The sequence below is a fragment of the Rhodococcus sp. 14-2483-1-1 genome, from assembly GCF_002259335.1.
In the GTDB taxonomy this organism is placed as follows: Bacteria; Actinomycetota; Actinomycetes; order Mycobacteriales; family Mycobacteriaceae; genus Rhodococcoides.
Genome location: NZ_NPFX01000022.1, coordinates 57,672 through 115,342, shown reverse-complemented (window position 1 = coordinate 115,342; position 57,671 = coordinate 57,672). Strand labels below are relative to the sequence as shown.

The 57,671-nt window shown below is 63.9% G+C and carries 54 protein-coding genes and 1 riboswitch (2 of these 55 cut by a window edge); of the genes, 28 read left to right on the top strand and 26 right to left on the bottom strand.

The annotated features are described in order from the left end of the window. Together CH294_RS21605 and CH294_RS21600 are read left to right on the top strand one after the other, a co-directional pair. A protein-coding gene (locus CH294_RS21605; RefSeq protein ID WP_249305438.1) for a substrate-binding domain-containing protein crosses the window boundary here: on the top strand, nucleotides 1-1,537 show its 3' portion. It extends 128 nt beyond the left edge of the window; only the last 1,537 of its 1,665 coding nucleotides appear in the window; its start codon lies off the left edge, out of view; its stop codon occupies nucleotides 1,535-1,537. A gap of 3 nt (nucleotides 1,538-1,540) precedes the next feature. Next, entirely contained in the window at nucleotides 1,541-2,680 is a 1,140-nt protein-coding gene (locus tag CH294_RS21600; RefSeq protein WP_094739054.1) for a metallophosphoesterase, read from the top strand. Between the two features lie 60 nt (nucleotides 2,681-2,740). Here the strand turns inward: CH294_RS21600 and gcvP are convergent, their stop codons facing one another. The 12 genes from gcvP to idi all read right to left on the bottom strand — a co-directional run bounded on the left by gcvP (nucleotide 2,741) and on the right by idi (nucleotide 13,326). Next, a complete protein-coding gene (gene gcvP, locus CH294_RS21595; protein WP_094739053.1) occupies nucleotides 2,741-5,593 on the bottom strand; it encodes an aminomethyl-transferring glycine dehydrogenase in 2,853 nt (950 codons plus the stop codon). 194 nt (nucleotides 5,594-5,787) lie between these two features. Continuing rightward, nucleotides 5,788-5,885, bottom strand: a riboswitch (glycine riboswitch). Nucleotides 5,886-5,896: 11 nt separating this feature from the next. After that, nucleotides 5,897-6,436: a MerR family transcriptional regulator gene (locus tag CH294_RS21590; protein ID WP_157226114.1), complete on the bottom strand. Its 540-nt coding sequence runs from the start codon at nucleotides 6,434-6,436 to the stop codon at nucleotides 5,897-5,899. 412 nt (nucleotides 6,437-6,848) lie between these two features. Next, the gene (locus tag CH294_RS21585) at nucleotides 6,849-7,322 is read right to left on the bottom strand and encodes a bifunctional nuclease family protein (RefSeq protein ID WP_032377953.1); all 474 of its coding nucleotides are present in this window, start codon (nucleotides 7,320-7,322) and stop codon (nucleotides 6,849-6,851) included. A gap of 97 nt (nucleotides 7,323-7,419) precedes the next feature. Continuing rightward, nucleotides 7,420-8,157, bottom strand: coding sequence for a MerR family transcriptional regulator (locus CH294_RS21580; protein ID WP_032377954.1), 738 nt, complete (start codon nucleotides 8,155-8,157; stop codon nucleotides 7,420-7,422). Beyond that, on the bottom strand, nucleotides 8,154-8,651 hold the full coding sequence (locus CH294_RS21575) for an FHA domain-containing protein (protein ID WP_032377955.1): 498 nt from the start codon (nucleotides 8,649-8,651) through the stop codon (nucleotides 8,154-8,156). Before CH294_RS21575 ends, CH294_RS21580 begins: the two co-directional genes overlap by 4 nt. A gap of 212 nt (nucleotides 8,652-8,863) precedes the next feature. Next, on the bottom strand, nucleotides 8,864-9,268 hold the full coding sequence (gcvH, locus tag CH294_RS21570) for a glycine cleavage system protein GcvH (protein ID WP_032377956.1): 405 nt from the start codon (nucleotides 9,266-9,268) through the stop codon (nucleotides 8,864-8,866). A gap of 40 nt (nucleotides 9,269-9,308) precedes the next feature. Then, on the bottom strand, nucleotides 9,309-10,058 hold the full coding sequence (locus CH294_RS21565; RefSeq protein ID WP_032403479.1) for a DUF881 domain-containing protein: 750 nt from the start codon (nucleotides 10,056-10,058) through the stop codon (nucleotides 9,309-9,311). 3 nt (nucleotides 10,059-10,061) lie between these two features. Continuing rightward, the gene (locus tag CH294_RS21560; protein WP_032378517.1) at nucleotides 10,062-10,421 is read right to left on the bottom strand and encodes a small basic family protein; all 360 of its coding nucleotides are present in this window, start codon (nucleotides 10,419-10,421) and stop codon (nucleotides 10,062-10,064) included. 80 nt (nucleotides 10,422-10,501) lie between these two features. Next, nucleotides 10,502-11,308, bottom strand: a complete 807-nt coding sequence (locus tag CH294_RS21555) for a DUF881 domain-containing protein (RefSeq protein WP_249305436.1) — start codon at nucleotides 11,306-11,308, stop codon at nucleotides 10,502-10,504. 86 nt (nucleotides 11,309-11,394) lie between these two features. Further along, a complete protein-coding gene (locus tag CH294_RS21550; protein ID WP_032403481.1) occupies nucleotides 11,395-11,997 on the bottom strand; it encodes a CDP-alcohol phosphatidyltransferase family protein in 603 nt (200 codons plus the stop codon). Nucleotides 11,998-12,056: 59 nt separating this feature from the next. After that, nucleotides 12,057-12,692 (bottom strand): CoA pyrophosphatase, encoded by a 636-nt coding sequence (locus tag CH294_RS21545; RefSeq protein ID WP_094739052.1) that lies wholly within the window; start codon nucleotides 12,690-12,692, stop codon nucleotides 12,057-12,059. Between the two features lie 10 nt (nucleotides 12,693-12,702). Continuing rightward, the gene (gene idi, locus CH294_RS21540; protein WP_032403482.1) at nucleotides 12,703-13,326 is read right to left on the bottom strand and encodes an isopentenyl-diphosphate Delta-isomerase; all 624 of its coding nucleotides are present in this window, start codon (nucleotides 13,324-13,326) and stop codon (nucleotides 12,703-12,705) included. Between the two features lie 44 nt (nucleotides 13,327-13,370). Here idi and CH294_RS27565 point away from each other — a divergent pair, with 44 nt between their 5' ends. The 3 genes from CH294_RS27565 to CH294_RS21530 all read left to right on the top strand — a co-directional run bounded on the left by CH294_RS27565 (nucleotide 13,371) and on the right by CH294_RS21530 (nucleotide 15,154). After that, the gene (locus tag CH294_RS27565) at nucleotides 13,371-13,535 is read left to right on the top strand and encodes a hypothetical protein (protein WP_165430220.1); all 165 of its coding nucleotides are present in this window, start codon (nucleotides 13,371-13,373) and stop codon (nucleotides 13,533-13,535) included. A gap of 102 nt (nucleotides 13,536-13,637) precedes the next feature. Beyond that, nucleotides 13,638-13,895, top strand: a complete 258-nt coding sequence (locus CH294_RS21535) for a BatC protein (RefSeq protein ID WP_094739164.1) — start codon at nucleotides 13,638-13,640, stop codon at nucleotides 13,893-13,895. Then, nucleotides 13,892-15,154: a cupin domain-containing protein gene (locus tag CH294_RS21530; protein ID WP_249305434.1), complete on the top strand. Its 1,263-nt coding sequence runs from the start codon at nucleotides 13,892-13,894 to the stop codon at nucleotides 15,152-15,154. Before CH294_RS21535 ends, CH294_RS21530 begins: the two co-directional genes overlap by 4 nt. Nucleotides 15,155-15,157: 3 nt before the next feature. On the opposite strand, the gene CH294_RS21525 is transcribed toward CH294_RS21530, so the two are convergent. Both CH294_RS21525 and CH294_RS21520 read right to left on the bottom strand, forming a co-directional pair. Continuing rightward, nucleotides 15,158-15,919 (bottom strand): glucose 1-dehydrogenase, encoded by a 762-nt coding sequence (locus CH294_RS21525; protein ID WP_032403483.1) that lies wholly within the window; start codon nucleotides 15,917-15,919, stop codon nucleotides 15,158-15,160. Between the two features lie 27 nt (nucleotides 15,920-15,946). After that, nucleotides 15,947-17,743, bottom strand: a complete 1,797-nt coding sequence (locus CH294_RS21520) for an acyl-CoA dehydrogenase (RefSeq protein WP_032403484.1) — start codon at nucleotides 17,741-17,743, stop codon at nucleotides 15,947-15,949. Nucleotides 17,744-18,058: 315 nt separating this feature from the next. On the opposite strand from CH294_RS21520, the gene car reads away from it, so the two are divergent. Then, nucleotides 18,059-21,586, top strand: a complete 3,528-nt coding sequence (car, locus tag CH294_RS21515; protein ID WP_094739051.1) for a carboxylic acid reductase — start codon at nucleotides 18,059-18,061, stop codon at nucleotides 21,584-21,586. Nucleotides 21,587-21,627: 41 nt separating this feature from the next. Here the strand turns inward: car and CH294_RS21510 are convergent, their stop codons facing one another. From CH294_RS21510 to CH294_RS21495, 4 genes are read right to left on the bottom strand one after another with little or no spacing between them, the layout of a single operon-like run. Continuing rightward, entirely contained in the window at nucleotides 21,628-23,217 is a 1,590-nt protein-coding gene (locus CH294_RS21510; RefSeq protein WP_094739050.1) for a regulator, read from the bottom strand. Nucleotides 23,218-23,227: 10 nt separating this feature from the next. Then, entirely contained in the window at nucleotides 23,228-23,941 is a 714-nt protein-coding gene (locus tag CH294_RS21505; protein WP_052065069.1) for a cysteine hydrolase, read from the bottom strand. Next, the gene (gene atzF / locus CH294_RS21500; protein ID WP_094739049.1) at nucleotides 23,938-25,761 is read right to left on the bottom strand and encodes an allophanate hydrolase; all 1,824 of its coding nucleotides are present in this window, start codon (nucleotides 25,759-25,761) and stop codon (nucleotides 23,938-23,940) included. Before atzF ends, CH294_RS21505 begins: the two co-directional genes overlap by 4 nt. Before the next feature lie 57 nt (nucleotides 25,762-25,818). After that, nucleotides 25,819-26,493 carry a GntR family transcriptional regulator gene (locus CH294_RS21495; RefSeq protein WP_094739048.1) on the bottom strand — a complete coding sequence of 225 codons (675 nt, stop codon included), beginning with the start codon at nucleotides 26,491-26,493 and terminating at the stop codon, nucleotides 25,819-25,821. A gap of 97 nt (nucleotides 26,494-26,590) precedes the next feature. Between CH294_RS21495 and CH294_RS21490 the strand changes: the two genes are divergently transcribed. Then, entirely contained in the window at nucleotides 26,591-26,887 is a 297-nt protein-coding gene (locus CH294_RS21490) for a DUF503 domain-containing protein (protein WP_032377966.1), read from the top strand. Between the two features lie 15 nt (nucleotides 26,888-26,902). Here the strand turns inward: CH294_RS21490 and CH294_RS21485 are convergent, their stop codons facing one another. Then, entirely contained in the window at nucleotides 26,903-27,466 is a 564-nt protein-coding gene (locus tag CH294_RS21485; RefSeq protein ID WP_032377967.1) for a dihydrofolate reductase family protein, read from the bottom strand. A gap of 79 nt (nucleotides 27,467-27,545) precedes the next feature. On the opposite strand from CH294_RS21485, the gene CH294_RS21480 reads away from it, so the two are divergent. Genes CH294_RS21480 through CH294_RS21470 form a run of 3 tightly spaced genes read left to right on the top strand, consistent with a single transcriptional unit; the run spans nucleotide 27,546 to nucleotide 29,521 of the window. Further along, nucleotides 27,546-28,706: an FAD-binding oxidoreductase gene (locus CH294_RS21480; protein ID WP_094739162.1), complete on the top strand. Its 1,161-nt coding sequence runs from the start codon at nucleotides 27,546-27,548 to the stop codon at nucleotides 28,704-28,706. Between the two features lie 19 nt (nucleotides 28,707-28,725). Next, nucleotides 28,726-29,043 carry a hypothetical protein gene (locus CH294_RS21475; protein ID WP_037150340.1) on the top strand — a complete coding sequence of 106 codons (318 nt, stop codon included), beginning with the start codon at nucleotides 28,726-28,728 and terminating at the stop codon, nucleotides 29,041-29,043. Between the two features lie 58 nt (nucleotides 29,044-29,101). Beyond that, nucleotides 29,102-29,521, top strand: a complete 420-nt coding sequence (locus tag CH294_RS21470) for a VOC family protein (protein ID WP_032378524.1) — start codon at nucleotides 29,102-29,104, stop codon at nucleotides 29,519-29,521. An 18-nt stretch (nucleotides 29,522-29,539) separates the two neighbouring features. Here the strand turns inward: CH294_RS21470 and CH294_RS21465 are convergent, their stop codons facing one another. The 4 genes from CH294_RS21465 to CH294_RS21450 form a co-directional block, all read right to left on the bottom strand. Then, the gene (locus CH294_RS21465; RefSeq protein ID WP_032403711.1) at nucleotides 29,540-30,811 is read right to left on the bottom strand and encodes an MFS transporter; all 1,272 of its coding nucleotides are present in this window, start codon (nucleotides 30,809-30,811) and stop codon (nucleotides 29,540-29,542) included. Between the two features lie 13 nt (nucleotides 30,812-30,824). Beyond that, complete coding sequence (locus CH294_RS21460; RefSeq protein ID WP_032403488.1) at nucleotides 30,825-31,457, bottom strand: GyrI-like domain-containing protein; 633 nt, start codon at nucleotides 31,455-31,457, stop codon at nucleotides 30,825-30,827. A 79-nt stretch (nucleotides 31,458-31,536) separates the two neighbouring features. After that, a complete protein-coding gene (locus CH294_RS21455; RefSeq protein WP_037150339.1) occupies nucleotides 31,537-33,081 on the bottom strand; it encodes an alanine/glycine:cation symporter family protein in 1,545 nt (514 codons plus the stop codon). A 93-nt stretch (nucleotides 33,082-33,174) separates the two neighbouring features. Beyond that, nucleotides 33,175-34,428, bottom strand: coding sequence for an EAL domain-containing protein (locus tag CH294_RS21450; RefSeq protein ID WP_094739047.1), 1,254 nt, complete (start codon nucleotides 34,426-34,428; stop codon nucleotides 33,175-33,177). 156 nt (nucleotides 34,429-34,584) lie between these two features. Here CH294_RS21450 and CH294_RS21445 point away from each other — a divergent pair, with 156 nt between their 5' ends. The 3 genes from CH294_RS21445 (at nucleotide 34,585) to CH294_RS21435 (ending at nucleotide 39,599) form a co-directional block, all read left to right on the top strand. Continuing rightward, the gene (locus CH294_RS21445; RefSeq protein WP_094739046.1) at nucleotides 34,585-35,958 is read left to right on the top strand and encodes a serine/threonine-protein kinase; all 1,374 of its coding nucleotides are present in this window, start codon (nucleotides 34,585-34,587) and stop codon (nucleotides 35,956-35,958) included. A 28-nt stretch (nucleotides 35,959-35,986) separates the two neighbouring features. Next, entirely contained in the window at nucleotides 35,987-37,321 is a 1,335-nt protein-coding gene (locus tag CH294_RS21440) for an NAD(P)/FAD-dependent oxidoreductase (RefSeq protein WP_094739045.1), read from the top strand. A gap of 214 nt (nucleotides 37,322-37,535) precedes the next feature. Beyond that, a complete protein-coding gene (locus CH294_RS21435; RefSeq protein WP_094739044.1) occupies nucleotides 37,536-39,599 on the top strand; it encodes an AMP-binding protein in 2,064 nt (687 codons plus the stop codon). Nucleotides 39,600-39,614: 15 nt separating this feature from the next. On the opposite strand, the gene CH294_RS21430 is transcribed toward CH294_RS21435, so the two are convergent. Next, nucleotides 39,615-40,547 (bottom strand): SDR family NAD(P)-dependent oxidoreductase, encoded by a 933-nt coding sequence (locus CH294_RS21430; RefSeq protein ID WP_094739043.1) that lies wholly within the window; start codon nucleotides 40,545-40,547, stop codon nucleotides 39,615-39,617. A gap of 140 nt (nucleotides 40,548-40,687) precedes the next feature. Between CH294_RS21430 and CH294_RS21425 the strand changes: the two genes are divergently transcribed. The 4 genes from CH294_RS21425 to CH294_RS21410 all read left to right on the top strand — a co-directional run bounded on the left by CH294_RS21425 (nucleotide 40,688) and on the right by CH294_RS21410 (nucleotide 43,520). Next, a complete protein-coding gene (locus tag CH294_RS21425; protein WP_094739042.1) occupies nucleotides 40,688-41,515 on the top strand; it encodes a helix-turn-helix transcriptional regulator in 828 nt (275 codons plus the stop codon). A 387-nt stretch (nucleotides 41,516-41,902) separates the two neighbouring features. Beyond that, on the top strand, nucleotides 41,903-42,145 hold the full coding sequence (locus CH294_RS21420) for a hypothetical protein (protein WP_094739041.1): 243 nt from the start codon (nucleotides 41,903-41,905) through the stop codon (nucleotides 42,143-42,145). A 212-nt stretch (nucleotides 42,146-42,357) separates the two neighbouring features. Further along, nucleotides 42,358-42,798: a carboxymuconolactone decarboxylase family protein gene (locus tag CH294_RS21415; protein WP_094739040.1), complete on the top strand. Its 441-nt coding sequence runs from the start codon at nucleotides 42,358-42,360 to the stop codon at nucleotides 42,796-42,798. 53 nt (nucleotides 42,799-42,851) lie between these two features. Next, entirely contained in the window at nucleotides 42,852-43,520 is a 669-nt protein-coding gene (locus CH294_RS21410) for a response regulator transcription factor (RefSeq protein WP_094739161.1), read from the top strand. Between the two features lie 7 nt (nucleotides 43,521-43,527). Here CH294_RS21410 and CH294_RS21405 read toward each other — a convergent pair whose 3' ends face one another. Beyond that, nucleotides 43,528-43,896, bottom strand: coding sequence for a response regulator (locus CH294_RS21405; protein WP_249305460.1), 369 nt, complete (start codon nucleotides 43,894-43,896; stop codon nucleotides 43,528-43,530). Between the two features lie 75 nt (nucleotides 43,897-43,971). Between CH294_RS21405 and CH294_RS21400 the strand changes: the two genes are divergently transcribed. The 10 genes from CH294_RS21400 (at nucleotide 43,972) to CH294_RS21355 (ending at nucleotide 55,919) form a co-directional block, all read left to right on the top strand. Continuing rightward, the gene (locus CH294_RS21400) at nucleotides 43,972-45,789 is read left to right on the top strand and encodes a histidine kinase (RefSeq protein WP_094739038.1); all 1,818 of its coding nucleotides are present in this window, start codon (nucleotides 43,972-43,974) and stop codon (nucleotides 45,787-45,789) included. Nucleotides 45,790-45,910: 121 nt separating this feature from the next. Next, nucleotides 45,911-46,732: an alpha/beta hydrolase gene (locus CH294_RS21395; RefSeq protein ID WP_094739037.1), complete on the top strand. Its 822-nt coding sequence runs from the start codon at nucleotides 45,911-45,913 to the stop codon at nucleotides 46,730-46,732. Between the two features lie 66 nt (nucleotides 46,733-46,798). Continuing rightward, nucleotides 46,799-48,415: an MFS transporter gene (locus tag CH294_RS21390; RefSeq protein ID WP_094739160.1), complete on the top strand. Its 1,617-nt coding sequence runs from the start codon at nucleotides 46,799-46,801 to the stop codon at nucleotides 48,413-48,415. A 162-nt stretch (nucleotides 48,416-48,577) separates the two neighbouring features. Continuing rightward, nucleotides 48,578-50,002 (top strand): APC family permease, encoded by a 1,425-nt coding sequence (locus CH294_RS21385; RefSeq protein ID WP_094739036.1) that lies wholly within the window; start codon nucleotides 48,578-48,580, stop codon nucleotides 50,000-50,002. Next, nucleotides 49,999-51,234, top strand: a complete 1,236-nt coding sequence (locus CH294_RS21380; protein WP_170944811.1) for an ROK family protein — start codon at nucleotides 49,999-50,001, stop codon at nucleotides 51,232-51,234. Before CH294_RS21385 ends, CH294_RS21380 begins: the two co-directional genes overlap by 4 nt. A 72-nt stretch (nucleotides 51,235-51,306) precedes the next feature. Then, entirely contained in the window at nucleotides 51,307-52,197 is an 891-nt protein-coding gene (locus CH294_RS21375; RefSeq protein ID WP_212709821.1) for a hypothetical protein, read from the top strand. After that, nucleotides 52,194-53,237: a carbohydrate kinase family protein gene (locus CH294_RS21370; RefSeq protein WP_094739034.1), complete on the top strand. Its 1,044-nt coding sequence runs from the start codon at nucleotides 52,194-52,196 to the stop codon at nucleotides 53,235-53,237. Before CH294_RS21375 ends, CH294_RS21370 begins: the two co-directional genes overlap by 4 nt. After that, nucleotides 53,234-54,352, top strand: a complete 1,119-nt coding sequence (locus tag CH294_RS21365; RefSeq protein WP_094739033.1) for an aldose epimerase family protein — start codon at nucleotides 53,234-53,236, stop codon at nucleotides 54,350-54,352. Before CH294_RS21370 ends, CH294_RS21365 begins: the two co-directional genes overlap by 4 nt. Further along, on the top strand, nucleotides 54,349-55,059 hold the full coding sequence (locus CH294_RS21360) for an L-ribulose-5-phosphate 4-epimerase (RefSeq protein WP_094739032.1): 711 nt from the start codon (nucleotides 54,349-54,351) through the stop codon (nucleotides 55,057-55,059). Before CH294_RS21365 ends, CH294_RS21360 begins: the two co-directional genes overlap by 4 nt. 41 nt (nucleotides 55,060-55,100) lie before the next feature. Next, entirely contained in the window at nucleotides 55,101-55,919 is an 819-nt protein-coding gene (locus CH294_RS21355) for a DNA-formamidopyrimidine glycosylase family protein (protein WP_094739031.1), read from the top strand. A 67-nt stretch (nucleotides 55,920-55,986) separates the two neighbouring features. On the opposite strand, the gene CH294_RS21350 is transcribed toward CH294_RS21355, so the two are convergent. Beyond that, nucleotides 55,987-56,451: an SRPBCC family protein gene (locus tag CH294_RS21350; protein WP_032403497.1), complete on the bottom strand. Its 465-nt coding sequence runs from the start codon at nucleotides 56,449-56,451 to the stop codon at nucleotides 55,987-55,989. A 197-nt stretch (nucleotides 56,452-56,648) separates the two neighbouring features. Here CH294_RS21350 and CH294_RS21345 point away from each other — a divergent pair, with 197 nt between their 5' ends. Beyond that, a protein-coding gene (locus CH294_RS21345) for a LacI family DNA-binding transcriptional regulator (RefSeq protein ID WP_094739030.1) crosses the window boundary here: on the top strand, nucleotides 56,649-57,671 show its 5' portion. The gene runs 3 nt beyond the window's last position; only the first 1,023 of its 1,026 coding nucleotides appear in the window; it begins with the start codon at nucleotides 56,649-56,651; its stop codon lies beyond the right edge, outside the window.

Genomic DNA, 57,671 nt, shown 5'->3' with positions numbered 1-57,671 from the left:
TGTGGCCTCCGATCCCGACATATCCGGTCCTGTCGAACAGTTGGCCGAGCGGTTCAACGACACCGCTCCGGTGGTGCGGGATCACTGTGTGACAGTGCAGGTTCGAGCCACGTCCTCGGACGTGGTGCGGTCCGCTCTGAACTCCGGTATCGACTCGTGGGATGCCGGTGCGCTCGGCGACCGACCGGGCCTGTGGATACCTCAGTCCACGGCCGACGTCGAGGCCGTGACCGCGCGCGGATCTATCGACGGCACTCCGCAGTCGCTGGCGTCGAGCCCGGTGGTACTCGCGGCACCGGCCGCCGTCGCCGACGCCGTCACCGCTGCGGGCTCGAGCTGGGCCGACCTGGTCAGGCTGCAACGCGACCCACAGGCTCTCGGATTGGGTGAATGGGGCGGGCTCCGTCTCGCTGTCCCGACGGGTTCCGACACCGGTGCAACAACTCTCGCGGTGGCTGCGATCGCAGCCGGCGTACGGGGCGACGAGACGACGCCGCTGACCGTCGAGCAGGTCTCGTCGAGAGAGCTGATTTCGGCGATGTCGGAGCTGGCCTTCACCGATACGAACACCGCCGCGCTGTCCACGTCGACGACGTACGACGCCCTGGCCGGCCTCGAGAACGCAGCGGGCCCGCAGGCCCCTGTTCATGCAGTTCCGGTGACCGAACAGCAACTGGCGTCGACCGATTCGTCGACATTGACCGCGGTCAGACCGCAGGGTCCGACGCCTGTCGCCGATCATCCAGCCGTCGTCCTCACCGGCGACGAGACGTCCACCCGAGCCGCTGCGACATTCGTCGAGTTCGTCCGTCAGGCAGACGGCGCGCAGACACTCCGAGATGCCGGGTTCGACGTCGACGAAGTCGAGTCCGCCGGGGTCGTCGCCCCACCGTCGGGACCGGTTGCCGACGCACTGCTCGCCGTGCTGCGCAATCCCGTCCTGCCGCGACGCGCCACCGTTCTGCTCGACGTGTCCGAGTCGATGGGTACGGCAGAAGGCGGCGCGACAAGATTGCAGAACACCGTTCGCGCCCTGGGCGAGCAGTTCGAGCGTGTGCCCGACGCCACCGAGCTTGGTCTGTGGAGCTTCAGCGAAAATCTGAACAACGCGCTGCCTTTCCGAGTGGACGTTCCGACCGGGCCGATGACGGTTCCGGTCGGAACCACCCCCAGACGCGCTGCACTCGATTCCACCGCAGCCGCGTTGACGCCGGCAACCGGATCGTTCACGTATGCGTCCGTACTGGTCGCATATCTCGACGCCGTGGCCGGCTACGTTCCCGGCCGCGTCAATTCCGTCGTGCTGATCACCGACGGACCGGACGACTCGTCCTTGTCCACGGAGGAACTGCTCACCGACCTGACCGCCGCGGCCGATCCGGCGCGTCCGGTGGCGGTGAACATCGTGCGTATCGGAGACAACTCCGATGCCTCCTCGTTCGACGACATTGCCGCCCGGACCGGCGGAACTGTGGAAGCAGTGTCGACATCGGATTCACCAGACCTCATCGATCGACTCGGAAAGTTGCTGTACTAGAACATGTCTCGCGTACTTTTTGTCGGCGTCTTCCTGCTACTCGTCACCCTCTTTCTCCATTGGCGGTTCCTGTCCGTCACCGGAGCACCGACTCGGCTGAAGCGGCCGGCGGATGTGGTGTTGCTACTTCTGTGGCTGTGCGCGCTGATCGGGTTCGGCAGCGGTGTCGTGTTCGATCCGTCCTGGGCTCGTGCTCCGGCGTTCGTCGGCCTCACCTGGCTCGCCGTCGTGCTGTACCTGTTCCTCGGAACGGTGCTCGTCGGGCTCGTCTGCACCGTCGTTCGAGTTGTCTTCGCGGTGATGCGCCGCGATTCGGCCGCTGCGCGGTTACGGGTGTCGAGGGTCGGCTCGGCGATCACTGCGCTCGTCAGCATTGCCGCAGTGGGGTACGGACTCGTCGAGGCTGCGACTCCGCGCGTGACGAACACTGCTGTCGAGATGGGCAGGCTACCGGCCGAATTCGACGGAGTACGAGTGGCATTGGTGTCCGACATCCATGCCGGGCCGTCCCGCGGTGCGGACTTCGTGCGTAAGGTCGTCGATTCGGTCAACGCCCAGAATCCCGATGTCGTGCTGCTCGACGGCGATCTCATCGACGGCACGGTTGCTCTGGTGGGAGAAGATCTCGAGCCGCTACGCGACCTCGAAGCGCCGCTGGGAGTGTTCGCCGTCAGCGGCAATCACGAGTTCTACGCGGGCGACGGCGGCGAATGGCTCGACTTCTGGTCCACGCTCGGCATCGACGTACTGCGAAACGAACGCACGACGATCACTCGTGGCGACGCTGCAATCGATATCGCCGGCATCAACGACGCCACCGCACCGGCTCCGTACGAACCCGATCTCGCTGCGGCATTGGACGGGATCGATCCCGATAGATTCGTACTACTGATGGCACATCAGCCGAAGCAGGCGTTGGAGGCATCGGACTTCGGAGTCGACATGCAGGTGTCCGGGCACACGCACGGTGGCCAGATCTGGCCGATCCGCTATCTGGTGCCGCTGCAGCAGCCCAGTGTCGAAGGGCTGGACACGATCGGCAACACCACGCTGTACACCACCCGCGGTGCCGGCGCGTGGGGTCCACCGGTGCGGGTGGCCGCCCCGCCCGAGATCGCGATGCTCGAACTCACGCGGGGCTGAGGCCTCCGACGCGAATACGACAGAGCCCGCCACGTCGATGTGGCGGGCTCTGTACTCGGCTCAGGCGAACGCCTCGATCGGCGGGCACGAGCACACCAAATTGCGGTCGCCGTGTGCGCCGTCGATGCGCCGCACCGCCGGCCACACCTTCGGACGGTCGTAACCGGCAGGGTAGGCCGCCAGTTCCCGTGAATACGGGTGATCCCAGTCCGCTACCAGACACTGGGCAGTGTGGGGCGCTCCCCGAAGCGGGTTGTCGTTCACGGTCCATTCGCCGGATCCAACGCGATCGATCTCGCCTCTGATTGCGATCATCGCATCGCAGAACGCATCGATCTCCTCGAGGTTCTCGCTCTCGGTGGGCTCCACCATCAGGGTTCCGGGAACCGGGAAGCTCATCGTCGGCGCGTGGAATCCGTAGTCCGCCAGTCTCTTCGCCACATCGTCGACGGTGACGCCGGTGTCCTTCGTCAGACCCCGCAGATCGAGAATGCACTCGTGGGCGACCATGCCGTTGTCACCGGTGTAGAGCACCGGGAAGTACTCGTCGAGGCGGCGAGCGATGTAGTTGGCCGACGCGATCGCCGTCAACGTCGCCTGCCGGAGTCCCGTCGCGCCCATCATCGCGATGTACGCCCATGTGATCGTCAGGATCGAAGCGCTGCCGTACGGGGCTCCGGACACCGTCGGTCCCGAACCGAGCTGCGGGGCAAACGGATGGCCCGGCAGGTGGGGCTGCAGGTGCGATCGAACACCGATGGGTCCCACTCCTGGCCCGCCGCCACCGTGTGGGATGCAGAACGTCTTGTGCAGGTTCAGGTGGCTGACGTCGCCACCGAATCGGCCGGGGCGCGCGAGTCCGACAAGGGCGTTGAGGTTGGCACCGTCGACGTACACCTGGCCACCCGCGTCGTGCACCGCCGCGCAGATCTCGGAGATCTCGTGTTCGTAGACGCCATGTGTGGAGGGGTACGTGATCATGATCGCGGCGAGCGTGTCGGCGTGCTCGGCGATCTTGGCGCGCAGGTCGTCGACATCGACGTCGCCGTTCGGGCGGCAGGCAACGACCACAACACGCATGCCCACCATCACGGCCGACGCCGCGTTGGTGCCGTGGGCGCTCGACGGGATCAGACACACGACACGCTCGGCGTCGCCGTTGGCGAGGTGGTATCGACGAATGGCCAGTAGCCCCGCGTACTCGCCCTGACTTCCCGCGTTCGGCTGCAGACTCACTGCGTCGTAGCCCGTGATGTCGACGAGCCACCGTTCGAGGTCGTCGATCACGCGCAGCAGGCCGGGCACGTCCGAAGACGGAGCGAAGGGGTGCTGGCGGGCGAACTGCGGCCAGGTGATCGATTCCATCTCCGCGGTAGCGTTCAACTTCATCGTGCACGAACCCAGCGGGATCATGCTTCGGTCGAGAGCAATGTCCTTGTCGGACAGTGCGCGCAGGTAACGGAGCATCGCCGTCTCGGTGCGGTAGCGAGTGAAAGCCGGATGCGTGAGGTACTCCGACGTGCGAGCCATGTTCGCCGGCACCGCCTCGGCACCGGAGCCGGCGGGCTCGGCACCGAACGCAGCGAGCACGTTCACGATCGTGTCGGACGACGTCGCCTCGTCGCACGCGACTGCGACGTGATCGGCATCGACCAGTCGGACATTGATTCCGCGCTGCTTGGCATCGTCGGTGACGGCCTTCGCCCGACCGGGAACCGCTACGAGGACGGTATCGAAGAAGTCGGTGTGCACCACCTCGACGCCTGCCTCCTGCAGGCCGGCGGCCAGGGATCGAGCGTGCATGTTGACCCGGGTTGCTATGGCGCGCAACCCGTCTGCGCCGTGGTAACTGGCGTACATTGCGGCAACGATGGCCAGCAGGACCTGAGCGGTACAGATGTTCGACGTCGCCTTCTCGCGGCGGATGTGTTGCTCACGGGTCTGCAGCGCCAATCGGTAGGCCCGGTGGCCGTCCGCGTCGAGCGAAACCCCGACGAGTCGTCCGGGGAGCTGACGGGAATGACCGGAACGCACCGCCAGGTACCCGGCGTGCGGCCCGCCGTATCCCATCGGAACCCCGAACCTCTGGGTGGTGCCGAAGCAGACGTCCGCGCCGATCTCACCGGGCGGAGTCACCACGGTGGCCGCCAGCAGGTCCACGCCGACGGCAACCAACGCATCCCGCTGGTGTGCGGCCTCGATGGTGGCCGTGTGGTCGACCAGTCGGCCGGACGCACCGGGTAGCTGGGTCAACACCCCGAAGAACTCTCCGTCCGGCAGGCCGTCGGCCAGATCGGCGTACACCACCTCGATGCCCAGCGGCTCTGCACGAGTGGCGAGAACGGCGGCCGTCTGCGGGAAGATGTCGGAATCGACGAGCAGCCGAGGCGACTTCGACGCTCTGTTCGCGCGTCGCATCAGAGTCATGGATTCGGCTGCGGCAGTGGACTCGTCGAGCATCGACGCATTGGCCACATCCATGCCCGTGAGATCGGAGACCATGGTCTGGAAGTTCAGCAACGCCTCGAGCCGACCCTGGCTGATTTCGGGTTGGTACGGCGTGTACGCGGTGTACCAGGCCGGGTTCTCCAAGATCCCTCGGGTCAGCACCGGTGGAGTGAGTGTGTCGTAGTAACCCAGGCCGATCATGGACGTCGCGACGGTATTCTGCCCGGCGAGGTCGGCCAACGCAGCCAGTACCTCGTGCTCACTCAGAGCCGGCGGGAGCGTCGCCAATCCGTCGGGCACGCCGTCGACAACGGTGTCGAGGATCGAGGACGGCACTGCTTTACGGGCCAGCTCGTCCAGGTTGTCGACGCCGATGGTGTGGAGGATGCGAACCAGTTCGGTCGCGTCGGGCCCGATGTGTCGATCGACGAAAGTGTGTGCGGACGAGGCAGTTCGGTCGGTCACGATGTTCTCCCAGGTGCCGGAAAGACGAGGCGTCGGACGACCGAGGCATACGCGCCGGCCGCTCCTCCCCCTCTGTCGTGTGCCCGCTGACGCGTGCGCCTGAGAGATTCGGTCGGACACGGCGCGTCATGTCGACTGCGCCGGCACCTTTCCCCTTGGGCGGGTGGGTACTCCCACCACTTTCCAGAGTTGTCGAAGCCCACACGGTCCGTGTGCCTGAGAGATTGACGGGGAGGTATTGCTCCTTCGGCGTCCGAGACTGGCTGCCTCGGAACTCTCCCGCACGGGCGCGACGAGGAAAGTCTAGCCGGTCTTGCGGCTCGCGCGATTCTTGCGGCGTGAGGCCAGCTCGTCTTCGGGACTCGGCTGGCTTTCACCGCCATCGGCTCGTTCGGCCGGGAAGTCGGCGATGGTGCCGGTGAGCTCGCGCATCGCGCCGTTCACGGCGATACCGAACACGCCCTGACCGCCCTGCAGTAGGTCGACCACCTCTTCGGCGGACGTGCACTCGTACACGGTCGTGCCGTCCGAGAACAGGGTGATGTTGGCGAGGTCGCCCACCCCGCGCTGGCGTAGGTGATCGACGGCGACGCGGATGTTCTGCAACGAGATACCGGTATCGAGCAGCCGCTTGACGATCTTGAGAACCAGCATGTCCTTGAACGAGTACAGCCGCTGACTGCCTGAGCCTGCTGCGCCGCGAATGGACGGGACGACCAACCCGGTGCGGGCCCAGTAGTCGAGCTGACGGTAGGTGATGCCGGCGATCTGGCAGGCACTGGGCACTCGGTAACCCACCAGCTCGTCCGGCACCGAATCATCGGGGAACAATCCCGGCTGAATGTCCTGAGGTGTGTCGACCCGGCCGTTCGACGCCTGGTCGGGGGTGTCGACCCGAGCATCGGAGACGGACGCGTCCTCGGTCCGGCCTGCGGCTTCGGACTCTCGACTGCCGTGATGCTGCTGCGGCTGATCTCCCACTGACTGCTCCCTCTCGGATGTCTCACTGCGTTCGGATCGAGTCAGTACTGCGATCCGTCCGGGGCACCTGAACGCCTCGGTGTACTCGCGTGAAGTCATACCGTGTACCAGGCCAGAGTACGCCTCGCCAGGTCTGCGAGAGGCGCGAAACTGCACCGAATCCGACCAGCGGCGGCGATGAACTTCACTGGCACGAACGTTATGGGGGCAACCGCGCAGATTCAACGCAACGCGCCGTAAACCTGAACCTAAAGTTGAGGTTGAGACTCTTCTGTTACCCGTCGGTGGCTTTGAAGTCGTCCGGCGACACCGATTCGAGGAACTCCTTGAACTTCTCGACCTCGTCCTCACGCTCGTCGGGCATGATCAGGCCGGCCTCGGCCAACACAGGTTCCTCGGCAAAGATCGGCACCCCGGCTCGCAGTGCAATGGCGACGGAATCCGATGGACGAGCAGAAACTCGGACATCTTTGTCGAACACGAGATCGGCGTAGAAGGTGCCCTCCTGAAGGTCCACGATCCGCACTTCCTTGAGCTCGCGACCCAATGCCGAGATCAGGTTCTTGACGAGATCGTGGGTGAGCGGTCGGGCAGGCTGGACACCTTGTTGCTCCAAAGCTATTGCAGCAGCCTCGGTTTGACCGATCCAGATCGGCAGGTACCGGTCACCATCGGCCTCTCGCAGCAGCAGCACGGGCTGATTCTGCGGCTGTTCGACACGAATACCGACCACACGCATCTCACTCATCGTGTCTGCCTCTCACCTCGAGAAATCCGGGCTGCACTTCGTTCGTTCAGCTCGTCGCAGCCGAGTCTATTGGAAGTCGAACCGACGCGAGCGAGCGTTACCGGTCGAGTGCACCGCGCACCGCCGCTTTGACCAAACAGGTGTGCAACGTCAACGACAACGCCGCGAGCTCTCGAATCATTTCTTCCGCGCGATCACGCGCACCGGCGTCGCGGCCCTTGGCGACCGGTCCGGCAATCTGTGCAACCAGACCGGCCTCGCGGTCCGCCGCGAGTTTGAAGGCACGGAGATGACGCACTTCGAGACCGAACTGCAACATCGCGTGTGCCGTGCGTGCAAGCGTCACGGCTCCGTCGTCGTAGAAACCGGCCTGCCCGGGAGTGATCAACCCGCTCCGCAGCAACTCGGTCAGGAACGCATCGTCGATACCGGCCTGCGCCAGAAGATCTGCTTTGCTGATCCGCACCTCTCGGTCCGGCAAGAACTCCTCGGGCGATACCTCGCCCGCGGCGAGCGTCAGAGACCGCGGCCGTTTGACCGATGCGTCGGCTCGCTCGACAGTCGCAACACCGTGATCGATAGCTTCGAGTTGCTCCTTGATCACCTTGAGCGGCAGGTACTGGTCACGCTGGGCGGTCAGAACGAATCGGAGCCGTTCGCAGTCTGCAATGGAAAACCGTCGGTATCCCGACGGCGTACGTTCCGGAGAGATCAGACCCTCGGCTTCGAGAAATCTGATCTTCGAGATCGTCACATCCGGAAAGTCGGGCCGAAGTCGATCGAGGACGGAGCCAATCGACATCCCCCCGTTGGACTGCTGCCCGACGGCGGTCACTGGCTTCCTGCACCCGCAGACGCGTCGCCGACCTGAGATCCGTTGCCGCCCCGCGGTCCGGTCAGGAACACCAACCGGAACTTACCGATCTGCACCTCGTCGCCGTTGGCCAGAACTGCGGAGTCGACCGGCTCCCGATTGACGTAGGTGCCGTTGAGGCTGCCGACGTCGACGACCTGGAAGTCGTCCTCGTCCTGCCGGAACTCGGCATGCCGACGACTGACGGTGACGTCGTCCAGGAAGATGTCGCTGTCGGGATGCCGTCCGGCGGAGGTGGTCGGCTGGTCGAGCAGAAACCGCGATCCGGCATTGGGGCCGCGCTTGACGACGAGCAGAGCGGCACCGACAGGCAGCCCCTCGACGCCCGAGACCGGAGCTTCGGTGCTCTGGGCGGCCGCGGAGTTGTCCAGCTCCTGGAGGAAATCTGCGCGGAAGACCGAGGTGGTCTCCGCCGGCGACTCCCCGTAGTTGCTGTCGTTGTCGTTCTGGCTCACCGTTACTCCTTCTCAGTCCGTTCACCCGGGCAGTAAACGCCGCGGGTAACGCAGTACATGGTCTTCACATCTGGTATTGCGTTGCGCCTGGTTCTATTTACGCCTGTACAGCTTGCTGGACCTTCGCCCCGACAGGGTATTCGCTCGGTGTCGACCGTACCCTGCGCAGTGTGGACCGTGTGGCCGGTTGGCAGGTGTCGACAGCCGGCCGATCACTCGGCCGTGATGAGAGCATATCCGGCAGCGTCGAGCATCTGCGCCAGTGCCGCGTCCAACTCCTCCGGCGACGAAACCTCCAGATCGATCAGCCAGCCCCCGGTGTACGGTCCCGAATTCACCTTCTCCGGTTCGCCGTCCAAATCCTGGTTCACACCAATCACTTTCGCGGTCAGCGGGCTGAACACGTCGGACACACTCTTGGTCGACTCGACTTCTCCGAGAGACTCACCCGCGGTGACGGTGTCGCCGACAGCCGGAAGCTGAACGAACACCACGTCCCCCAGCTGAGACTGCGCGAAATCGGTGATACCGATTCGCACTGCCGCCGGGCCCGTGCGCTGCACCCACTCGTGCTCGGGCGTGTAGTACAGATCAGCTGGTGTGTCGATGTCGCTCAACGCGGCATTCCCTTCGATCGTGGCCCGGGCGGTCGGGCAGTCAGTTACCCGGCTGAGCGTATTGACGCGGGCGCGGATCCCGCAAGGCGGAGACCGTGACCTGGTCCGACTGCGTGATGTTCGAGGACGCCCCGTTGCGAGTGACGGTGTCCACCACGCCCCCGGGGATGTTCAGCGCCGACGCCAGCGTGGGCGAGTCTCCGATTGCCGTGAACGTGTACGGGGCTCGCAGTTCGCGGCCGTCGACCACCACCCGACCGGCGGGCCCCGCGATCCACGAATCGACGCCGATGCGGACGGCACTACCGCCACCCTCGATCTGGAGTGCCTCGGCACCGGCGGCACGCAACTCCTGCATGGCGTCGAGCAACACCTCGGACCCGACGCCCGAATTCGGGTCGTCGACGACCACGGTCACGCCCGGGCCCTGGGCCGCAACCGTACCGACTTGAATCGACAACGCGGACAATCGTTCCTGCGCCTCTGCCACTGCCGCCTCCGATCCCGAGCCGGACTGGCGCAGAGTCGCCAACGTGGCCTGCAGTGTGCTGATCTCGTCGCGAATCGACGCCTCGCGCCGGGTGAGGGTGTCCAACACGACCAACAGATCCTCCGGCCGGGAATTCTCCAGATTGTCGGAGGTACTCGTCTCTCGCACCTGCGTGGCGATACCGATTCCGAGAACGCACAACAGGGCGAGCGCAAGAATGCCGAACGCCGTTCCGCGCCTGCGTCGATCTGTATCGAGGGCACGGGCGCGCCAGCCGTGCCGCCCGGTTCGTGCCGTCATCTCCTACGCACCGAACAGACGGCGACGCAGAGCCGCCGCATTGCCGAAGATACGAATTCCCAGAACGACGACGATGGCAGTGGACAGCTGGGTTCCCACACCGAGCTGATCACCGAGCCACACGATCAGGGCGGCGACGAGGACGTTGAAGACGAACGAGACGACGAATACCTTGGCGTCGAAGATTCCGTCGAGAAACGCACGCAGACCACCGAATACCGCATCGATCGCAGCGACGACGGCGATCGGCAGATAGGGCGCGACGACTGCAGGCACCTGCGGTCCGGCAACCGTGCCGATGACCACTCCAGCGATCAGGGCAGCGAGAGCGGCCACGGCGTATGCCCCGTGAGTGGTGGTGATCGGGGTGTCCACGGTTGTGTCGGCGCCTGTTGCCTCTCCGTCCTGCTCGACCGGTACGGCCTTCGTCGGGTCGTGCTCCATCATCGTGGGCCTGCCTCCTCTGCCTCGAACGACTCTCTCACAGCGGCTGGACCGAGTTCGAGATCATCGGCAGGGCGCACCGAGAACCCGACGCCGTACAACTGCGCAACAGTGCTCATTCGGAGATACGCGTCGCTGACGACGAATTGGACTTGGATACGTTGCGGGGGTCCGATCGCGTGAATGTCATAGGGCGAGTCGATCGGGCGGTTGTCCAGCAACATGGCCCCTCCGGCCTGCCTGATGGTCACGTTCGGGCCGACTCGAACGCCGTCCACGGACACCGCCTCGGCACCGCTGGCCCACAGCGAGTTGACAATTGCGGCGATATCTCGATCGAGCACCGCAGCGCCCGAACCCGTGCGAGCCGACGAACCGCTCGCACCCGTGGGCTCCGTGACGACCACGGACAGTCCCGGACCCGAGACCGTGTCGATACCCGCCGCAGATTCGACCGCACTCAATCGGTCCAGCAGTGAACTGCCCGCGGCGTCGGACTGCAGGGCTCGATCACGTTCGGTCGACACCTGCTCGGCCAGTTCGTCTCTCGTCGATTCCAGGTCGGCGCTTCGGCCCTGGGCGGCTCGGACGGCTGCCGACGCATCGGCACCTGCGCGATCGACCGCGGCAGCACCGGATGCCAACTGGGAGAGAGCGACACCGAATATCAGACCCACCACGACAGCACCGGTCAGCAACCACAAGGCAGCAGGTACTCGCGGCTTACGTGTGTGCTGCGCTGTGCGTTCGGCTGCCGCGGCTGCGTATCCCGGATCGAGGTGGTCGGTCAGCAACGAGGTCAGCAACGACGGGACAGGATTCCTCCTGACCCGAGCCCCGGGTCGTTCCGCCGGCTCCACTCCTGCCCCCGGTCGTTCCGCAGGCTCCACCGTCAGGTGCCGGCCACGGTCGGATCGACCGCCCTGGCGACCGCGATAGCCTTACCGAGATACAGCAGACCGGTCCAGGTGTACAGCGCGGTGCCCCAGATGAGCAGGGCGTACCCGAGTGGCCCTGCCGCGTCGGCTACCGAACTGGTGCCTGCGGAGACCAGCAGCACCGGTAGCGCGATCATGACGACGAAGGTAGCGGCCTTCCCGAGATAGATGACGTCCGGAGGAGGTAGAGATCGACGTCGGTAGACGAACATCGTCAATCCCAGCACGGCATCTCGCCCGATCAGTATCGCTGCCACCCACCACGGAATGATGCCGCGCAGAACGAAGGCGACGAGGGTACTGACGACGTACAGCCGGTCGACCAACGGATCGAGTACGGCACCCAACTTCGATGCCTGTCCGAGCATGCGAGCGAGTTTGCCGTCCAGCCAATCGGTTCCGCCGCTGACGAGCAGAATGACCAGTGCCCACCCGTCAGCTTCCGGGCCGAGCAGGAGATACAGGAACAGCGGAACTCCGGCGAGCCGGATGGCGCTGAGCAGGTTCGGAACGGTCGCAATACGATCGGATACCTCGAGCTCACGGTTGTCCGTCACCGACGATCACCTCCTGTCGTTTCTGCTCGTCGTGCGTTCGGTCCGAGTCTTCGGCCACGTTAGCGCCACGCGAACACGGGCTGCTCGAAGTCCGCGACTCTGGTGTGTCGACCGTGCATCGCCACCTCGCGAAATTGATGGACGATCGCGCCGGTCGGAGCATGGATGGCTCCGGTTCGGTACGGCCATCGAATCACCGGGCGGGACGATTCGGGAATCGATACGAACTGCGCATCGACGTCGAGTTCGTCGACGGTCACCTCGAACACCTCGGATACCTCGTCCTCGTTGGGACGCAACGTGGACGAGTAGTCACCCACCCACACGACGAACGGGGTGATGACGTAGCCGGATCGGGTGACGTAGTCGTCCAACCTGCCGAGCACGTCGGCCGACCCAGCACTGATCCCCAACTCCTCGTGCAATTCCCGTAAGCACGCCTGCATGGCGGATTCACCTGGATCCACGCCGCCGCCCGGCAGGGCGTATTGGCCCGGGTGCGCGCGCAATCGACTCGGCCGCTTCGTCAGCAGCATGCGCCGGTCCCCCGGCGCTCCGCCGAGAGCGACGGCCACCGCAGCGACGCGCAGGCCGTCGGCTTCGGCGGTGCGGTGGGTGAAACGTGCGAGTTCGCGCGCAACGGAATTCCGATCGAGCAGGTCCTCGGCCGACTCCGCGGAAGTATCGTCACTCACAGCACGAACACTAGAGCCCCGGCGATGTCGGCGGGCGATGTCGGCGGGCGGCGGGCGGAAGCAGGTCGTCGGCGGCAACCGGCCAGCCGAGCGGGTCGTCGGCAAGAATCGTCAATTGTTCCACCTGTGTTCGACACCAGGGTGATACGTCGACGGTTCCGTCGAGCACGCCGGCAGAGAATTCCGACCACGACACCCACCGGGTCTCGTCCACCTCGAGTGGGTCGGGGTCGAGCGTCGCGCTCTCGTCCACCCGCACGCGGTACACGGGACAGATCTCGTTCTCCACGATGCCGTTGTCCATGACGGCCCGGTATCGAAAGTGCGGGAGAACCAGTTCGGCCGAGCTTGCGCGGAGCCCCAACTCTTCGCCGATCCGGCGCAGCACCGCATCGGCGAGGTCTTCTCCGGGGGCAGGGTGACCACAACACGTGTTGGTCAGCACGCCGGGCCAGGTCGTCTTGCTCGACGCTCGCCGCGTGAGCAGTACCGCACCGTCCGATCCGACCACATAGCTGGAGAACGCCAGATGCAGCGGCGTCTGCAGCGTGTGCACGGTCGTCTTGTCCTGTGTGCCGACGGCGCGGCCTTCGTCGTCGAGCAGCACCACGTGCTGCGCCGGTGATCGATCCATCGTTCCATGGTCCCACGGTCGAATTCCCGGTCTACTGTCGAACCATGGGACGCACAGAGAACGCCGGCGACGAGACACCGACCGACAACAAGGAATCGACCACGTCGGATTCGCCGAAGGGTGGGCGACCCGGACCCGTGGACGGCGGGGGCGGCGGCGGGATGGCGACACGTGAGAATGCGCCCGAGATCGCCGAGGACTCCGACTGAAATTTCCACATCACTGCTGTTTGAAAAACTTGGTTCGCGTCAATACCCCCGATGTTCTCGCGCCGCGCGGGCACACGAACCTCCACGACCGGAAGGATCTCGATGAGCATCAACGACGACGACATCACCACCACGGGCGGAGCCGCAGGCGAAGGGCCTGCTGACGGCGGATCCAACCCGGGCGGTCACGACGGTGGAGCAGACGGCCCCGCCGGAGCAGGCGAAGGCCCGGCCGACGGCGGATCGAACCCCGACGGCCATGACGGCGGAGCAGACGGCCCCGCCGGAGCAGGCGAAGGCCCGGCCGACGGCGGATCCAACCCCAACGGGCACGACGGCGGTGCGGACGGCAGCGCTTGAGCACTGCGCTGAGCGGCGAGCGCGGATCGGATCACCGGTCCGCGCTCCGTCGTCTCACCGGTATCGACCTCGGGACGTTCTCGGATCGGTTCTGGGGCGTTGCTCCCAAGCTGACCAGATCCGTTGATCTCTCGGACTCGTTCGACGATCTGATGACGCTCGATGCGGTCGACGAGCTGATCTCCGAACGCGGAGTACGCACTCCGTTCGTGCGAATGGCCAAAGACGGCCGGCTGCTGGACAAGTCGCAGTTCACGTCGTCCGGCGGTTTCGGTGCCGAGGTGACGGACCAGGTCGACTCCGCAGCGGTGCTGGCAGCCTTCGCGGCCGGAAATACGCTGGTACTTCAGGGCCTGCATAGACTGTGGCCCCCACTGATTCATTTCGTCGATGACCTCGTTCGCGAGCTGGGCCATCCAGTCCAGGTGAATTCGTATGTCACACCGGCTGCGTCGCAAGGCTTTTCACCGCACTACGACGTGCACGACGTGTTCGTCGTGCAGATCGCAGGGACCAAGCGGTGGAGCATTCACTCGCCGGTGCACGTGCATCCACTCAACAATCAACCGTGGTCGGACCGACGGTCGGCCGTCGAGGACCACGCATCGAACACTCCGGAACTGGACATCGTCCTCGAGCCCGGCGATGTGCTCTACCTGCCGCGCGGGTGGATCCACTCGGCGCAAGCGCTCGGCGACACCACCGTGCACCTGACCATCGGCGTCGCGTCGTACAACGACTACGACCTCGCCCACCATGTACTGAAGTCGCTCGGCGACGTCGAGAGTCTGCGTGCTCCCCTCCCCGCCGGCCTGGACCACTCCGACCCGGAGTCCCTCGTTCCGCATGTGCACCGAGTTGTGGACGCCATGCGCGCCGCGCTGGACAAGATCGACCGAGACCCCGACGCGGTACGTCGACTAGCCGAACGCGTCGCAGATCGTCACGACGACCTCGTCCGACCGGAACCGGTGCGCCCACTGGCGAGCGTCGCCGCGATGGGCGCGCTGCGGGGCGAGGACTCGATTCGATTGCGGCCCGGCATCTTCGCGCGGATCGCGCACACGAAGGACGGCGTCTCGATGGTGCTTCGGAACAAAACGGTCACGCTGCCGTCTCAGTGCGCCGACGCGATCGAGACCCTGACGAAGGGCGCTTCGTGCCGCCTCGATTCGATGCCGGGCCTCGACCTCGACGATGCGCTGGTGGTTGCGCGCAGACTCATCCGCGAGGGAATTGCAGTGACGGCAGCACCGTAGCCGTCAGGTGATCGTGACTCCACCGTCGACCGCGATGGTCTGACCCGTCACGTATCCCCCGGCGTCGGAGGCGAGCCAGATCGCGGTAGCGGCCAGTTCCTCGGGGTCACCCTTGCGGCCCAGGATCATTCGAGGAGCCATCGAATCGAGGTACCCGGGCTGGTAGGAGTCGGTCATCTCGCTCTGGAAGAAGCCCGGCGCAATCGCGTTGACCCTGATCCCCTTTCGCGCTCCCCACTGCTGCGCGAGGTCGCGGGTGAGCCCGACGATGGCGGCCTTGCTTGCGCTGTACGCAGCCTGCGGTAGGCCCGCAGTGGTCAGCCCGAGCACGCTGGAGATGTTCACGATCGAACTGCCGGGTGCCATTACTCGTCCGCACGCCTGGGCTGCCCAGTAGGACCCGTTCAGGTTGATGTCGATCACCGAGCGAAACTGCTCGGGAGTCTCGCGGGTCGCCGGGAAGGCTGTGCCGACTCCAGCGTTGTTGATCAGCACGTCCACCTTGCCGAACTCTGCCACTGCGGCCTCGACCATCGCGGTGCACTGGTCGGGATCGACCACATCGGTTGCGACGGAGATCGAACGTCCTCCGACACTGTCGATCAGTCGTGCGGTCTGCGCCAACTTGTCCACGCGGCGTGCGGCGAGCACGACGTCCGCCCCGGCCTCGGCAGCTGCTTTCGCGAACGCAACACCCAGACCGGAGGATGCGCCGGTGACGATGACTACTCGACCGTCGAGGCGGAATTTGTCCAAGATCGACATGTACGTGAATCTCCTTGTAGGGCGTGGTCAGAACCAGGCGGGTGAGATATCGAGGGTGGTGCGGTCCAGTCGCGCCAGCAGGTCGAGCTGAGCCTTCACCTTCGGCAACTCGTAGACGTAGAAGTACTGCGCTGCAGAACGCTTCCCGTCGTAGAAGTCTCCGGACTTCGCGCCGACGGCCAGCAGCTGTTCGAGCCACATCCAGGCAATGACGATGTGCCCCATGGCTTCGAGGTAGGCAGTGGAGTTCGCCAAGGCCAGAGCTGCGTCACCGGTCCCCCACACTGCCGCGGTGACCTCGACGATTCTCGCGAATTGGATCTGCAGTTCCGCACCGAAGGTGGCCGCGTGACCGCCGGCAGCGTCTGCCCGCGCGACCGTCTCCGAGATCTGTTCGCCGAGCAGTGCCAACCCCGCGCCGCCCTGCATCACGACCTTGCGCCCCAGCAGGTCCAACCCCTGGATACCGTGCGTGCCTTCGTGAATCGGATTGAGCCGGTTGTCACGGTAGTGCTGTTCGACGTCGTAGTCGCGTGTGTATCCGTAGCCGCCGTGCACCTGGATGGCCAAACTGTTGGCCTCGAGGCACCACTGTGACGGCCAGCTCTTGGCGATGGGAGTCAGGACGTCGAGCAAGAGAGTCGAGCGCGCCGCTTCGGCGTCGTCGGACGCCGAGTCCTGGAGGTCCACCAGACGTGAGCAGTAAAGTCCGAGCGCGAGCGCACCTTCGACATAGGACTTCTGGGCCAACAACATTCGGCGAACATCGGCGTGTTCGATCAGTGCGACGGGAGGAGCTGCTGGATCCTTCGCGCCGAGCGGTCGCCCCTGGGTGCGCGTCTTCGCGTATTCCACCGATTTCAGGTAGCCGACGTACCCGAGCGCGATGGCCAGGAAACCGACACCGATACGGGCCTCGTTCATCATGTGGAACATGTAGGACAGTCCGCGGTTCTCCTCGGCGACCAGAAACCCGACTGCCCCGGGTTTCCCTGCGGGGGAATGGGTTCCGTCGCCGAACGCCAGGAGGGTATTGGTGGTCCCGCGGTTTCCCATCTTGTGGTTGAGGCCGGTCAACACGATGTCGTTTCGCTCGCCGATACCGCCGTCCTCGTTCGGGAGGAACTTGGGCACGATGAACAGCGAGATCCCCTTGACGCCGGGAGGGCCTCCCGGTGTCTTCGCGAGCACCAGGTGGACGATGTTCTCGGTCAGTTCGTGATCGCCGCCGGAGATCCACATCTTGGTACCGGTGATACGAAAGCTGCCGTCGTCCTGCGGTACCGCTTTGGTCGTGATGTCCGCCAGCGATGACCCGGCCTGCGGCTCCGACAGACACATGGTTCCGAACCACCGACCGTCGAGCATGGGCCGCACGTAGTCACGCACCTGATCCGGCGTGCCGTACGCCGCGATCAAATTGGCGTTGGCCATCGTGAGGAACGGGTACGAGGAGGTCCCCGCATTGGCAGCCTGGAAGAACGCCATCGCGGCCCGAGAGACGGTCGCGGGCAGTTGCATCCCGCCGATCGACTCGTCGAACTGCCCGGCGATCAGACCTGCCGAGGCATACACGTCGAGCGCTTCCTTGACCTCGGGGATCAGCTTCACCGAGCCGTCCGGATTCATGGTCGGTTCGTGAGTGTCGGCCTTCTTGTTGTGCGGCGCGAAGTGCTTACGGGCGATATCTGCGCTGAGGTCGAGTACTGCGTCGAAGGTCTCGCGCGAGTGTTCGGCGAAGCGGGGACGAGTGGTCAGGCCGGCCACGTCCAACCACTCGTACAACAGAAAATCCAGGTCGCGGCGCGAAAGGACGTCCGACATTCACTTCTCCGATCGCGAGGGGTGACACGCGCGCACGATGGATGGGCACTGTGACGCACATGACTGTGGACTCACCATACAAGTCGCGTTCTCCGGCGCTCACCGAGTACCCACGCGATCCTTCACCGCCGATCCTCGTTCGCCATCCAGGCTTCAAAAACGCAGCCAGGCAGATATTTACGACTTATCGGACTATGAGGAGCGTCACGATTGGTGCAGACCTCGACGGCATATACTTACCTTTGATAACGATATTAAGCGGACAATCGCGAGGCGCTCCGGACAACCGGCGCGTGTCGTCGGAGGGAGTCGAGCATGACGCACACACTGGCCGTCGACAGCCGACAGGATCGAGAGAGCAGGCAACGCAGTCGGTTCCAGGAGCTGCACGAGTCCGACAAGGAGTTTCGAGCCGCCGAACCGGAGAGCTCGGTGGCGGACGCCGCCCAGGAGTTGTCGCCCAACCTCGCCCGCGTGGTTGCCGAGATCATGACGCGCTACTCGGACCGACCGGCCCTGGGTAGTCGGGCTCGCGAAATCGCCCGAGTCGACGACGCAAACACCCTTCGCCTGCTCCCGCGCTTCGATACCGTCACCTACGGGCAAGCCTGGAAGAACGCCGGTGCACTGGCCTCGGCTCTGACTCACGACTCGTTCGGAATCGCTCCCGGTGACTTCTTCGCAACCCTGGGTTTTGCGAGTGCCGACTATGTCACCGCGGAATTGGCCACGATCCGACTCGGCGCAATCGCCGTTCCGTTGCAGGCCGGTGCCTCCGCGGGCCAGCTCTCGGCCATCGCCGACGAAGTCGAACCCGTCGTCCTCGCAGCCGACGTCGACAATCTGTCCGTCGCGGTCCAGGTTGCCACGCAGTGCCGGTCCATTCGGCGAATCGTCGTCCTCGACTACGACGCTGCCATCGACGTGCACACACGGATCATGACGTCCGCGCACAACGATGCCGAACAGGTCGGGGTCGTCATCCGGCCCCTCACCGAGCTGGTTCGCGACGGCGAGAAACTACCGGAGGTTCCGCTACCCGATGCCGAAGATCCCGACCGACTCGCGACACTGATCTACACCTCCGGCAGCACCGGAACTCCCAAAGGGGCGATGCACACCGAACGAATCGTCTGCGGAGCCTGGACCGGAGCCTGGCACCACACCGGAGCTTCCTCCGAATCCGTTGATCGGCCTGCTTTCCCCGTGATCACACTCGACTATCTTCCGATGAGTCACCTGGCCGGCCGTGGCCTCGTGTTCTCGGCGCTCGCTGCCGGCGGGACGGTGCACTTCGCCGGTTCCAGCGACCTGTCCACACTGTTCGAGGACTTCGCGCTCGCTCGGCCCACGATGGCACTGTTGATCCCCCGAGTGTGCGAGATGATTCGACACAACGTTCTCGCCGAGATCGACCGAGAGGTCGAGCGCTCCACTGGTGTCGACGAAGATCGTGTACGGCGAGAGGTTCTGGAGCGCTACCGGAACGAGCAATTCGGCGGACGCATCCTGGCGGCGATGGTCGGCACTGCACCGATCGCGACGGAGGTCAAAGATTTCGTCACCGAGCTGCTCGATATCCAGGTTCGCGACAACTACGGCTCCACCGAAGCCGGAATGGTGCTGCACGACGGCGTCATCGCGCGCCCCCCGGTGATCGAGTACAAACTCGACGACGTACCCGAGCTCGGCTACTTCTCCACCGACACACCGCATCCGCGCGGCGAACTCCTACTCAAGACGTCGTCCATCATTCCCGGGTACTACAAGCGCCCGGACGTCACCGCGGACGTGTTCGATTCCGAGGGCTTCTATCGCACCGGAGACGTCGTCGCCGAGATCGAGCCGGACCGACTCGCCTATGTCGACCGCCGCAAGAACGTTCTCAAGCTGGCCCAGGGTGAGTTCGTGGCCCTGGCCCGTCTCGAGGCAGTGTTCGGTACCAGCGAACTCGTCGACCAGATATTCCTCTACGGCAACAGCCAACGCGCGTATCTCCTGGCCGTCGTCGTCCCGGCTCAGCCGGATACGACCACCGCCTCGATCATCGAATCGCTGCAAGAAATCGCTCGTACGGAATCGCTGAACTCGTACGAAATTCCGCGTGACGTGACGATCGAGCACCAGCCGTTCACGCAGGAGAACGGGCTGCTCTCGGGTGCAGGGAAACAACTACGGCCGAAACTGGTCGAACGCTACGGCGCCGATCTCGAGCGTCGCTACGCAGAACTCGAGTCGGGTCAGAACGAACGCCTACGCGAGCTTCGACGCAGCGGTGCCGACGCCCCGGTGCTGACCACCGTCGGCGATGCCGCGCAGGCACTGCTGGGATGCGACGGATCCGATGTCCGACCCGACGCCCATTTCAGTGATCTCGGTGGAGACTCGTTGTCGGCGTTGACGTTCTCGACGCTCCTGCGAGACATCTACGGAGTGGACGTGCCGGTGGGAGTGATCACCGGGCCGGCCATGGATCTGTCTGCCTTGGCCGACTACATCACCTCGGCCCGGGACAACGATTCCGACACAGCAACATTCGCCTCGGTACACGGACGCGACGCCACCGTCGCGCACGCCTCCGACCTGCGCCTGTCTGCATTCCTCGACGAGACACTCCTCGATACCGCTCATCACGTTTCGGGCCCTCGCACCCGAACCGAAACAGTGTTGCTTACTGGTGCCAATGGTTACCTCGGCCGCTTCCTCTGCCTGGAATGGCTCGAGCGTATGGCCGAGGTCGGCGGGACGGTGGTGTGCTTGGTTCGCGGACGCTCCGATTCCGACGCGCGTTCCCGACTCGATGCAGCGTTCGACAGCGGGGACGCAGAGCTGTCCGCTCACTACCGAGCTCTGGCAGACTCTACCCTCGAGGTCGTGGCAGGAGATCTCGGCACGCCTCGATTCGGCTTGGACCATGACGAGTTCGCGGCTCTGGCCGAGCGCATCGATCGCATCGTTCACCCCGCTGCGCTGGTCAACCACGCTCTTCCGTACGAGCACCTGTTCGGTCCCAATGTCGTCGGTACGGCCGAGGTGATCCGGCTCGCGCTGACCGACCACGTCAAGCCGGTGACCTACCTGTCGACGGTCGCCGTCGCTGTGGGCGTCGACAATTTCCGGGAGAACGGCGACATCCGCACCGACAGTCCCACGCGGGCTGTCGACGATTCGTACGCCAACGGCTATGGCAACTCCAAATGGGCCGGCGAAGTGTTGTTGCGCAACGCATTCGACGAATTCGGTCTGCCGGTGTCGGTCTTCCGCTCCGATATGATCCTCGCTCACAGCAGGTGGTCGGGCCAGCTCAACGTACCGGATGTGTTCACGCGTCTGATCCTCTCGGTCGTGGCAACCGGCCTGGCTCCTCGGACGTTCTACGCCACAGGAACCGGTGCGCCGACGGACGAAAGTGGGCGTCCCCTAGCCCATTACGACGGGCTTCCCGCCGACTTCAGCGCCGGTGCCATCACGACGATTGCGGGCGCCGACGTCTCGGGCTACCGAACCTTCGACATTCTCAACCCACACGACGACAACATCTCGCTGGACACGTTCGTCGATTGGATCCGTGAGGCGGGTCGCGACATCGAGATCGTCGACGACTACGACGAATGGTTCGAGCGTTTCAGCGCTGCAGTCGAGGCTCTTCCGGAGAAGCAGCGCTCGCACTCGCTGCTTCCCTTGATTCAGTCGTACGCACAACCGCAGCAGCCGTCGTCGGGTGCGATGTTGCCGGCGGACGAGTTCGCTGCGGCCGTCGGCGAGATTCCACACCTCGGGCGTGGACTGATCGAGAAGTATCTGTCCGATCTCGTGGCCCTCGGACTCGTCGGCGAACGCTGAAGCATCTCCCGATGCGGGCCGAGCGGCCCGCATCGGGAGCGCTACTCCCCTGGCTCACCGACTGGTTGCGGCTCGTCCGTCCGCTTCGTATCGGGAATCAGCCGCGAGTACGCCAGACACACCAGCCCGAAGAACAGGTAGCCCAGGGCCACTTGGGGATTGGCGGCCCATCCCACCTCGTGCGAGTGAATCAAGCCGACCCACGACAACGCCGCGGCAACCCCGCCTGCTGCACCAGCGGCAACAAATCGTTTGTCCAGAACGAACGTGACGATGGTGCCCAACATCAGTCCGGCGAGCACGGCGCCCGACCCGAACGTCTTGAGCCCCTCGTACACGACGCCCGCCTGGCCGAGCGCCTCGTCACCGACCTCCGTCGCCGATGTACCGGCAGCACTGAGTGCATTGTCGATCAACCCCACTGCCCATTCGGCCAGGTTCGGTAGTAGCGCGACCACCACCGCGATGGCGTGGAGCTTCGGCACCGATTGGAACGCCTGAGCACCGATGAGCAAGCCGATGTACAGCAGAATCGGGACGATCGCTGGAATCGGCAGCAGCGTTGCCAGTAATCCGAAGAGCCCGAGGAAACACATCAGTCCGATCGCGATGCCCGACGCGAGCGAATACCCGGTTCGGCCGCCCGCGTCTTTCCAGCCCGGGTGGCCGATGTACACCGCAGGAGGGAACGGCGAGCCGAAGGCCGAGCCGACGATCGCACCGAATCCGTCGGCGAGCAGCACACTGCGGAGGTTGTAGTTGTCTCCCGCGGCGGATGCGCTTTCGACGTTGCTCATCGCCTCGGTGAAGTTGTAGACCCCCAACGGAATTGCGGTAGCGAGCAGAGGGGCCAGATTACCGAGACCGTCGAGAAGGAGATCGAGGCGCAGATCGGGTAAGCCGAGTGCGATGTTGCTCGCTGCCTCGGTCACGTCCGGCACCGACATGTATCCGCCGATCCAGCCGATCGCCGTGCCTACCAGAAGCGCTGCGAGACCGACCGGGATGTTGCCGGGCAGCTTCACGTCCGTGAAGAAGCCGATCAGAATGATTGCGAGAACGGGCAAGCCGATCCAGGCTGCCTCCCACATCTGAGCGGCCGGACGCATGGCGATGAACGTGATGGATATGCCTGCAAGGGTGCCCAGCATGGCAGCGCGCGGGGTGATCCTTCGAATGTACGGCCCGACGAATGCGCCGATCATGACGATGATGCCGATCATGAACGCCCAGGCCAACCCCGCTGCCCACGCCTGCAGCGCGTCGCCCGTTGCCAGATAGACCGGCAACATGACCACGAACACCACGATGAACATGTGCGGAACGCTCGGCCCGTAGGGCAGCGCCGTCACGTCGGTTCGGTTCTCGCGCTTGGCCAATCGACGGGCGAGAACCATGTAGTACAGGTTTCCCAGAATCAATGCGATACCGAGGGCGGGGAGCAGGGTCCCGAGGACGTCACTCGACGGAATCCCGACCACGGCGATACTGAGTGTCGTCAGAGTGAGCACATTGACGAGGATGTTGAAACCGAGTCCGAAGAACGCGTTGGTGTCTCCCTTGGTCCACCACGAAAGAGCGAACGGAGACGACGGGTCGGCAGCGGGTGAATCTTTGACGTCCATGGTCATGTCCGAGGTCCTATCGACTCGCCGAGGTGGGGACGAAAGCAGACAACGCAGCCACGACGTCCTCCGACGACGCGGTCCACCCGAAAATTCCACCTTGAGCCGAGATCATCTCGAGGCCCACGCGCTGGAATTCCGGAAAATACGAACCGACGCAGTCCGTCACCACGAGACACTCGTATCCGCGATCGTTGGCTTCACGCACTGTTGTGTGCACGCATACCTCGGTCGTCACGCCCGTGACGAGCAGCGTGGTGATTCCGGCGGCGATCAGAATCTCGGCGAGTTCGGTTGCGTAGAACGCCCCCTTTCCAGGCTTGTCGATGACGGTCTCGCCGTCGATCGGTGCCAGTTCGTCGACGATGTCGTGACCGTACTCTCCGCGAATCAGGATGCGGCCGAACGCTCCTGGGTCGCCGATGCGCTGCGACGGGGTGCCGCGACGCAGCTTTGCCGGTGGACAGTCTGACAGATCCGGTAGATGACCCTCTCTGGTGTGAATCACGGGTATCCCGGATTCCCTGGCTGCCGAGATGAGGCCCGCGAGTGGTTCGATGACGCTTCGCAGTAGGCCGACGTCGTTGCCGAGGCTCTCCCCGAACCCTCCGGGCAGCAGAAAATCCCGCTGCATGTCGATAACGAGTAGTGCCGTCCGTGCGGCATCGATCGTGAACTCCGATGGTGATGCAGTCGCAATCGTCGATTCGGGTCTGTGTGTCGAGGTCATGAGATCTCCTGTGCTGCCGTGGAAGTGTCGTGGGCGGAAGTGATCGCCCGGGAATATGCCCGCCAGCCACCGAACTCGCTGATGTCGTCGACGGTGTGACGCTCCGCGCCGGTCTGGACAGTCGCGTCGCAGACGTAGCCGAGAACGTCGGAACCGTCGGCCAGCAGTACTCGTCCCAGAGCGAGCACCGCCGGCAGTCTGCCCGCGAGTACCGCAAGAGAAGTGGCGGGCAGACGCCACCTCTCCACGTCGATTGCGCTGCCGCCGAATGGAACTCGCAGCAAGCCGGGTGTCGGATCGGCGGTTCCGATCCGAAGCAGTGTGTACGTCGGTGCGGTGGTCGTCGCCTCCACCAGGGTTCCGCCCAGCTCGAGCAGCTGCGGATTGGCCCGCTCCCCTGACAGATGGTGCCCCGCGACGACGATGTCGACAGGCGATTCTTCGGCCGGAGTATGCGCCGATACGATCCGTCGTTCGCCGATGATCCTGGCCGCGACCGCCAGCACCGTGTCGTCGGCAAGCGCGGGCCCGATCACCATGAGACTGGTCGGTCGACCGTCCTCGGTGAGCCCCGCGGGGACCGCCACCGCCGTCAGGTCGAGAAGGTTCCCGAAGTGGGTGTAGTGACCGAGCTTCGTGTTGCACGCGATGGGGTCTGCGAGTACCTCCGGAACGGTGAAGGTGGTGCCGATCGTCGGCACGATCATCACGTCCATCGACGTCCAGAGCTGCGCGACGCGAGCGCGAAGGTCTTGCAGCGTCTGCAGGGCACGGAAGGCATCGACTGCGCTGTACTGGCGCCCGCCCAGGAAGATCTCGCGGACGACGGGGACGATGGAATCTGGATTCTCGGTGAGGAATCCATCGAACTCGACCAGTCGCTCGGCAACCCACGGCCCTTGGTACAGCAACGAGCCGGCATCGAGAAACGGTATGAGATCGACTGTTGCCGTACGCAGTCCGTACGAGGGCAACGATTCCCGCGCAGCCGAATGCGCGTCGGCCATGGCCGCGTCGCCGAAGAAGTCCAGCTGCTGCAGGTCCGGTAGTCCGACGGTGATCTCTCGCCCGTCGTACCTTCCTCCGCGCGGACGTGACCAACCGTCCGCCGGGTCCTCGGCACACATGACGTCGAACACGAGGTCGAGGTCCTCGATCGTGGTAGCCATCAGGGTGATGCAGTCCAGCGACTTGCACGCGGGGACGAGTCCGACGGTACCGATCAGGCCACGTGACGGTTTCCATCCGACGATTCCGTTGAGCGCGGCCGGTACTCGACCGGATCCGGCGGTGTCGGTGGCCACACAGAACGGCACCTGCCCGAGGGCGACGGCCAAGGCCGATCCGGAGCTCGATCCGCCCGAGATCATGTCGTTGCCGTACACACTGCGCGGAACGGTGTGTGGTGTGCGAGTGCCGTTCAGACCTGTCGCGAACTGATCGAGACTGGTCTTGCCGACGAAAATGGCTCCGGCGTCGAGCAGCGCCTGAACTGCGGGTGCCGTCGAATCCGGCGTGTAGGCGTAGTCGGGGCAGGCCAGGGTGGTGGGGTACCCGGCCACGTCGATACTGTCTTTCACCCCGAAGGGAATGCCGAACAGCGGAAGCAAATGCGCGTCGGATCGTGCTTCCAGAGCTGCGGCCGCGGCGGAGAGTTCCGCGAGTCCGACGACTGTGATCCATGTGCCGTCATCGCCGCGCGACGCGACGGCGGCCGACAAGGCTTCGACGACACTCGATGGAGTCTTCGCGCCCGTTCGGTACGCCTCGAGCATCTCTGCAACGGTGGGGCCACACACTGGACCACGGTCTGGATTCATACCGTCGATTGTCGACAGTTTACTGTTTCAGCAGGTTGTCGCCATGTTTCGAGTCTGTTAGGAAATTCTCTCGAGGTGGAGGTACGTGAGTTCGCCGTGCTGCTTCAGCGCAGCGAGCGCCACCGACACGTCGTTGGATTCGATCGCATCGAGCAACCACTCGTGACGCCTGATCCCGTCGACCGGATTCGCAACCCTCGCTTCTTCTCTGAGGTTGCGGGCCATCGGTAGTTGCAACTTCAGCAGGATCGGCGCATACGCGACGTCGAGCTGCCGACTGCCCGCCAACCCGACTATGGCTTCGTGAAAGCGACGATGAGCATCGTCCTTCTCCAATGTGTCTCCGCGGGCATCGGCATCGCGCATCTCGTCGAGGGCCGAACGTACCGGAGCGAAAGAATCGAAGGACGAGGACGCAACCGGGAGCGCACGCCTGACCGCGTGTTGCTCGAGAACCTGACGCAGCTCGAAGAGTTCGAGAATGTCCTCCGCCGACCACACCGTCACCCGAAACCCGCGGCGAGGAAGATGCTCGACGAGGCCCTGCTGAGCCAACAGCCGCAGCGCCTCCCGCACCGGTGCCCGGCTGATTCCGAGGCGCGAGCACAACGTCTCCTCGACCACCCGAGATCCGGGCTCCAGCTCACCACTGAGCACCTCGGATCGCACCTGGCGGGTTGCCATTTCGACAAGGCTCGGCGGCAAGGATCCGTGTCCATCCCGCGCAGCCATGAGGCCAGTGTACGAACACGAGCGTCGAATGGTGTGCATCCACGGCCATCGCGGGTCGAGAGCACTCGGGTGCCGCCGGCACTACACTGGCAGGCCTATGTGGATTGGATGGATAGAATTCGACTTTCTTCTCGGCGATGTGCACTCACTCAAAGAGAAACGCTCCGTTGTTCGGCCGGTGATCTCCGAGATGCACCGCAAATTTGCGGTATCGGTCGCAGAGACCGACCATCGTGAACTTCATCGGCGAGCAGGTATCGGCGCTTCGGTCGTGGCCGGCGACCTCGATCACGTCACCGATGTTCTCGACCGGCTCGAGCGCGTTGCAGCGTCCCGGCCCGAGCTCCAACTCGTATCGGTTCGCCGGCGCACCATCCGAAGCGACGACGTCTGAGCCCTGCCCGACGGACTAACGGCGAACGTCGAAAACTTGCTTCTGGATTCCGTTTCCGTACACCTCGTGTTCTACCAATTCGAGATGCGTGGTGTCCTTGTCCGCCGCACTGAACAGCCGCTTTCCTGCACCGAGCAGCAGCGGGAACACCAGTAGGTGGTACCGATCGACCAGACCGGCATCGGCAAGACTCCGGCCCAGTGTGGCGCTACCGTGCACGGAGATGGGCCCACCGTCGGTGTTCCTGAGCTCCGCGACATCGTCGACACTGCGCAAAATGGTTGCGGGCCAACGTGAATCATCCTGCTCCAGCGTGGTCGACACCACATATCTGGGCATGGCATTGTATTCGGCGAAATCGTCCATCGTCGGCCAGATCGGTGCGAAGGCCTCGTACGAGGTGCGGCCGAGTAGCAGCGCCGACGCTTCGCTCTGCTCACGGCCCTTGATTTCGTAAGCCGCCGGGTCGAACTCGATGTCCTGGAACGTCCACCCGGAGTTGCGGTAGCCCGCTTCGCCACCGGGTCCTTCCATCACGCCGTCGAGCGAAACGAACGCGGTCACGATCAGAGTGCGCATTGGCGGTCCTCACAGTCAAGGGTGTCGGGTGCCGGAATCGTAAACCATGCAGTGCCGGTCGACGGATACCATCGTCGGCATGATCGGCACCGTCCCCATCGACGTGTCCCGTCCGGCGTGGGACGACGATTCCGCGGTGTCCGGTTGGCGGGGCTTGCCCACGTTGGACGGCGACTGCTCTGCTGACGTCTGCGTCGTCGGTCTCGGCGGTTCGGGCCTGGCCGCTGTCGCTGACCTGCTCGGCCGCGGCCTCGACGTCGTCGGGATCGATGCAGGGCGAGTCGCAGCCGGTGCTGCGGGTCGAAACGGCGGCTTTCTGCTGGGCGGCCCCGCAACGTTTCTGCACACCGCACTGTCGATGTGGGGGCCGTGCGCCGTCGATCTCTATCGTGCGACCCTCGCCGAGATCGATTCGTTGGAAGCACTCCTCGGATCGTCCGTTATCCGGCGCACCGGGTCCATCAGGCTTGCGGGCGTCCCGGATGCGCAGGCCGACCCCGCCGATGCGCGGGACTGCGCGGAATTGGTGAAGTGCCTTCGCGAGAACAATATTGGCGTCGAAGAGTATTCGGGCGAGCTGGGAGACGGCGTCTTCCTGCCCGACGATGCGGTGATGAATCCTGCCCGTCGTGCAGTCGGAATGGCGGCGGCCCTGGCCGGTCGCGCCAGGCTCCACGAGTACACACCCGCGGTTGCCATCGAACCCGGAGCGGTGACGACGCCGACCGGGGTGATCCGCTGCGATCTGATACTGGTCGCCGTAGACGGTCGCCTCGAAAGCGTACTCCCCCAGCTCGACGGTCGAGTTCGGACGGCCCGCCTGCAGATGCTCGCCACCACTCCTGTCTCGGCGGGTCGGTTGCCGTGCCCCGTGTACGGACGGTGGGGGTACGACTACGCACAGCAGGACGCGTCGGGACGCCTGTACGTCGGGGGTGGCCGCGACTTGTTCGTCGAGGAAGAGTGGACCTTCTCCAGCGAGCCGACGGCCCGAGTGCAGAACTACCTCGACTCGCTCGCCGAGTTGTTTGCCGGTGAACACGTCTCCGTGAACGCACGGTGGGCAGCGTCGGTGGGGTTCACCGCGGACGGGCGGCCGTTGTGTGGTTACGTCGATGACGGAGTGATCGCGTTCGGTGGCTACAACGGAACCGGCAATCTCGTCGGGCCGGTGGCCGCTCGCGCTGCTGTGGCCCTCGGACTGGACGCGATCGAAGTTCCGAAGTACCTGAGCAGCTGACCCATGGCAGTGTGGACTCATGGCTGACGAACCGGAACACACCGAAGACGGTCACTACATCGTGATCAAGGGCCGACGTTGGCGCGCAACGGATCCTGACATACCCGAGGATCGGAACGCAGAACTGCGGTCGATCCTCATGGCATGGCGCAGGGAGGTCAAACGCACGTCGGGTGCCCCGGAATCTCGCGCGGGTGTGCAGGCAACCAAGGTCGCTCTCGGCGAACGGGGAACACCGTGGTGGGAGCAGTCCGACGACGAACGACGGAGTAGATGGGAGTCCGAAGTACCCACGCCGGGAGAAACCGATACCTCGTCCGGTGACTTTTCGTCGTAGCGCCGGTCTACCGTTTCGACGGATGCCGTCGGTGCACATCAGCGAAAAGGAGCATTTCATGTCCATTCTCAATCCGTATCTTTCGTTTCGAGACAACGCCCGCGAGGCCATGGAGTTCTACCGGTCCGTCTTCGGGGGCGAGCTCACTGTCACCACGCTCGGCGAGGCCCACGCCAGCGAGGATCCCGCCGATGAGAACAAGATCATGCACGGCCAGTTGACCACTCCCAACGGATTCACCCTGATGGGTGCCGACACGCCGTCCTCGATGGAACACACTCCCGGTAGCGCAATGAGCGTCTCGCTCAGCGGCGACGACGAGGACGAATTGACGGGCTACTGGAACAAGCTGGCCGTCGATGCGCAATTCACGATGGGCCTCGACAAGGCTCCGTGGGGCGATACGTTCGGCATGTTGACCGACAAGTTCGGTGTGCAGTGGATGGTGAACATCGCGGGATCTACGCCCGGTAGCTGAGCGCCGACGCAACCGTCCCTAGCCGGCGAAGGTCTTCGGAGGGACAACCTGCCGGAGACCTTCGGGGCCCCAACCCCGGTCGAGCGCGACAAGCAATGCTGCACAGCCGATTCCGGACAACACCAGGGCAGAACCGAACATCGCTGTGTAGCCGAACAGGTCTCCCACCACACCGGCTGCGATTCCTGCCGCTCCTTGCGCGAAGACGACCGCACAGGCCATCAACGTGTAATCGCTTCCTGCGAAACGCTTCTCCGACGCGTCCATCATGAGAGCGAACACCGCGACCGTGGCCGCCCCGCCAAGCACGTGCTCGGTGATGTTCGCCGTGATCAGTAGTGGAAATCCACCGATGCCGAGGGAGGCGATGACGTACAACGCGAGGCTCATGGTCTGGCTCACTCCGCCTATCAGCAGCGCCCGGCGACGTCCGTGCCGGAAGGTCATCCACGCCCCGAGGGCCGCACCCCCGAGCGCGGCCACCGAGGAGAGACCACCCTCGACCAGCGCGATCTGAGGCAGGGACAAGCCACTGTCCGACAGGAACGGGCCCACCAGTGCCGATCCCATCGAGTTTCCGAATTTGAACCCGATGATCAGCAGTATGAACGCCACCATGCCGGGCCTGCGGAGCCTGGACCACCAGGCAACAGCAAGCCGAGCCGGCGATTCCGACTCGGTGTGCCGATCGGAGGCAGCATCCGCCGCGTCGAGTTGCCTGCGCATCCACCACACCGGGACGGTCGTCAATGCGATGAGCAATGCCATCGCGACGAACAGCACCCGCCACCCGGCAAAGGTGAACAGCCACAACAGCAGTCCACCGCCGCACACCATTCCGATTCGGTAGGCACCGACTTGGAGGCCGTTGCCCAGCCCTCGCTGCGCCGCGGTCAGCGTTCTGACCGCGATGCCGTCGGTCGCGATGTCCTGCGTGGCCGAGAGAGCGTTCATGACGAAGATGCCGACGAACAACCAGCGCAACGTAGACGACAGGTCGAGGAACGACAGCGCCAGAGCCACCACCGCAGCCGAACACTGCAGCGACAGCAGCCACCGCCGTCTGGATCCGTAGCGATCGACGTACGGCGCCCAGAGAAATTTCAGCGCCCAGGGCAGAAACAACACACCGGTGGCACTGATCTTCACCAACGAGAATCCCGACTCCCGCAGCACAACCGGGAGTGCCTGGGTGAAGAATCCGAACGGCAGTCCCTGCGCAAAGTAGAGAGCCCCGAGCAAGGTGAGGGTTCCGGCCGTGAACGAAGCCGGACGCACCGCATTGGTCATGTCGGCCATCGTGTCAGAGCGTCGTCGACCCCGCTGAACGCACAACCGGTTGACGGAGAATCGTTCGGAGTTTCGCTGGCTCGACCCGACGCGGATCGCTCAGGTAGATCTCGTGGTGTCGGCCGGTCATCGTCAGTCCGGAACCGGGGATGTACCGATCGTGAAGTTCGGCCAGCACCGGCGTCTCGTCGTCGTATGACCCGATATGCAACGTCTGCACGCAGAGTCCCTCGTTCAGGGTCTCCAACCGAACTCTGGTCGACGCCTCGGACGTGCCTTTGGCGCCGGCCGACGCCACCGCCGCCTCGAACAGCGTTCGATCGATCCAGTCGGGCACCATGATCATGACGGTCCAGTTCCACTCGGCCTTGTTGCGGGCCGTGGTGAACGACAACATGTTCTCGGCCCACCACAGCGCCTCGAGCGGCGGGACGACGTAGTCCCGGTCGAGGTTCTTCTTACTGGCGAACTTCAGCGCATACGCCACGGGGTACAGAGCGGTGAGCGCGTCCGCATACTGGGGCGCGGTATTCGGGTCTCCGTGCCCGTCGATCATCAGATAACTCAGCGGCGGCACAACGAGACTGCGAAAGACGTTGTGCCGCGCGGAGTACGCGTCGAGCGTCTTCTTGAAGTCGATCTTCACTCGTCCCCCTCCGTCAGGGATGAGCCAAGCACATTCTGTGGTTCGACGCCGATCCTTCGTGTCGAAGATCCGCCGTTTCTCAGACCTCGGCGTCGACCTTCTCCTGCTCGCCGCGACGCATCGCCAAGTACTCGGACAGCTCACGCTTGACCACAGGCAACAACAAGTACAGACCGGTGATATTGACCAGTGCCAGCAGGAACAGAGTGGCGTCGGCGAAGTCGAGAACCGAGCCGAGCGAGAGCACCGTTCCGACGACGGTGAACACACAGAACATGATGTTGAAGAAGCTGCGCGAGAGACGGCTACGGCCGAACAGCGAAGTCCAGGCCTGCAGCCCGTAGTACGCCCACGTGATCGCCGTCGACAGCGCGAACAGCGCCACCGCAAGCGTGAGCACGTACGGGAACCACGGCAAAACGGTCTCGAATGCATCCGAAGTCAGCGTCACGCCGCCGGCAGGTAGTTCACCGGTCTCGGCGACGATCGCCCGCTGATCCTGCCAGGACACGGTGTTGGCGATGACGATGGTCAGCGCGGTCGCGGTGCAGATGACGACTGTGTCGATGAAGGGCTCGAGCATTGCCACGAAGCCCTCGGTGACCGGGTGCCTGGTCTTGACGGCCGAGTGTGCGATCGCCGCTGAACCCAGCCCGGCCTCGTTGGAGAATGCGGCCCGCTGGAATCCGATGATCATGACACCCAGTACGCCGCCCGCCACACCCTCGGGCGAGAACGCACCCTCGAAGATTGCGACGAACGCGGTCGGGACGGAACGGAAGTTGACGGCGATGACCACACCACACGCGACGATGTAGATCAGGGCCATGGTCGGTACGAGCTTCGCGGTCACGGCGGAGATCGACTTCATGCCGCCGATGATGACCAGTCCGATGATCAACGCGACGACGACACCGAACACCGCCTTGGCCCCGTCGGAGCCGAGGAACCCGTCCTCACCGCCGGTGACCGAGCGAACCTGAGCGTAGGTCTGATTGGCCTGGAACATGTTGCCGCCGCTGATGGCGAAGAACGTGATGATGATGGCGTAGAAGACGGCCATGACCTTGCCGACCTTGGCAAGTCCCCGCTCCGCCAGGCCCTTGGTGAGGTACTTCATCGGGCCGCCGGAGACGGTCCCGTCCTCGTTGATGTCTCGGTACTTCACACCGAGCGTGCACTCGACGAATTTCGACGCCATGCCGAGCACGCCCGCGAGAATCATCCACAGCGTGGCACCTGGGCCACCGAGCGTCACTGCTACCGCGACACCTGCGATATTGCCGAGTCCGACGGTTCCGGACACTGCGGCCGTCAGGGCCCGGAAGTGGCTCACTTCCCCCGGCGCATCGGCCTCGTCTTCCTTTCCGCTCACCAGGATCAACGATCTCTTGATCCCGCGGAACTGGATGAATTTGAAGGTCACCGTGAAGATGACGGCACCGAGGATCAGCCACAGCACGATCAAGGGAACAGCGGCACCACCGATGTTCACGGTGAAGAACACGAAGTTGGATACCGCAGCGGAGATCGGATCGAACGCGTTGTTGATCGCAGTCTCGATGGAGCTGAGTGTGCCTCCATCCGCGGCCAGAAAGTCGCTGTCGAGGGGGTGAGAGCTCATACATACGAGTGAACAGCACCGGGAGCGCAATCGAAGCCGTTTACCTTTTTTCCAGTGAATGTTTACCTGAACTTGACTGAAGGGATCAGGCAATCATGGCATGAGCCGAGCAGGAATTCGCCTGAGAAGCACTGTGGCCGCGTCGAGTACGACGTCGCGGTCGTAGGTCAAGCGGTAGTCGTAGAGCGTCGCGCCATCGTGCGTGACACCACATTCGACAGCGATCAATGCCGCGCTGGACATCGGTGCCACGATCACTGTCGAGCGCTCCAGCGCCAACGGCTCGTTCTCCCCCACCGGCACCGACCGAAAGTGGTGCTGCATCAGCGCTGGATCGGAGCCGAAAACTGCCACGAGAGCGGTGCGCGCAGCCAGCTCGTCGAGGACGGCGGCACGTACGGGCGTCAGCCGGTTCGACACGTTCACTGTTGTCAACACGACCGTCGACGGTCCGGTGCCGAACGCACTGTTCAGCAGGCTGTTCTCGACAGCCTCGAGAAACGTTGTCTCGGCGTGCCTGCGGGCACCGAGCTGGTGGGTGAGACCGAAGGGTGTCACCGCGACCGGAGCGCGGACGGTGACTGTCGCATCGAGCTCGAGCGATCCAACAGCGTGGGATACGTCGCCGAAGTCCGGCAGTGGCCCCGGAGCGCCGTAGAAAAACCCTTGCCCCAGAACGGCACCCATGTCGCGTGCGCAGCTCTCGTGTGTGTCGGTTTCGATTCCCTCGGCCAACACGAGGGCACCGGTGCGTTCGGCCTCGGCGGCGACGGCAGCGACGATGGCGGCGGTCTGGTCGGTCGAACGCTCTTGCACGAGAGCCATATCGAGCTTGATCACGTCGGGACGCAACAACGGGATCAACGCCAGACTGGACGAGTCTGCACCCACGTCGTCGATTGCGACCCGCCAACCCATGTTGCGGGCGTGCTCGGCCGCCCTCAGCAGACCGGCCGGATCGCCCATCAGGTCTCGTTCGGTGATTTCGACGGTGATCGACAGCCGCGCCGCCTCGGCGATCAGCGGCAGGAGGTCTCCGGGTGGCGGCGTGTCGAGTGCGGTGGGTTCGGCATTGACGAACAGCGCCAGCTCATCGGGATAGCCGGCCTCGACGGCACCGTGCAGGGCGCTCGCTCTGCACCGCCAGTCGAAGTCGGTAGTCACACGCTGCTCTCGTGCAACGCGCAGGAGTTCCGGCGGAGCAATGGACGGACCGTCTCCGCTCGTCCGCACGAGGGCCTCGTACCCCACCACGGCGCGGTCGTCCAGAGAGACTATCGGCTGGTAGGCCGACGTGATGTCGATCGACATCGGCGAGATCTGCGCATTCGTCGATTGGGGACGCATGGGTAGGACCTTCCTCGACGCCTGCTCGGTCTGTCCCCCACCCGGTGAATCATCATGCCCGACGGAACCTCCGTGTCGAGAACGGACTGCACTCCGAACGACGATCGGTTGGCTATAAGGTGCTCGGAGTAGTCGACGAACGGCGGGTGAATCACGATGGAGGAGGATGCCCGTTCTCGCGCTGCTCAGGATCGTCTGTTCGCGGGTCGATATCGACTGGGCTCAGTTCTGGGGCGCGGCGCGATGGCCGACGTGGTGCACGCAGAAGACCAGGTCCTCGGCAGGTCCGTGGCAGTGAAGATATTCCGCCACGGCGAGCCGGTGGACACGGTTCAACGGATCGACGCGGAAATTCGAACCTTGGCGTCGCTGTCGCACCCGGGCCTGGTCACGTTGTACGACGCCGGGACTGCGCCGGACGCCACAGGAATTCCGTCGCCCTATCTGGTGATGGAATTGATCGACGGACCGACACTGAACAGCTTTCGCCGGAAAAGGGCGATGCACGCCGTCCACGTCGCGCGCATCGGAAGCGAGATGGCGGAGGCGCTCGCGTACATCCACGACCGGGGTGTGGTGCACCGAGACATCAAACCAGCCAACATCCTGATCGCGCACGCCCCGGACTCAGGTACGGAGCAGTGCGCCAAACTGGCCGATTTCGGCATCGCCCGCATTGTCGACTCCGATCGACTCACCGAGCACGGCACCACAGTGGGCACCGCGCACTATCTCAGCCCGGAACAGGCGACCGGTACGTCTGCGGGACCGCCGACCGACATCTACACGCTCGGCCTCGTTCTCATCGAGTGCCTCACCGGCACAATGGTATTCGAAGGTAGCGCGGTGGCCGCCGCGGTAGCGCGGCTGCACCGTGATCCCGCCGTTCCCGAGGAGCTCGGGCCGGAGTGGCACTCGCTACTGACGGCCATGACGTCTCGGCAGCCGGAGGACCGCCCGGACGCAGCTGCGGTCGCGCACCGACTGCGCAGGATCGTCCGAAGTGCAACCCCGCTCCCCCCGACTGCCGTGATGCCTGTCGAGCGCACACACGTCGTTGCGGCTGCTGATCCGGTTGGCACCGCACACCATCCTTCGCGCCGACGGTGGATTGTTCCTGGGGCGGCCGCGCTCGTCCTTGCGCTGGGAGCGGGGATCATCTGGATCGGGTCCAGCGCGAGCGACGACCCGGGTCAGGCGCCTGCTTCACCGGCGACGACACCGAACGAGTCGACGATCGCGGTGCCCACGACGCAGGTGCCTGAGCCTTCGGTAGCCACCGCCCCGAACCCGACCGACGCCGAGATGACGCCATCGTCGAATCCGGTGCTGATCCAGCCCGCTGCACCTGCCGCACCACAGCAGAACGAAAGCCCCGGCAACGGCAACGGCAACGGCAATTCGAGCCCCGGCAACGAAGGCCCCGGCAACTCTGGCAACGGCAATTCAGGCCCGGGAAACGGTAATTCGGGCCCGGGGAACCCCGGCAACGGCAATTCAGGCCCGGGAAACCCCGGTCGAGGAAACTGAGCAGGCCCACCACGTGATCGGAGCAGCTATGACCCATTTCGACACGATCGTGGTGGGAGCCGGAATATCCGGTGCTACCGCAGCCAGGATTCTGCATCGTACGGGTCGGCGAGTCGTCGTTCTCGAGGCTCGCGATCGCGTGGGCGGTCGTGTGTGGACGGTGCGCGGCGACGGCGACACCCTCGACGTCGGTGCGTCCTGGATTCACGGGATCGACAACAACCCCGTCGCCGACGCTACGCGCGCTTTCGGTATGAGCACAGCGGAGTTCACCGTGGGCAGCTATCAACCGGATGGTCGACCCATCGCGTACTACTCCCCCACCGGTGCCAGGTTGAGCGAGTCAGCCGCCGCACGGTTCACCGCCGACGTTCACGACTTCGACGAACGGTTTGCCAGGACCGTTGCCGAGTCCCCTCCACGGACGTCGTTCGGTGATGCGGTGGAAGCGACTCTGACTCGACTGAATTGGGACATCGATCGCCTGGACCGAGTGCGCGAATTTCTCGGCCACCGAGCCGAGGAACAGCTGGGGGTAGCCCAGGGGGATCTCGACGCACACGGTTTGGACGACGACGCCATCGACGGCGACGAAGTTGTGTTTCCCGACGGCTACGACGAACTCGCCGTCTGTCTCACCGAGGGATTGGACGTTCGACTCGAACATGAGGTCACGCAGGTCCGCTGGGGCGACGAGGGAGTGGTCGTGACAACCGCAGAAGGCTCCTTCTCGGCTGATCGCGCCGTGGTGACAGTACCGATCGGAGTACTGAAGTCGCCGAAATTCACCGTCGAACCTCCGCTACCGGAACCTGTCTCGGTTGCTCTCCATCGGCTCGAAATGAACGCCTTCGAGAAAGTGTTCCTCCGATTCCCGGTGAAGTTCTGGGACGAGAACGTCTACGCAATACGGCAGCAGGGCGAAGCCGGGCGCTGGTGGCACTCGTGGTACGACGTGACCCAGCCGAATGGCAGGCCCACGCTGTTGACCTTCGCCGCGGGTCCCTGTGCACAGCAGACCCGACATTGGTCGGACGAACGTATCGGGGACTCGATTGTCCACACGTTGCGTGGCATATACGGCGACCGAGTCGTCCCGCCGGACCGTGTGTATGTCACACGGTGGCAGGACGATCCGTTCTCGTATGGTTCCTACTCCTACATGACGGTCGGTTCGCAGACGCGTGACCACGACGATCTCGCCACGCCCATCGGCGGCGTACTGCATCTCGCGGGTGAGGCCACCTGGACCGATGACCCGGCAACGGTCACCGCAGCAATGAAGTCAGGACATCGCGCCGCAGAACGCATTCTGGGCCGCACCGTTCCGTTCAGCCACGTCTGGAGCCGGTCGGACAGGTAAGAAGTCTCGCAAAAATCGGGCGCTATGGGTCGTTCGCGCCGAGTTGTCGGCTGTCGAGAACCGAGTTCGGCCGATTCCACCCCCCGAAACCGTGCACCGGGATTAGCATAGCGATTTCATCCAGGCGGATGACCCGTTCCAAGAGCTCGCCGCCATCCCCTGGTCGGTGCTGATGCGACGTTGTCGTCCGCCTCGGCGGGTACAGGGGTGGGGAATGGTTTCGGACGTCATCGACTGCAAGGTTGTGTTCGCACACGACGTCGAGCAGGTATGCGAGGTCTTGAGCGCGGTCGAGCTGTTCCCACGCTACTTCCCCGGTCTCGAATACTGCACGTTGCGTGACACCGCCACCGGGTATCGATGCGGCGTCGGCGGCGTCGAGCACAACCTCGAGTTCGTCGTGAACCGGCGCAATCAACCGATCATCACCATCGAGCACGTCGAGTCCGGTGGCTTCATCAGATTCACCCTCACCAGACGATCGGCCGGCGAGACGAAGATCGATGTCACCGTATTCAAGGCTGGTCTCGGCGGCGCATATGCACCCCAGCCCGAACACAACCGCGCGGTCGTCGACTGGGTCATGGGAGGCCTTCGCAGACTGGAGAATTCTCTTTCCGGCACCGCTGACTCCATTGTCTCGAACAGCGGCGACTCCCGGTCGCTGCAATTGGCGATCCTGAAGACGATGGTGGGAACGGGCGTCGTCCGTGCCGCACGTCCCGACCGCGCGTACCGGCAGTTGAACTCGCTGGCGAAGTGGGGCTTCACATTGGGAGGCGGATTCGCGGCCGCTACGGCGAAGTCACCGGACGAGATAGCCGTTGTCGACGACCGAGGGACCCGTACGTTCGCGGAGATCCACCACCGGTCACACCGCATCGCAGCAGGTCTCGATGCATCGGGGATTCGTCCCGGGACTACGGTCGGAATTCTGGCCCGTAACCACTCGGCCATGATCGAATGTACTGTCGCGTGCGGCATGCTCGGAGTCGAGGTCGTGCTTCTCAACACCGGCCTCGCGGCGCGTCAGATCGAGACGATTGCCGCCCGCCATGAGCTCCGAATGCTGTTCGTCGACGACGAATTCGACTCGATGGTTCGCTACTTGCCTGACGACGTCACCCGAGTCAGTCTCTCTTCTCATACCGCCGTTCCGCGGCGGCGCACCCTCGAGCATTTCGTCGCACCGCCGTCCGCCACCTTCGCACGGCCGGATCGCCCTGGGTCGGTCGTCGTGTTGACATCAGGGACCAGCGGGTCGCCCAAGGGCGCGCTCCGTCCCACCCCGAGGGGTTTCGGCACCATCGCCGCCATGTTGTCTCGGATGCCTCTCAAGACGAACGAGCGGATGCTCATAGCAGCACCCATGTTTCACAGCTGGGGGCTCGCAGCCTTGCAGATCAGCACTTCGTTGCGAGCCACGGTGGTGCTCCAGGATCGATTCGATGCCGAAGACTGCCTGCGTGCAGTCGAGGAGAATCGATGCACCTCGTTGATAGCCGTACCCATCATGCTGCAACGAATACTCGATCTGCCCGAATCTGTGCGATCCCGTTACGACACCTCCAGCCTGCGCGTCGTCGCCTGCAGCGGTTCGGCGTTGACCGCGTCGACAGTCAGCCGGTTCATGAACGTCTTCGGCGACATTCTCTACAACTTCTACGGGTCCACCGAGGTCTCGTGGGCCACGATCGCCACACCCGATGACCTGCGCGCGTCACCTGGCACCGCCGGACGTCCGCCGCTCGGCACGACCATCGCTGTGCTCGACGCCGAGGGCATCGCCGTGCCGGTGGGAAGCCTCGGCCGCATTTTCGTCGGTAACGACATGCTGTTCGACGGTTACACCAACGCCGAACCTCCGCCCACCGCGTCTGCACGTGGAGCCGCGCTGATGGACACCGGAGATCTCGGGTACATCGACTGCAACGGGCGGTTGTTCGTGTGCGGTAGGGACGACGAGATGATCATCTCAGGTGGCGAGAACGTCTTTCCGGGACCGGTCGAGGATGCGATTGCCAACCTCCCTCAGGTCGGCGAGGTCGCAGTTGTCGGTGTGCCCGACAGCGAGTACGGACAACGTCTTGCAGCCTTCGTCGTCGGCCGCGGTGCGGCAGGCCTCGACGCAGACATGGTGCGTGCCTACATTCGAAACCGGCTGAGCCGGTTCTGCGTTCCTCGAGACATCACGTTCCTCGACGAACTCCCCCGCACTGCGACCGGCAAGGTCATCAAGAGAATGCTGATCGAACCCCCGACCGCCGCCGGAATGTGAACCGGTCCTCGTTTCTCACTCGACAGCCCGAGCTGCGATGTCCCACAGGCGCTCGGCTGCATCGGAATCGAGGGCGTACGAGGCAACGGAATCGACCAGTTCGGCGATATCGGCGGGTCTACGATCGACCGGTCTCGCCTCCTGATTGTCGTTGAAGTATCGGCCTCCGATGCCCGCGAGGTGCGGGTTGGTAGCGAGCAACACCGACGTCGACGCACCTTGCGCTGGAGTCTTCTGCAACTCGACGGGTGTCGCGAGTTTTCCACCGACATGGCGTTGCAGAGACGTCGCGATCGCTCCTGGGTTCAATGTGTTGACGGTGATTCCATCGTTCCCCCACCGTGCCGATGCGGCGACTCCGAACAGAACGACGGCAGTCTTCGATTGACCGTAGGCCTGCACAGGATCATAGGGACGGAAGCGGAAGTTGATGTCGCCGAACACCACTGGCGAGAACAGGTGGCCTGACGACGACACCGACACCACGCGCGCGCCGTCCGCACGCGCCAACGCGTCGTGGAGTCCGGTCGTGAGCGCAAAGTGACCGAGGAAGTTGGTCGCGAACTGCCTCTCCCACCCACTGCCGTCGACGGTCAGTTCCTGGACGGCCATGACACCTGCGTTGTTGACCAGCACGTCGAGAGGCTCGTCCCATTCTTCGACGAACGTTCTCACCGATGCGAAATCGGTCAGTTCGAGCCGACGCACGTCGATCCGCAAATTCCCCGTGTCGGCGGTGATCTCGGCTGCAACCCTGCTTCCGGTCGAGACGTCACGGACTGCGAGGGTGACGGCGGCTCCGCGTCGAGCAAGCGTCCTACTCGTCTCGATCCCGATCCCCGACGCTCCGCCGGTGACGATCACGCGCGCCCCAGTCAGGTCGATGCCTTCGCTGACCTCGTCGGCAGTGGTGTGTGCACCGAACGGTGTGACGATTCTGTTCCCCATGTCGACGCTCCTTGTTCTTCGAGCGCGCGTCGTGCGGCTCCGTTCCAGGGTCGGGCACGTCGACGAGGAATCACGAGCCCTCCTTGTCCTGGGTCTGCGCGGGCTACTCATCGGGTAGCGCGCGGCTCTACGGTGGAGAGATGGACAACCACCAGGCGCTCGGTGAGTACCTTCGGGCGCGTCGCGAGCAACTCGCACCCGAGGACGTCGGCATCGTCGGTGGCGGCAGACGACGTGTTCGTGGACTGCGCCGGGAGGAGGTGGCCCTGCTCGCGGGGATCAGCGCCGACTATTACGTGCGACTCGAGCAGGGACGCAACCAAACCCCGTCGTCTCAGGTGCTCGACGCGCTCGCCGCGGTACTTCGTCTCGACGTCGACAGCACTGCGTATCTTCACACTCTCGCCGGTCCCCCGAGCTCGGCCCGCCGCCCGGCCCGAAGAATCGAGAGAGTACCCGCCAGAACCTTGCAATTCCTCGACGCGTTGCCGATGCCTGCGGTGATTCACGATCGCCGCTTCACAGTACTGGCCGCGAATATGATGGGAAAGACTTTGTCTCCCAACAACTCCCCCGGAACCAACCTGCTCCGCGCGGCATTTCTCGACGCCACCGAGCGTCAATTGCACCGCGATTGGAATCGCGTCACGACCGACGCGGTGGCGGGGATCCGGGCTGCGTCGTCCGCGCAGTTCGACGATGAAGTTCTGGTCGACCTGGTCCGTGAACTGTCCGCCGAGAGTGAGGTCTTCCGCCGGTTGTGGGCGCGCCATGATGTGCACCTGAGAACGGGCGGCACCAGTCTTCTCGACCATCCCGAGGTCGGCCACCTCGACCTCCACCACGAAAAGCTGACCATCGCAGGAACCGACGGACAGACCCTTGTGGTGTACCACGCAGAACCCGGAAGCCCGTCCGCCGAAGCACTGCAGCTTCTCGGCAACCTCGCCGCCGCCGAACAGCGGTAACCGATCGCTTCTCCCCGACGCTTGGGTACTATCTCAGTTGTTTGACTATTCAAAATCTGAGACTGTTTGCCGGAGTCAGCAATGACGCGAGTTCTCCGCACAGCCGATACGGGAGGGACGCGAATCGCCATGCCTCAGCAATCCGAAGAGCCTCACGGAAAGAAATCGACCCAGGAACGCCGCGAGCACTCGTCCTTTCTCCAACTCTTCCTCGAAGCCACACGTGACGACGAACCATCCGGCGACAACGAATCCGTGCAGAGCGACGCATCGACCGGTCGTCGCTGATCGGATCGGCAGTGTTCTCGCCCCCAACAGATCCGCAGACGTTTGACAGCGGCGCGATCATGCCCGACGGTGGGGAGTACGGACGAACAGGGGACACCCATGGACACTGCATTGGCTCTGGTCGGCGTGGTCTCAGTTCTTGTTTTCTTCGTGGTGATCGCGCGCTTCGTTCGCTCCAGGATGCGTACCGGACGCTTTCACGGAATCGAAAGCGCTGTCGGCGGTTCGGCGTTCATGGGAGCGACACGCAAGCCGGGAATTACACCGCCCGATCACGGCAATCCCCGCCCGGGCACAGGTCGACCCGAGGCGGCGCCGGCGCAGGTCAGTCCTATGGAATGACACCGTCGCCAGAGCCGATCCGAGAACAATGGATTCGCAAACTGCAAGTGTGCAAACATGTTTCATGAACTCAGCCTCCACAGCTTCAGCCCGCAGGCGTGTTCGATACTCCACCCCTTCGTCGATAGGACAAGGGTCGCGGCCGAACCGAAACCTCGCCGGTCTGCGCCTGACATGATCTGACGACACCACGGCAGACGAAAGGCAGCAGCATGATCGACGACCAGTTCTCCACTGAGAACAGAGGCCCGCGCTTCCAGGACGGACTCGACATTCGGCAAGACGTGATGGGTGAAGAGTTCGTCGAGCGGGCCTTCGCCGATGCCGAGAACACCGACTCCGCCGCACTTCAGGATTTCGTCACCGACACGGTGTGGGGAGGTGTGTGGACGCGCCCCGGACTCGATCACCGCAGCCGCAGTCTGCTCAATCTCGGAATCCTCATCGCGTTGCGCGCGCACGAGGAACTTGCAGGCCACGTGCGCGGAGCGCTTCGCAACGGCCTCACCAGAACGGAAATCACCGAGACCGTCATTCACACAGCGGGCTACTGCGGAGCACCGGCCGCGCTCGCTGCGATGCGCGTCGTACAGAAAGTGCTCGACGCCGAACTGGGACCACTCGGTCCGGCACGTGGGTCGAACGACCGATGACGGCACATACTTTCGCTTAAGATGTTGCGATTCGACGCGGTCCAGGGAGCATGATGTCCGACATTCGAGTGGTGATCGCAGACGACGACGTACTACTGCGTGAGGGCATGTCCAGCCTGCTCACCGAGGCGGGTCTGAGCGTCGTCGGCCGAGCCGGCGATGCCGAGGAACTGCTGGCGCTGCTCGCTCGAGACCAACCCGACCTGGCGATCATCGACATCAGGATGCCACCGTCGTACACCGCCGAGGGGCTCGACGCGGCATTGCGTATTCGGTCCGAATTCCCGGACGTGGCGCTGTTGCTGCTGTCCGCACACGTCGAGGTCGACCACGCACTCGAGCTTCTCGACAGCGGACACAACGGCGCGAAGGGCATCGGATATCTACTCAAGAGCAGGGTGACCGATGTGGCCGATTTCGTCTCGACGATCGATCGCGTCGCTGCCGGCGCATCGGTGATCGATCCGGCGCTGGTCTACGAGTTGGTGGCGGCAAAGCGTCGCGGAGACCCGTTGGGCGCATTGAGTACTCGCGAACGCGACGTACTGACGTTGATGGCCGAGGGACTGTCGAATTCCGGCATCGGTAAGCGTCTGTGGATCACAGAGGGAACCGTCGAGAAACATGTGCGCAGCATCCTCACCAAACTGGATCTGGCGGAGACTGCCGACGACCATCGTCGGGTACGGGCAGTGATCCTCTACCTCGACACCGTCGGATGACACCCGGTCATGGGCGCAGCATGGTGTCGATGGCGGCGGCCGAGAGTTCGAACTTGGGAAGGAACCCGACAGCCGAGCTCGTTTCCACCAGGTCCACGAAGTCGTCCTCGTCGTGCGTGGAGACCAGAATAATGGCCGGCTTCGGTGTCAGTGGTACCGAATCGAGCGCTTCGACGACGTCGAAGCCGCTGTCGGTGCCGAGATCTATATCGACCAGTACGAGACTGGGGTGTGTCGACTGCGCGGCGCGAACTGCGTCCAGCAATGTCGATGCCGTTCCGACCACGACGATGCCCGCCGATTCGAGCAGCCGACTCGCAGCGACGCAGTACGCGTCGCTGTCGTCGACTATCAAACACCGCAGGCTGGAAGACATCACTCCATCGAGGGTGTCAGAAATCGCGGGGCCCGGCATTCCAGCTAACGGTACTATCGCCCCCCGGATTCGGCGATGACCGCCGACGCCGCACTCCGCGACCGACTCACGACGCTCATTCTGCGACCGAGCTCGCCCCCGGTTGTGTGGGGAGCGGTGCTGGCCGTTGCTTTGATCGGGGCCGAGGTATTCATCGTGCTGCTCCTCAAACGGGTCGCTCCAGAGAACGCCTTCGGAGCCGTCTTTCTGTTCGGCGTTCTGGTGGTGTCGGCGGGTTGGGGCTTCCGATTGTCGATAGCGACGTCAGTGGCAAGCGCTGCCGCTTACGCATACATCCACGTCATCGAGAGCAGTGAAAGCCTCGTCCCCGCGGTCATCGTTTTTCTTGCGTTGGCTCTGCTCACCAATATGCTCGTCGGTCAATCACGTTTGCGTGCAGCCGAATCCGATCAACGACGCTGCGAAGCAGACCTGCTCGCGTTGTTCGCGCGGACGATGTTGCGCTCGGACTACACACCCCAGATGCTCGACGCCGCCAGCAGCCGACTGGCTGCCGTACTCGACCTGCCCTACGCGGCGTTGGGATCCGAAGACGCTCCCGTGTCGTCGGACCAGGAGAAGATCCTGATGCACGACGGGCCGGTCGTGACTGCGTCCCTCGTCGTACCCGCGAATCTGGACCCGACGGCGTCTCGCCGTATCCGTCGGGTCGTGCCATCGATCGAGGCTCTGTTGGCCGCCGCGCGCGAGCGGCAGGACATGCACGGCCGTACCGTTGCGCTTGCACGACAACAAACTTCGCTGCGAAGAGTTGCCACCTTGGTCGCGCTTCGAGCCGAGCCCGACGATGTGTTCGCGGCCGTCGCGCACGAACTGGCCGACGGTCTCGACAACGAACACGTCTGTGTGGTGCGGTACGCACAGGGTTACTACACGATCGTGGCCCACCACGACGATGTCGAACACTCACTGACCGTCGGCGACCAGCTGCCGCTCGGTGGACGCAATGTCGCCACCATCGTTGCGGAGACGGGCCGGCCCGCTGCTATCGACTTCACCACTGCGACAGGAGACATCGCGGTTCGGCTGGAAGGTCGAGGAATTCTGCAGTCCGAGGGCGTACCGATCTCCGTGGACGGGGCCACGTGGGGAGCGATCGTAGTCGGCACCACCACCGTTCGGCACTTCGTGGGCGACGGTGTGCGAGATCGATTGACCGACTTCGCCGATCTCATCGCCACCGCCGTGTACAACCACGACACACGGCTGCAGCTGACCCGGTCCCGATCTCGTGTCGTCGCCGCGGCAGACCAGGCACGACGCGGCATCGAACGTGACCTGCACGACGGCGCACAGCAACGAATAGTCTCGTTGGGAATGGAGCTGCGGGTTGCTCAGGCTGCGGTTCCCGGTCACCTCGGCGAATTGCGAGACAGCTTGGACCGCAGTGTCGAAACTCTGGCTCAGGTGCATACGGACTTGCGAGAGCTCTCGCGCGGCATCCACCCCGCGATACTCTCCCGCGGTGGATTGGCCCCTGCGCTGAAGACCCTGGCGCGGCGCAGCCCTGTGCCGGTTTCCCTCACCACCGACATCCCCTCTCGCCTGCACGAATCCGTGGAGGTAGCGGCGTACTACGTTGTCGCCGAGGCGTTGACGAACACTGCCAAGTACGCCGACGCAACGGATGTAGAGATCACAGCGCGCGTGATCGACGAGAACCTCGAACTCACGGTGGTCGACGACGGTCGGGGTGGTGCGGATCCGAACACAGGGTCCGGTCTGATCGGCCTGCAGGATCGGGTGGCCGCGGTCGGTGGAGCTCTGACCATCACCAGTCCGCCCGGTGTCGGCACCGTGCTCTCGGTGCGGATCGGCCTCACTACCGGGTAGCCGGTAGTGCCGACGCCGGTATCCACTCCCCCGAGTTGGACGCCAGCAGCGACGCTTTCGATGCAGCCTCGGACGAATGTAGTCGGTACCCCGAAGGAACACCGACACGCAGGAGCACACCATGCCGTACATCACCACCACCGACGGAACCCAGATCTACTACACCGAGCAGGGCACCGGAAAGCCCGTGCTGCTCAGTCACGGTTGGCCGTTGTCCTCGGACGCATGGCAGCTCGAACTCAAACTGCTCGCCGACGCCGGCTACCGCGCCATTGCCCATGATCGCCGCGGACACGGGAGGTCGTCCAAGACATCCCTCGGCAACGACATGGACACGTACGCACAGGACCTCGCCGAGCTGGTCGACGCACTCGACTTACAGGAGCTCACCCTCATCGGCCACTCGACCGGTGGCGGCGAGGTGGTGCGCTACGCCGCACAGCACGGTGGCAGTCGCGTTGCTCGCATCATCACCGCAGGCGCAGTTCCTCCCATCATGGTGAAGTCGGAATCGAACCCGGAGGGCACCCCGATCGACGCCCTCGACGATATCCGCAACGGCGTTCTCACCGACCGCTCGCAGTTCTACAGGGATCTGGCCGATCCGTTCTTCGGAGCCAACCGTGAGGGCTCGAACGTCTCGCAGGGAGCCAAGGACGACTTCTGGCGTCAGGGCATGCTGGTGAATCTGTCCGCTGCCTACGACTGTGTGAAGGCCTTCTCGGAGACCGACTTCACCGAGGATCTCAAAGCGCTCACCGTTCCGATGTTCATTGCGCAGGGTGACGACGACCAGATCGTTCCGATCGCCGCGGCAGCACTGAAGACTGTCGAGCTCGTCAAGGACGGCACCCTCAAGGTCTACCCCGGCGCACCGCACGGGATCTACGGCGACTACCAGAAGGCCCTGGACGCAGACATTCTCGAGTTCATCGCGAAGTAGACACAGCCGCCCCAGGTGGCGACCACTGTCGCCACCTGGTTCCAACTCGGAAAGAGAGCGAAGACAGTGAACACGATTGCTGGTACATCGGCATGGGCTCCGCTACGAAACACCATGTACCGCAGCCTGTTCATCGCGCAGTTGGTCTCCAACATCGGTGGGTGGATGCAGACCGTCGGTGCCCAGTGGTTTCTGGTCGAGCGAGAAGCGTCGACCACTGTCATCGCCGCCGTGCAAACGGCCAGTCTGCTCCCCACCCTGCTGTTGGCCCTGTTGGCCGGGGCGTTGGCGGATGCGCTCGATCGCCGGGTCCTCCTGATCGTCGTCGGATTCGCCTCGATGCTCACCGCAGGCATTCTCACCGCACTCGCGTGGACCGACACCTTGTCGCCGTGGGGACTGCTCACGTGCACGTTCGTTCTTGGTTGCTGGTCGTCTCTGTCCGCTCCTGCATGGCAAGCGATCCAGCCGGAATTGGTTCCTCGTGAGCAGATTCCGACGGCGTCCGCGCTGGGCGGCGTCACCGTGAACGGTGCGAGAGCGATCGGGCCGGCACTCGCCGGAGTCCTCGTGGCCGTCGCCGGTCCGACGTTCGTGTTCGCCATCAACGCGGTGTCCTTCCTCGCCACGCTGGGTGTCTTGATCGCGTGGAAGCGCCCCCGCAACGTCGTCGTGGATCGGGAGGGTTTGGCAGAGTCGATCGTCTCCGGGGTGCGCTACATCCGATCCGGTCCGGTGATTCGGCGAATCATCCTGCGCTCGGCTCTGTTCGCATTTCCGGCGTCCGCGCTGTGGGCGCTTCTACCGTCGGCATCGTCGGCGGTCCTCGGGCTCGGGGCCGTCGGGTACGGCGTCCTGTTGGGTGTCCTGGGTGTCGGAGCCATCATGGGCGTCGCGCTGACGCCCATGATGAGAAAGACCTTCGGAGCGAACACACTTCTCATCGGTTCTGCCGTCGGGTACGCCGTCGGGATTGCGGCAGTTGCGTGGCTGCCGTTGTGGTCGGTGGTTCCGGCGCTGCTGCTCTCGGGCATCGCGTGGATCACTACCTTGACCGCACTGAACGCATCGATCCAACTGTCGCTTGCGTCCTGGGTGCGTGCTCGCGGTATGTCGGTGTACCTGCTGGTGTTCATGGGCGCGCAGGCTGTCGGCTCGCTGGCGTGGGGCTGGCTGGCGTCGAGAATCGGCATAGTGGATGCACTGGCGGTGGCGGTCGGTGTACTCGTCGTGGTGGCGGCCAGTGTCGGGGTGCTCCCCTTGCACCCCGAGACGGGGACTCTCGACCGAGCTGTCTCCGTTGCATGGCCCACCCCGACGGTCCTGCTCGAACCCGTGCCCGAGGACGGTCCGGTGCGCGTCACCATCACCTATCGAGTCGCGAAAGACGCTGTCAGCGAGTTCATCTCGTCGATGGCACCGGTGGGCGCTGCACGGAAACGAACGGGCGCGTATTCCTGGAACCTGTACCGCAGCCTGGACGTGGCCGACACGATGGTCGAGCAATTCACCATCCCGTCTTGGAACCAGTATCGGCGTCAACGAGAAGAGCGATGGACCGGATCCGACCACGACGTGATGCAGAACGCGTTGACTCATGTGGTCGGGGGCGACACCCAGAGCGAAACACACGACATCGCGATTCCAGTGCGAACCGGAACTTCGGGGTGGCACCGGCGGTAGCCGATCGCGTGTCGCACCGGTGCGACTGCGATGAATCTCGAATGTCCGGTCCGTGAAATTTCGTAACTCATTAGTAACGCCTGCGCTATTGCTGCAGGTCATAGCGTGACATATGTTCTCCAATGTTAAGTACGGACAGTGTCCGATCTAATTGGGAGCGACATGACAGAAGCAACATCTCACCAATCTCTGAACACCAACTCGATCGGCCTCGTCCAAGGAGTGTTCCAAGCACTCACTCATATGGGACCGGCATCGGGAGTGGCGTCGTCGCTGCTGATTGCAGTGTCGTTCGCCGGACCTGCGACACCTCTGGCTGTTCTACTCGCCCTGGTCGTCGTACTCCTCGTTGGCGTAGCCGTCGGCTCGTTGGCCCGCGTGTTCAGTTCTGCAGGCGGCTTGGCGGATTACGTCGAACAGTGTCTCGGGCGCCGCGCAGGCACCTTCGTCGGGTGGCTCTACGCACCGCTCGAGCTCATGATCTCCCCTATCGTCTTCGTGTTCTTCGGCCAATTCGCGTCGGGAACGATCAATTCGTCGCTGGGTGTGAACATCCCCTGGTGGGCCTTCGTCATCCCTGCCGCACTACTGGTTTGCTTCCTGAACGTGCGCGGGGTCAAACAGTCGACTGCCACCGGTGTCGTGTTCGGAATCGCGGAGATCGGCATCATCGCCGTGCTGGCGGTATGGATGATCGTCGACGGAGGCGACCAGAACACCCTCGCCGTCTTCGATCCGTCCAATGCCCTCGAACCCGGCTGGTCCGGCATCTTCAAGGCCGTGGTGTTCTCGATTCTGGCATTCCAGGGATTCGAGACCGCCGCACCACTCGCCGAGGAAACGAAGGACGCTCGCCGAACCATTCCCCGCACGATCATGTACTCCGCGTTGGCATGCGGTTTGTTCTACTTCCTGTGCTCCTACAGCGCAGTGATCGGTTGGGGTCCGAACAACATGGCCGACTTCGCTTCCGCAGACAGCCCGTGGATCGATCTGGCGCACAAGTTCTGGGGTCCACTCTGGGTGCTCGTACTGTTCGCCCTGGTCAACAGTTTCATCGGAAATGCGAATGCCGGGACCATCGCCGCCTCCCGAATCGTGTTCGCGTTCGGCCGAATGGGTCGACTACCCGCTCGATTCGGTCGAACTCATCCCACCCACGCGACACCGACTTTCGCCATCTACTTCCAAACCGGCCTGACCATCGTCGTTGCGCTGGTGCTCGGACTGGCGCTCGGTCCGGTGGCCGCCTTCAGCGTGCTCGGGGCCATGATCACGGTCTTTGCTATCATCATCTACATCATGACCTGCATTGCATGCATCGCGTACCACACCCGCGATCGTGCATCGCGAGGCACCAATCTCGTTGTCCACGTGGTTCTGCCGTCCCTCGCGGTTCTCATCCTGCTCGCACCGCTCTACTACCAGTTCTTCCCGTGGCCGTCGTATCCGGGCAATCTGGGGAACATCGCGGCCATCTGCGTGGTCACCGCCGCTGCAGTAGCTGCATTCCTCTCCACCGGGCCGACTGCGGTCGAGGGGCCAGTCGTCGAACCTCTCGCGGTCGATTCGAGGGACCGCGGGTGAGCACAGCTCCGTTGTTCGACAGTCCGCAGCGTGCGAGAGTGCGCAACCGACGTTCGATTCTCGATGTGGTGCACAGTAATCGCGGCATCACCAGAACGCAGTTGGGCTCGATCATCAAGCTGTCCAAGACTTCCATCAAGGAGATCTGCGACGACCTGATCGCCGAGGGTCTGCTCGAGGAATTCCAGCCCAAATCCGCGGAGCGTCAACAGGGCCGTCCTGCACTCTCTTTGAGAGTCACCACGCATCACGGAGTGTTACTGGGGATCGATATCGGTGCCGACAAGGTGAGCGCGCGCTCATCCACCTTCGCCGGCGATGTACTCGACTCTTCCGAGGTACGGACTCGCCGCGAAAAGCCCGATAGGGCTTACCTTCTCGGACTGGTCGAGCAGGCCGTGTCGGCAATCCGCCCCACCGGTGGCGGTACTGCCGAACAGTTCCACACTGTCGTCGTCAGCACCCCCGGCGTGGTGGATCCGCAGACGAATGTCGTCAGCCTGGCTCCGCAGATCGCCGGGTGGGACGGACTCGACCTTCGTGCTGCTGTGGCCGAGTGGATCGGATGCGATCCGACAAGGGTGTTCGTCGAACGTCAGACGGACCTGTCGGTACTCGCGGAATCCATTGCGGGAGCCGCGAAAGGGATCGATACCGTCCTGTACGTCCATCTCGGGATCGGCATCGGCGGTGGAATCATCGTGCGAGGCGAGTTGAGTCGAGGTGCGTCCGGCGCAGCAGGCGAGCTCGGCTATCTACCGCTCAGCTTCGGCGACGAACCACCCGCAGGCAGCCGGATAGGTGCCTGGGAATGGGCCGCGGGTGGTCGTGCGTGGGCAAGACACGGCCGTGCCGCAGCAATGGAGCCCGGTGGCGCTCGGTTGCTGGAATTGGCAGACGGTGACGCCGACAGTGTCGACGCCGAACTGATCTTCCGCGGCGTTCGCGAAGGTGATACCGCCTCTGTGGATGTCTTCGACCGAATGGCCTATCGAATAGCGGCCGGTATCGCTGCGGCCGTATGCGTCATCAATCCCGAACGCGTTCTCGTTGCCGGTGGATTGTCCAAAGGCGGAGAGCTGCTGCTTGATTCGCTACGAGACGATCTGAGCGCACTCGTTCCTATCATGCCGGACATCCAGCTGGCGACGTTCGGCGGCGACGGCGGCGTTGTCGGCGCGCTACACAAGGCAACTGCACGCGCGTTCGACGCGCTCAATCCCCTGCCCTGATCCAGGGCTTTCGTTCACAGGGCGGGCACGATGCCTGCCCACATCATTCGTATTCATCGAAGGAGAACTGCTGTGCAAAAAATCTCGAAATCGTCCCTGCTCGAATGGTGCTCTGTACCTGCGTCCGAGTTGGAGAATCACCCCGACCGTCGGGTTCCCTTCCGCATGGTCGAGGACTCGAATGCCATGGGTCGCATCATGGCTCAGGAATTCGTCGATTCCGTCGTGGCCGCACAACAGGGCGGCCGCTCGTATCGAGTGATCCTCCCGTGTGGACCGACCGCGTGGATGGCACCGTTCGCTCAGATGGTCAACAGCGGCAGGGTGAACCTCCACAATCTGGAGGTGTTCCACATGGACGAGTGCCTCGACTGGCAGGGCCAGGAGGTGCCCTCGAATCACCCCTACAACTTCCGAGGCACGATGGAACGCGACTTCTACGGCGCGATCGACAGTGACCTCCGTCCACCGATCGAGCAGCGTCACTGGCTCAACCCGGATACTCTGCTGCGCGTCTCGGCGGCACTCATCGCCGAGCCTGCGGACCTGGCGTACGGCGGATGGGGACAGGACGGCCATGTCGCCTACAACCAAGCTCGACGCAATGCATTCAGCGAAATCAGCGTCGACGACCTGAAGAATTCCGTGGCACGCATTCAGGACAACAACGTGGATACCATCATCGCGCTCTCACAGCGCACGCTCGGTGGCGCGTATCAGTTCGTGCCGCCCATGTCCGTGACACTGGGTATGCGAGAGATACTCGCCGCACGCAAGATTCGACTGTTCAGCGACACAGGTGCGTGGAAGCAGACCGCATTGCGAGTAGCCCTGTTCTCCGATCGGACACCCGAATATCCGGTCACCCTGCTCCAGGACCACCCCGATGCCCTCCTGACTGCCACCGTCGCAACCGCGGAGCACGTCATCTCGTTGAACCCGGCGTGGGACCTTTCCCAGTGACCGGCGAACAGCTACATCCCTACGACATCGTCATCGGCACAGGCGGTTTGGGAACGGGCACGTCGTTGGCGCTCGAGGGCAATCACACCCTCGGGCGCGAGGAGAGCAGAACCGTCCGGATGCTCGATGTGCAGGACCGGTGCAAGCTGCACATCATCACCCATTACATCGCTCGGCTGGCACCCGCGTCTCTTCGCGTCGTGCCGGTCGGGCGGGTCGGCAACGACGCGATGGGCCACTCCGTCGTAGCAGAGCTCTCCGCCGAGGGAATGGACGTCGCTCACGTCGGCGTCGACGACAACCGTCCGACGTTGCATTCCGTCTGCTTCGGCTATCCCGACGGCGACGGTGGAAACCTCACCGTCGGCGACTCGGCCAGCTCCGCCGTCACCTCGGCGGACATAGAGTCCGCAGAAGCGCTCTTCGCAGAGCACGCAGGGCGCGGCATCGCCCTGGCAGCGCCCGAGGTCACCCTCGACGCCCGTATTGCGCTGTTACGCAGCGCCACTCGACATGGATTTCTTCGATTCGCCTCCTTCCTGTCCGGAGAGATCCGGCAGGCGGCAGCCGACGGAGTACTCGATCTCGTCGATGTGCTGGCGATCAACATCGACGAGGCTGCAGCACTGTCCGATCACAGTGCACCGGCCGATCCGCAGCGTGCCGTCGATCGAGCCTGCACCGATCTTCGGCACGCCAATCCGAATCTGAGGTTCTGTATCACCGCAGGCCGGGCCGGTAGCTGGGTGTGGGATGGCGACACCCTTCATCACCAGAAGCCCGTCACCGTAGAAGCATCCAACACCGCTGGTGCGGGAGACGCACACCTCGGTGGACTCATTCTTGGGTCTGCAGCAGGCCTCGATCTCGTCACCGCGAACGAGGTGGCCACGGCGCTGTCTGCACTGAGCGTGACCAGTGCAGACACCATCAATACCCAGATCGACCACGACCTGCTCGCAACGTTCGCGCGGCGTCGAGGACTGTCGGGGACCGACCGCCTGGGCACAGTTTTCGGCGGCGCGGCGGTTGTCCGATGAGCACTGTCGAGCTGCGGCCGTTCGCGCGTACTCGTGACGGACGCACGGTGCAGCGCGCTGTCCTGTGCAACGACCGTGGAATGACGGCGTCGATCCTGTCCTACGGTGGGATTCTGCATACTCTCGAGGTTCCCGACCGGGACGGTGAGACCGCCAATGTCGTCCTCGGTTTCGCGGATCTGGGGAGCTACGAGGCGTCGAATACGTACTTCGGCGCTCTGATCGGGCGCTACGCCAACCGAATTCTCGATGCGAATTTCGCGGTGGGCGATGCGACCTACACACTCGATCGAAACGATGAGTTCGGGACGGTGCACGGCGGCAGCGGCGGTTTCGACCGTCTGGTCTGGGACATGGAGGCAATCGGCAGTTCCGAAGCGGTCGGAGTTCGATTGTCGACCGTCAGCCCGGATGGGGACAACGGTTTTCCCGGAAACCTCACCGTCGAGGTGGCGTACGAACTCATCCGTGAACGCAACTCTCTGCGAGTGACCTACACGGCCACCACCGACGCACCGACGGTGGTCAACATGACCGGTCACAGCTATTTCAACCTTGCCGGCGAAGGCGCGGGAAGTGTGCTGGACCACCTGCTCAAGGTGGAGGCCGACGCGTTCCTCCCGGTGACGTCACAGTTGGTACCGACCGGCGAATTCGCCGCCGTCGAGAACACTCCGTTCGACTTCCGCGAGTCACGGCTCATCGGAGATCGGATCCGGGACAACCACGAGCAGCTGGTTCTCGGTCGAGGGTACGACCACAATTATGTGCTGAGGAAGGAGTACTCCGCCAACGCCTTCGAGTGTGCGGCAGAACTTGTCGAGCCGATTTCGGGTCGAGTTCTGGCGGTGTGGACCACAGAACCGGGACTCGACGTCTACACGGGCAACTTCCTCGATGCATCCCTGGTGGGCACCAGCGGTCGCATCTATCGTCAAGGAGATGCGATTGCGTTGGAGCCTGAGCATTTCACCGACTCGCCCAACCGCCCCGAATTCCCCTCCGTCGAGCTGTATCCCGGTGAGACCTACCGAAGTGCGACCGAGTACCAGTTCGGCATCGTGGAATCGGAGGACGTGGAATCGGAGGACGTGGAAACAGGAGGCGCGGCATGACGATCGACGCGAACATCGCATCCGCGCGGCTGCGTGTGGCGGAGCTGCACGCCGAGCTGGTCCGAAACGAGCTCGTGGTGTGGACCGGCGGCAATGTGTCCGAACGGGTGGTCGGCGGCGACCTGATGGTGATCAAGCCCAGCGGCGTCGCATACGACGACCTGGGCCCCGAGGACATGATTCTGTGCACCCTGGACGGGGAGGTGGTCCCGGATTCGATTGGCTCACACAGGAACCCGTCGAGCGATACCGCGGCGCACGCCTACGTGTATCGGAACATGCCCGATGTCGGCGGGGTGGTGCACACGCACTCCACCTATGCAGTCGCGTGGTCGGCGTTGGGCATTCAAATACCGTGCTGTATCACCGCAATGGCCGACGAATTCGGTGGGCCGATTCCGATCGGTCCGTTCGCCGTCATCGGTGACGATTCGATCGGTCGCGGGATCGTCGACACTCTCCGCGGCCATCGCAGCCGCGCCGTGCTGATGGCCAATCACGGGCCGTTCACGATCGGGACCGATTCGCGTGATGCGGTGAAGGCGGCGGTGATGGTCGAGGATGTCGCCAAGGCGATGTACGTAGCTCGCCAGCTCGGCGATCCCGACCCGATTCCGCAGGAGTCCATCGATCGACTCTTCGCCAGGTACCAGGGTGTGTACGGACAGCCCGATGCGGAAGCGGATCAGGGTGTACAGCCGAGCTAGAACACCGAGATTATTCTACGAAGATCGGGTACACCGGATTCATGCCCGAGCTACCCGAAGTCGAAAACGCCCGACAGGTCGTCGAGAAAGCTCTCGGACGCGTCATCGTCGACATCGATGACACCGACACATTCGAGTGCCGACCACACATGCCGGGTGAGATCGCCCGGGCCCTGACAGGCGGCAAGCTCACCGAGGCCTGCCGACGAGGCAAGGCGATGTGGTGCGAGACGGTCACGGCAGACGGATCGAGCGGGCCGACGCTGGGCATTCATCTCGGCATGGGTGGACGCATCATCGTCACGGCTCCCGACGGCGAGCGGACGTCACAGTACGGAGGTGGCGATCCTCACGTCGGTGAGCGCCCGACCGACAAGCCGGAGTGGACGCGGTTCTCCATGACGTTCGACGACGGCGGCCAGCTTCGGCTCTTCGACAAGCGACGCCTCGGCCGGGTTCGACTCGAGCCGGACATCGAGGCTCTCGGCCCGGATGCCGCGGAGATCACGCGCGACGAGTTTCGGCACCGAATCGGTTCCAGCGGTGCACCTCTCAAGGCACGACTGCTCGACCAAGCGGCGATAGCGGGAGTCGGCAACCTGTTGGCCGACGAGGTGCTGTGGCAGAGCGAGCAATCCCCGTCCAGGCGGGCCAAAACGCTCACGACGGAAGAGCTCGACGAACTTCGGGTCGTTCTGCGTCGCGCGACCAGATCGGCAATCAAGAAGGGTGGCGTGCACACCGGCGAGATCATTCCGTTCCGTAAGGCAGATGCGGCATGTCCTCGGTGTGGTGCGCCCATGACTCGCGGGACGGTCGGCGGACGTACCACCTGGTGGTGCTCACGCGAGCAGGCCTGAGCGGCACATACAGAAGGCCGGCCCCGAGGGGCCGGCCTTCTGGTCGATGGATCTCTGTCTCAGTCGATCAGGACGTCGCTTCCACTGAAAGGCGAGCGAGAGTGTCGTTCAGTTGATCCTCGGTGACGAGCGGAAACTTGATCTGCTCGAGCAACTTCTTGTCCGTGACCTTGGACCAGTCGTAGGTGTGTCGCACCAACGTCTCGTTGGGACCCTGCGACTCCAACTCCCACAACCACTCCCAGCCGGGAGGCTCGTTGCCGGCGGGGGCTGTCTTCCAAGCGAGCAGCTTGTCTTTGATGTAGCCGCTCACCACATTGTCCGTCTGGTACTCGCCGCCCATGTGATCGCCCTGCATGTTCATCGTGAACTTTTCGCCGACCTTCTGGATCCGATCGGCGTGGTCCACGCTGCGTACGAAGCCTGATCCATCGAGCGCCTGATGCCGCTCGGGATTGGACAGGACGTCGAATACTGCGTCGACGGGTGCCTCGATGGTGCGTTCGACTGTGACCTTGGAATTCTCTGTCATGAGGACCGCTTGCCCAAAAACCGTCACCTTCAATCGTCATGCCCTCGGCCATCTCCGCTGTTGGCAGTGCGGTCCCCCTGGCCGAACCTCATTTATGAAACTTTCTGCAACCTATTGCAACATCCTGAACGTCATGTGAAAGTGATTACACACCCACCCAGTCTGAGATGTACGCAACAGGACCGAGAAGAGGAACCGTGGTCGCGAAATTGAAGGACGTCGCTCTCGAGGCCGGCGTCTCCATGGCGACTGCGTCGCGAGCGTTCACTTCGGTCGACCTGCTGGCCCCACACACCCGACAGCGGGTGCTCGAAGCCGCTCGCCGAATCGGCTACGACGCGCCGGCTCCAACACGATCGCGAACCATCCTCGTCTTGGTTCCCGACGTGTCGAACGCGGTGTACGCCAGAATGTTGCGGGCGATCCAAGAAAAGCTGTGGCCGGGCCGCCACCGCATGCTTCTCGCAGACACTGCCGAGGATCCGGCCCGCGAGATCGAGTTGCTCGACACAGTCGGCCGAGAAGCCGACGCTGTGATTCTCTGCTCGCCCCGATCGGACCCTGCAGACGTAGCGCGGGCCATCGGGTCGACCCCTCTCGTCGTAGTCAACGGCGAGTCGAACGGATCGCCGGCCATTCTGATGGATGTCGAGCAAGGTCTGCGTCAAGCGGCCGAGCATCTGCAGTCCCTCGGACATCGGTCGTTCGTCTACGTTCCTGGCCCGGCGGCCTCGTGGGCCAACCGCACACGCGCGCAGATCCTGTCCGACTTGTCGTCCGAGCGCGGGTTCGATCTCGCCGTCGTCGGCAATCAATCAGCGGACGTGCACGGTGGTTTGGCGGCGGCCGCGGCCGTAGTGGCAAGTGGGGCAACGGCAGTGGTCGCGTACAACGACATGGTTGCGATGGGAGTACAAGCCGGGATCCGTTCTCTCGGCTATCGGTGCCCGACCGACATCAGCATCGTCGGTATCGACAACGTCGATATCGCAGCAGCATCCGATCCCGGTCTGACCACGGTGATGGTCGACATCGAAAGCAGTGGGTCCTTGAGCATCGGTCTCATCATGGACCAGCTCGATGGAAAGCCCTGGCGCGAGGACTCGGTTCGATTGCGATCCCAGCTCATCGTCCGCGGGTCGACGGCCCGACCACCGGAATCCGCGGCCGAAACTGGTCGACGCACGCGCGGAACCACGCGCAGCGCATCAACATCTCGT

Coding starts and splice junctions, on each gene's coding strand:
- CH294_RS21600 (WP_094739054.1), top strand. CDS start 1,541: ATGTCTCGCGTACTTTTTGTCGGCGTCTTCCTGCTACTCGTCACCCTC.
- CH294_RS21585 (WP_032377953.1), bottom strand. CDS start 7,322: ATGAGTGAGATGCGTGTGGTCGGTATTCGTGTCGAACAGCCGCAGAAT.
- CH294_RS21565 (WP_032403479.1), bottom strand. CDS start 10,058: ATGACGGCACGAACCGGGCGGCACGGCTGGCGCGCCCGTGCCCTCGAT.
- idi (WP_032403482.1), bottom strand. CDS start 13,326: ATGGATCGATCACCGGCGCAGCACGTGGTGCTGCTCGACGACGAAGGC.
- CH294_RS27565 (WP_165430220.1), top strand. CDS start 13,371: ATGGGACGCACAGAGAACGCCGGCGACGAGACACCGACCGACAACAAG.
- CH294_RS21535 (WP_094739164.1), top strand. CDS start 13,638: ATGAGCATCAACGACGACGACATCACCACCACGGGCGGAGCCGCAGGC.
- CH294_RS21525 (WP_032403483.1), bottom strand. CDS start 15,919: ATGTCGATCTTGGACAAATTCCGCCTCGACGGTCGAGTAGTCATCGTC.
- CH294_RS21520 (WP_032403484.1), bottom strand. CDS start 17,743: ATGTCGGACGTCCTTTCGCGCCGCGACCTGGATTTTCTGTTGTACGAG.
- car (WP_094739051.1), top strand. CDS start 18,059: ATGACGCACACACTGGCCGTCGACAGCCGACAGGATCGAGAGAGCAGG.
- CH294_RS21510 (WP_094739050.1), bottom strand. CDS start 23,217: ATGACCATGGACGTCAAAGATTCACCCGCTGCCGACCCGTCGTCTCCG.
- CH294_RS21505 (WP_052065069.1), bottom strand. CDS start 23,941: ATGACCTCGACACACAGACCCGAATCGACGATTGCGACTGCATCACCA.
- atzF (WP_094739049.1), bottom strand. CDS start 25,761: ATGAATCCAGACCGTGGTCCAGTGTGTGGCCCCACCGTTGCAGAGATG.
- CH294_RS21495 (WP_094739048.1), bottom strand. CDS start 26,493: ATGGCTGCGCGGGATGGACACGGATCCTTGCCGCCGAGCCTTGTCGAA.
- CH294_RS21490 (WP_032377966.1), top strand. CDS start 26,591: ATGTGGATTGGATGGATAGAATTCGACTTTCTTCTCGGCGATGTGCAC.
- CH294_RS21485 (WP_032377967.1), bottom strand. CDS start 27,466: ATGCGCACTCTGATCGTGACCGCGTTCGTTTCGCTCGACGGCGTGATG.
- CH294_RS21480 (WP_094739162.1), top strand. CDS start 27,546: ATGATCGGCACCGTCCCCATCGACGTGTCCCGTCCGGCGTGGGACGAC.
- CH294_RS21475 (WP_037150340.1), top strand. CDS start 28,726: ATGGCTGACGAACCGGAACACACCGAAGACGGTCACTACATCGTGATC.
- CH294_RS21470 (WP_032378524.1), top strand. CDS start 29,102: ATGTCCATTCTCAATCCGTATCTTTCGTTTCGAGACAACGCCCGCGAG.
- CH294_RS21465 (WP_032403711.1), bottom strand. CDS start 30,811: ATGACCAATGCGGTGCGTCCGGCTTCGTTCACGGCCGGAACCCTCACC.
- CH294_RS21455 (WP_037150339.1), bottom strand. CDS start 33,081: ATGAGCTCTCACCCCCTCGACAGCGACTTTCTGGCCGCGGATGGAGGC.
- CH294_RS21450 (WP_094739047.1), bottom strand. CDS start 34,428: ATGCGTCCCCAATCGACGAATGCGCAGATCTCGCCGATGTCGATCGAC.
- CH294_RS21445 (WP_094739046.1), top strand. CDS start 34,585: ATGGAGGAGGATGCCCGTTCTCGCGCTGCTCAGGATCGTCTGTTCGCG.
- CH294_RS21440 (WP_094739045.1), top strand. CDS start 35,987: ATGACCCATTTCGACACGATCGTGGTGGGAGCCGGAATATCCGGTGCT.
- CH294_RS21435 (WP_094739044.1), top strand. CDS start 37,536: ATGGTTTCGGACGTCATCGACTGCAAGGTTGTGTTCGCACACGACGTC.
- CH294_RS21430 (WP_094739043.1), bottom strand. CDS start 40,547: ATGGGGAACAGAATCGTCACACCGTTCGGTGCACACACCACTGCCGAC.
- CH294_RS21425 (WP_094739042.1), top strand. CDS start 40,688: ATGGACAACCACCAGGCGCTCGGTGAGTACCTTCGGGCGCGTCGCGAG.
- CH294_RS21420 (WP_094739041.1), top strand. CDS start 41,903: ATGGACACTGCATTGGCTCTGGTCGGCGTGGTCTCAGTTCTTGTTTTC.
- CH294_RS21415 (WP_094739040.1), top strand. CDS start 42,358: ATGATCGACGACCAGTTCTCCACTGAGAACAGAGGCCCGCGCTTCCAG.
- CH294_RS21410 (WP_094739161.1), top strand. CDS start 42,852: ATGTCCGACATTCGAGTGGTGATCGCAGACGACGACGTACTACTGCGT.
- CH294_RS21405 (WP_249305460.1), bottom strand. CDS start 43,896: ATGTCTTCCAGCCTGCGGTGTTTGATAGTCGACGACAGCGACGCGTAC.
- CH294_RS21400 (WP_094739038.1), top strand. CDS start 43,972: ATGACCGCCGACGCCGCACTCCGCGACCGACTCACGACGCTCATTCTG.
- CH294_RS21395 (WP_094739037.1), top strand. CDS start 45,911: ATGCCGTACATCACCACCACCGACGGAACCCAGATCTACTACACCGAG.
- CH294_RS21385 (WP_094739036.1), top strand. CDS start 48,578: ATGACAGAAGCAACATCTCACCAATCTCTGAACACCAACTCGATCGGC.
- CH294_RS21365 (WP_094739033.1), top strand. CDS start 53,234: ATGAGCACTGTCGAGCTGCGGCCGTTCGCGCGTACTCGTGACGGACGC.
- CH294_RS21360 (WP_094739032.1), top strand. CDS start 54,349: ATGACGATCGACGCGAACATCGCATCCGCGCGGCTGCGTGTGGCGGAG.
- CH294_RS21355 (WP_094739031.1), top strand. CDS start 55,101: ATGCCCGAGCTACCCGAAGTCGAAAACGCCCGACAGGTCGTCGAGAAA.
- CH294_RS21350 (WP_032403497.1), bottom strand. CDS start 56,451: ATGACAGAGAATTCCAAGGTCACAGTCGAACGCACCATCGAGGCACCC.